This window comes from Streptomyces doebereineriae, from assembly GCF_031845645.1.
Taxonomy (GTDB): Bacteria; Actinomycetota; Actinomycetes; order Streptomycetales; family Streptomycetaceae; genus Streptomyces; species Streptomyces canus.
The window spans coordinates 1-44,705 of the sequence record NZ_JAVREZ010000038.1 but is presented as its reverse complement, the minus strand read 5'-3'; the positions used below and the strand labels follow the sequence as shown (position 1 = coordinate 44,705).

At 69.5% G+C, this 44,705-nt stretch carries 31 protein-coding genes and 4 pseudogenes; 22 read left to right on the top strand and 13 right to left on the bottom strand.

The window, feature by feature from the left end; genetic code table 11:
• A pseudogene (locus tag RNB18_RS53970) lies at window positions 1-81 on the bottom strand (IS5/IS1182 family transposase); the annotation flags it as partial.
• Window positions 82-442: 361 nt separating this feature from the next.
• On the opposite strand from RNB18_RS53970, the gene RNB18_RS49760 reads away from it, so the two are divergent.
• From RNB18_RS49760 to RNB18_RS49745, 4 genes are all read left to right on the top strand, one after another.
• Window positions 443-1,528, top strand: a complete 1,086-nt coding sequence (locus tag RNB18_RS49760; protein WP_311720741.1) for an S-(hydroxymethyl)mycothiol dehydrogenase — start codon at window positions 443-445, stop codon at window positions 1,526-1,528.
• 163 nt (window positions 1,529-1,691) lie between these two features.
• The gene (locus RNB18_RS49755; protein ID WP_059207582.1) at window positions 1,692-2,054 is read left to right on the top strand and encodes a bifunctional 3-phenylpropionate/cinnamic acid dioxygenase ferredoxin subunit; all 363 of its coding nucleotides are present in this window, start codon (window positions 1,692-1,694) and stop codon (window positions 2,052-2,054) included.
• Window positions 2,051-3,211: an NAD(P)/FAD-dependent oxidoreductase gene (locus RNB18_RS49750; RefSeq protein WP_311720740.1), complete on the top strand. Its 1,161-nt coding sequence runs from the start codon at window positions 2,051-2,053 to the stop codon at window positions 3,209-3,211. Before RNB18_RS49755 ends, RNB18_RS49750 begins: the two co-directional genes overlap by 4 nt.
• 88 nt (window positions 3,212-3,299) lie before the next feature.
• Window positions 3,300-4,433 (top strand): aromatic ring-hydroxylating oxygenase subunit alpha, encoded by a 1,134-nt coding sequence (locus RNB18_RS49745; RefSeq protein WP_311720739.1) that lies wholly within the window; start codon window positions 3,300-3,302, stop codon window positions 4,431-4,433.
• Here RNB18_RS49745 and RNB18_RS49740 read toward each other — a convergent pair.
• Together RNB18_RS49740 and RNB18_RS49735 are read right to left on the bottom strand one after the other, a co-directional pair.
• The gene (locus RNB18_RS49740; protein WP_031041045.1) at window positions 4,421-5,167 is read right to left on the bottom strand and encodes an IclR family transcriptional regulator; all 747 of its coding nucleotides are present in this window, start codon (window positions 5,165-5,167) and stop codon (window positions 4,421-4,423) included. The genes RNB18_RS49745 and RNB18_RS49740 overlap by 13 nt on opposite strands.
• 159 nt (window positions 5,168-5,326) lie before the next feature.
• Window positions 5,327-6,985 carry a PucR family transcriptional regulator gene (locus RNB18_RS49735; RefSeq protein ID WP_311720738.1) on the bottom strand — a complete coding sequence of 553 codons (1,659 nt, stop codon included), beginning with the start codon at window positions 6,983-6,985 and terminating at the stop codon, window positions 5,327-5,329.
• Window positions 6,986-7,309: 324 nt separating this feature from the next.
• Here RNB18_RS49735 and RNB18_RS49730 point away from each other — a divergent pair.
• A pseudogene (locus tag RNB18_RS49730) lies at window positions 7,310-7,495 on the top strand (aldehyde dehydrogenase family protein); the annotation flags it as partial.
• A 31-nt stretch (window positions 7,496-7,526) separates the two neighbouring features.
• Here RNB18_RS49730 and RNB18_RS49725 read toward each other — a convergent pair.
• Window positions 7,527-7,898 carry a DoxX family protein gene (locus tag RNB18_RS49725; RefSeq protein WP_311720737.1) on the bottom strand — a complete coding sequence of 124 codons (372 nt, stop codon included), beginning with the start codon at window positions 7,896-7,898 and terminating at the stop codon, window positions 7,527-7,529.
• Between the two features lie 26 nt (window positions 7,899-7,924).
• Window positions 7,925-8,161 (bottom strand): carboxymuconolactone decarboxylase family protein, encoded by a 237-nt coding sequence (locus RNB18_RS49720; protein ID WP_311720744.1) that lies wholly within the window; start codon window positions 8,159-8,161, stop codon window positions 7,925-7,927.
• Between the two features lie 74 nt (window positions 8,162-8,235).
• Here RNB18_RS49720 and RNB18_RS49715 point away from each other — a divergent pair, with 74 nt between their 5' ends.
• From RNB18_RS49715 to RNB18_RS49665, 11 genes and pseudogenes are all read left to right on the top strand, one after another.
• A complete protein-coding gene (locus RNB18_RS49715; RefSeq protein ID WP_311720736.1) occupies window positions 8,236-9,162 on the top strand; it encodes a pirin family protein in 927 nt (308 codons plus the stop codon).
• A gap of 282 nt (window positions 9,163-9,444) precedes the next feature.
• Window positions 9,445-10,551 (top strand): LLM class flavin-dependent oxidoreductase, encoded by a 1,107-nt coding sequence (locus tag RNB18_RS49710; RefSeq protein ID WP_311720735.1) that lies wholly within the window; start codon window positions 9,445-9,447, stop codon window positions 10,549-10,551.
• A 155-nt stretch (window positions 10,552-10,706) separates the two neighbouring features.
• Window positions 10,707-11,138: a tetratricopeptide repeat protein gene (locus tag RNB18_RS49705; protein WP_057610670.1), complete on the top strand. Its 432-nt coding sequence runs from the start codon at window positions 10,707-10,709 to the stop codon at window positions 11,136-11,138.
• Window positions 11,139-11,348: 210 nt separating this feature from the next.
• Window positions 11,349-13,019: a choline dehydrogenase gene (betA, locus tag RNB18_RS49700; protein WP_311720734.1), complete on the top strand. Its 1,671-nt coding sequence runs from the start codon at window positions 11,349-11,351 to the stop codon at window positions 13,017-13,019.
• A 196-nt stretch (window positions 13,020-13,215) separates the two neighbouring features.
• Window positions 13,216-14,685, top strand: a complete 1,470-nt coding sequence (locus RNB18_RS49695) for an aldehyde dehydrogenase family protein (RefSeq protein ID WP_311720733.1) — start codon at window positions 13,216-13,218, stop codon at window positions 14,683-14,685.
• A 20-nt stretch (window positions 14,686-14,705) separates the two neighbouring features.
• Complete coding sequence (locus RNB18_RS49690; protein ID WP_311720732.1) at window positions 14,706-15,794, top strand: quaternary amine ABC transporter ATP-binding protein; 1,089 nt, start codon at window positions 14,706-14,708, stop codon at window positions 15,792-15,794.
• Window positions 15,794-17,803 (top strand): ABC transporter permease, encoded by a 2,010-nt coding sequence (locus tag RNB18_RS49685; RefSeq protein ID WP_311720731.1) that lies wholly within the window; start codon window positions 15,794-15,796, stop codon window positions 17,801-17,803. The genes RNB18_RS49690 and RNB18_RS49685 overlap by 1 nt, the downstream gene beginning before the upstream one ends.
• Window positions 17,804-17,816: 13 nt before the next feature.
• On the top strand, window positions 17,817-18,779 hold the full coding sequence (locus RNB18_RS49680) for an ABC transporter substrate-binding protein (RefSeq protein ID WP_311720730.1): 963 nt from the start codon (window positions 17,817-17,819) through the stop codon (window positions 18,777-18,779).
• A gap of 286 nt (window positions 18,780-19,065) precedes the next feature.
• Window positions 19,066-19,533, top strand: coding sequence for a hypothetical protein (locus RNB18_RS49675; protein WP_311720729.1), 468 nt, complete (start codon window positions 19,066-19,068; stop codon window positions 19,531-19,533).
• 490 nt (window positions 19,534-20,023) lie between these two features.
• A pseudogene (locus RNB18_RS49670) lies at window positions 20,024-21,849 on the top strand (ISAzo13 family transposase).
• 280 nt (window positions 21,850-22,129) lie between these two features.
• Complete coding sequence (locus tag RNB18_RS49665; protein WP_311720728.1) at window positions 22,130-24,568, top strand: GcvT family protein; 2,439 nt, start codon at window positions 22,130-22,132, stop codon at window positions 24,566-24,568.
• A gap of 38 nt (window positions 24,569-24,606) precedes the next feature.
• Here RNB18_RS49665 and RNB18_RS49660 read toward each other — a convergent pair whose 3' ends face one another.
• From RNB18_RS49660 to RNB18_RS49635, 6 genes are all read right to left on the bottom strand, one after another.
• Complete coding sequence (locus tag RNB18_RS49660; protein WP_311720727.1) at window positions 24,607-25,398, bottom strand: IclR family transcriptional regulator; 792 nt, start codon at window positions 25,396-25,398, stop codon at window positions 24,607-24,609.
• Window positions 25,399-25,433: 35 nt separating this feature from the next.
• The gene (locus RNB18_RS49655) at window positions 25,434-28,010 is read right to left on the bottom strand and encodes a CBM35 domain-containing protein (protein WP_311720726.1); all 2,577 of its coding nucleotides are present in this window, start codon (window positions 28,008-28,010) and stop codon (window positions 25,434-25,436) included.
• Window positions 28,011-28,068: 58 nt separating this feature from the next.
• Window positions 28,069-28,923, bottom strand: coding sequence for a carbohydrate ABC transporter permease (locus RNB18_RS49650; RefSeq protein WP_311720725.1), 855 nt, complete (start codon window positions 28,921-28,923; stop codon window positions 28,069-28,071).
• On the bottom strand, window positions 28,920-29,876 hold the full coding sequence (locus RNB18_RS49645; protein ID WP_311720724.1) for a carbohydrate ABC transporter permease: 957 nt from the start codon (window positions 29,874-29,876) through the stop codon (window positions 28,920-28,922). Before RNB18_RS49645 ends, RNB18_RS49650 begins: the two co-directional genes overlap by 4 nt.
• 167 nt (window positions 29,877-30,043) lie before the next feature.
• Window positions 30,044-31,408: an ABC transporter substrate-binding protein gene (locus RNB18_RS49640; RefSeq protein WP_311720723.1), complete on the bottom strand. Its 1,365-nt coding sequence runs from the start codon at window positions 31,406-31,408 to the stop codon at window positions 30,044-30,046.
• 62 nt (window positions 31,409-31,470) lie between these two features.
• On the bottom strand, window positions 31,471-31,821 hold the full coding sequence (locus tag RNB18_RS49635) for a LacI family DNA-binding transcriptional regulator (RefSeq protein ID WP_311720722.1): 351 nt from the start codon (window positions 31,819-31,821) through the stop codon (window positions 31,471-31,473).
• A 169-nt stretch (window positions 31,822-31,990) separates the two neighbouring features.
• On the opposite strand from RNB18_RS49635, the gene RNB18_RS49630 reads away from it, so the two are divergent.
• Window positions 31,991-34,096: an alpha-galactosidase gene (locus tag RNB18_RS49630; RefSeq protein WP_311720720.1), complete on the top strand. Its 2,106-nt coding sequence runs from the start codon at window positions 31,991-31,993 to the stop codon at window positions 34,094-34,096.
• A 241-nt stretch (window positions 34,097-34,337) separates the two neighbouring features.
• Here RNB18_RS49630 and RNB18_RS49625 read toward each other — a convergent pair whose 3' ends face one another.
• Window positions 34,338-34,889: a CGNR zinc finger domain-containing protein gene (locus RNB18_RS49625; protein WP_311720719.1), complete on the bottom strand. Its 552-nt coding sequence runs from the start codon at window positions 34,887-34,889 to the stop codon at window positions 34,338-34,340.
• Window positions 34,890-35,238: 349 nt separating this feature from the next.
• Here RNB18_RS49625 and RNB18_RS49620 point away from each other — a divergent pair, with 349 nt between their 5' ends.
• Entirely contained in the window at window positions 35,239-36,843 is a 1,605-nt protein-coding gene (locus RNB18_RS49620) for a purple acid phosphatase family protein (protein WP_311720718.1), read from the top strand.
• Window positions 36,844-36,967: 124 nt separating this feature from the next.
• Entirely contained in the window at window positions 36,968-37,987 is a 1,020-nt protein-coding gene (locus tag RNB18_RS49615; RefSeq protein ID WP_311720743.1) for a LacI family DNA-binding transcriptional regulator, read from the top strand.
• An 18-nt stretch (window positions 37,988-38,005) separates the two neighbouring features.
• Here RNB18_RS49615 and RNB18_RS49610 read toward each other — a convergent pair whose 3' ends face one another.
• The gene (locus RNB18_RS49610; RefSeq protein ID WP_311720742.1) at window positions 38,006-41,611 is read right to left on the bottom strand and encodes a LamG-like jellyroll fold domain-containing protein; all 3,606 of its coding nucleotides are present in this window, start codon (window positions 41,609-41,611) and stop codon (window positions 38,006-38,008) included.
• Window positions 41,612-42,007: 396 nt separating this feature from the next.
• Here RNB18_RS49610 and RNB18_RS49605 point away from each other — a divergent pair, with 396 nt between their 5' ends.
• The 3 genes and pseudogenes from RNB18_RS49605 to RNB18_RS49595 form a co-directional block, all read left to right on the top strand.
• Window positions 42,008-43,039: a LacI family DNA-binding transcriptional regulator gene (locus tag RNB18_RS49605; protein ID WP_311720717.1), complete on the top strand. Its 1,032-nt coding sequence runs from the start codon at window positions 42,008-42,010 to the stop codon at window positions 43,037-43,039.
• 124 nt (window positions 43,040-43,163) lie between these two features.
• Window positions 43,164-44,411 (top strand): sugar ABC transporter substrate-binding protein, encoded by a 1,248-nt coding sequence (locus RNB18_RS49600; RefSeq protein WP_311720716.1) that lies wholly within the window; start codon window positions 43,164-43,166, stop codon window positions 44,409-44,411.
• Window positions 44,412-44,431: 20 nt separating this feature from the next.
• A pseudogene (locus tag RNB18_RS49595) lies at window positions 44,432-44,705 on the top strand (sugar ABC transporter permease); the annotation flags it as partial.

The window sequence follows — 44,705 nt, the reverse complement described above, 5'->3', positions numbered from 1 at the left end:
TAACAAGCCTTCGAACTGCCGCATCCGCAGGCCCGTGAACGTCTCCACCCACAACGGATCAGCCCTCAACACCCCAGCCATACAAGGGAAATGCCCTGATCACGGCCTTTTGGAACACGCTTTAGGCGGCGCCCCCCGAAGGTGGCGGGGTCCCGAGGCCGGGCCTCTGAGGTTGCCGGGCCCGGTGCGGCCGTTGCCGAGGGGGCCGAGCCGTGCCTGCCCCCTGGGGCGCGGCCGGTGCCGCCCCGCGGCTCCACTTCCCGTCTGTGCGTGCGACGGGCGGGACCGTCTCAAGTACCCCGGCCCGCACCGTGGCCGCCCCCGCGGCGATCCGGCCGGAACCGACCCCTTGACCCATGGCTCGCCCTCCCCGATGCTCAGTTGCGCATGGTGATGCGTGTATCGGATGAGGCAACCCGCAGGTCTGTCGGAGGAGTGACCCATGGCTCATGAGGTTCGTGCTGTCGTCGCCCGGGCGAAAGGCGCCCCGGTCTCCGTCGAGACGATCGTGGTTCCCGATCCGGGGCCCGGCGAGGCGCTGGTGAAGGTAGAGGCGTGCGGCGTCTGCCACACCGATCTCCACTACCGCGAGGGCGGGATCGGCGACGACTTCCCCTTCCTGCTCGGGCACGAGGCGGCCGGCCGCGTCGAAGCCGTCGGAGAGGGCGTCACCGGCGTCGTGCCGGGTGACTTCGTCATCCTCAACTGGCGGGCGGTCTGCGGTACGTGCCGGGCCTGCGCCAAGGGCAGGCCGTGGTACTGCTTCGCCACCCACAACGCGACCCAGCGGATGACGCTGCTCGACGGCACCCCGCTCACGCCCGCCCTCGGCATCGGCGCCTTCGCGGAGAAGACCCTGGTCGCCGCGGGGCAGTGCACCAAGGTGGACCCAGCCGCCCCGGCGACCGCCGCGGGACTCCTCGGCTGCGGTGTCATGGCGGGCTTCGGCGCGGCCGTGAACACCGGCGCCGTCGGCCGTGGGGACTCCGTCGCCGTCATCGGCTGCGGCGGTGTCGGCATGGCCGCGGTCGTGGGGGCGCGGCTCGCCGGCGCGACCAAGGTCATCGCCGTCGACGTCGATCCGCGCAAGCTGGAACGGGCCGCGCGGATGGGCGCGACCCACACCGTCGACGGCTCCACGGCGGACGTCGTGGCGGCGGTGCGCGAACTGACCGGCGGCTTCGGCGCCGACGTGGTCGTGGAGGCGGTCGGCCGCCCCGAGACGTACGAACAGGCCTTCTACGCCCGCGACCTCGCCGGCACCGTCGTCCTGGTCGGAGTGCCGACCCCGGAGATGAAGCTGGAGCTGCCGCTGCTCGACGTCTTCGGGCGGGGCGGCGCACTGAAGTCCAGTTGGTACGGCGACTGTCTGCCCTCCCGCGACTTCCCCGCCCTCATCGACCTCTACCTGGGCGGACGCTTCGACCTGGACGCCTTCGTCTCCGAGACCATCGACCTCGGGGACGTCGAGAAGGCGTTCGAGAAGATGCACCGCGGTGAGGTGCTGCGGTCCGTGGTGGTGTTGTGAGGGGCAGGCGTGATTCGTTTCCTATCGCGCACGCTGTTGCGCACAAGGCAACGTGGAGCAAAGCGAGTGTCCGTCCTCTGGACGCCTTGACAAGGGTTTGTGGGCGCCCTCAAACTGACGTTGCGTTCAACGCAATCCGTTTCGCTATACGCACCGAGGTGTCATGATGATTCCCGCGTGCCGTCTCGTGGACCTTCCTCGAGGCGAGGCCTACCGGCTCGACATCGATCCGCCGGTCTCGGTGTTCCACACCGACGACGGCGAGGTCTTCGCCATCGACGACACCTGCACCCATCAGGACGCCTCGCTCGCCGACGGCTGGCTGGAGGGCTGCGAGGTCGAATGCCCGCTGCACGCCTCGAAGTTCGACCTGCGGACGGGCGCTGTCGACGCCCCGCCGGCCAAGCGCCCGGTCCGCACCCACGAGGTCCACGTCGAGGACGGCATGATCTACGTCCAGCTGTCCCTGGACGCGCCCAACCTGCCGCCCTGTGTCGCGGCCCGGCTCGCCGGCGGACCCGCGTGAGGACGGTCGCCGTCGTCGGCGCCTCGCTCGCCGGTCTGTCGGCGGCGCGCTCGCTGAGGAAACAGGGCTACGACGGGCGGCTCGTCGTCATCGGCGACGAACTCCACCGCCCGTACGACAGGCCCCCGTTGTCCAAGGAGTTCCTGGCCGGCTCCCTGGCCGAGGCCGATCTCGCCCTGGAGCCGGACACCGAGAACCTGCGGGCACAGTGGCTGCTCGGCGTCCGCGCCGTCGGTCTCGACGGCCCGCAGCGCGCCGTACGGCTCGCCGACGGCAGCGAGGTACGGGCGGACGGCGTCGTCATAGCGACCGGCGCCGCCGCCCGGACCCTGCCCGGCACGGACGGCCTGGCCGGGGTGCACACCCTGCGCACCCTGGACGACGCCCGCGCCCTGCGCGACGAACTGACCCTCGGGGGACGGCTGGTGGTGATCGGCGGCGGCTTCATCGGCGCCGAGGTCGCCTCCACCGCGTACGCCCTCGGGCTCGACGTGACCGTGGTGGAAGCGGCCCCGACCCCGCTGGCCGGACCGCTCGGCGAGACCATGGGCGGAATCGTCTCCGCCCTCCACGCGGACCACGGGGTACGGCTGTTGTGCGGGGTGGGTGTCAAGGGACTGAGCGGCGAGAGCCGCGTCGACGCCGTCCTGCTGGAGGACGGCCGGAGTGTCCCCGCCGACATCGTGGTGGTGGGGGTCGGTGCCCGCCCGTGCGTCGAATGGCTCGCGGGCTCGGGCATCGAGCTCGACGACGGCGTCAAGTGCGGCGCCGACGGTCGCACCAGCCTGGCCGGGGTGGTCGCGGTCGGTGACTGCGCCTCCTGGTACGACCCGCGCGCGGGCCTGCACCGCCGGGTCGAGCACTGGACCGGCGCACGGGAGCGGCCCGACGCCGCGGTGACCGCACTGCTGGCGGGCGGCATGGTGGAACCGAGCGCGCCGAGGCCGCCGTACTTCTGGTCGGACCAGTACGGCGTGAAGATCCAGTTCGCCGGTCACGCCGCCGGTGCCGACAGCGTGACGATCGAGGAAGGCGCCCGGGACGACCGCAACGTCCTGGCCGTCTACCGGCGTTCCGGGCATCCCATCGCCGTGCTCGGGATGAATCAGCCGCGGCTGTTCATGCGCTGGCGCAAGCAGCTCGCCGCCGCGGCCTGACAGCACCGCCGCTGTCGCCCCGTCCAGAACGCCGTCCGCTCGTCCCGGCGTGCATCACCGGTCCACGACGTTCCCCGAGGAGTGCACTGTGACCTCGACCAGCCTGCCGGACAGTCTGATCGCCACCCTCCCCGGCGCCTCCTACACGGATCCCGGGATCTTCGCCCAGGAGCAGGAGCGCATCTTCGAAGCGATGTGGTTCTGCGCCGTCCGCGCCCATGACCTGCCCAAACCCGGTGCCTTCAAGACGGTTGAGGTGGGCCGCGAGAGCATCCTCATCACGCGCGCACGGGACAACTCGATCCGCGCCTATTTCAATGTCTGCCGGCACCGGGGCGCCAAGCTGTGCACCGAGGAGTCCGGCGAGGTCAAGCGAGCCTTCCAATGCCCCTACCACGCCTGGACGTACGACCTGACGGGCAAGCTCGTCGCGGCGCCCAACCTGACGAAGATGCCGGACGTGGGCCGTACCGAGTACGGCCTCGCGAGCGTGGCGGTGCGCGAATGGCTGGGCTATGTCTGGGTGTGCCTCGCGGAGGACCCCCCGCCCTTCGACGAGGTCGTCCAGGACGTGATCGCGCGCCTGGGCGACACCGAGTCGATCGAGCACTACGACATCGGGGGGCTGGAGGTCGGCCGGCGGATCGTCTATGACGTGAAGGCGAACTGGAAACTCATCGTCGAGAACTTCATGGAGTGCTACCACTGCGCGACGATCCACCCCGAACTCACCGAGGTGCTACCGGAGTTCGCCGACGGATACGCGGCCCAGTACTACGTGGGGCACGGCGCGGAGTTCGGTGCGGACGTCAGGGGCTTCACCGTCGACGGCTCGGAGGGGCTGGACCGGATTCCCGGAGTCTCCGAGGACCAGGACCGCCGCTACTACGCGATCACCGTGCGGCCGCAGGTGTTCATCAACCTCGTGCCCGACCATGTGATCTTCCACCGGATGTACCCGGTCGCCGCCGACCGCACGATCGTCGAGTGCGACTGGCTGTATCTGCCGCATGTCGTGGAGAGCGGCAAGGACGTCAGCAGGTCGGTGGAGCTCTTCGACCGGGTCAACCGGCAGGACTTCGACGCGTGCGAGCGCACGCAGCCCGGGATGAGCTCACGGCTGTACGCCAAGGGTGGCGTCCTGGTGCCCAGCGAGCACCACATCGGCGAGTTCCACGACTGGGTCCAGGCCCGGCTGGGGGCTCAGCCTCAGCCCAGGTAACCCATGCGGTGGCTGATCTCCTCGGCGCCCTTGACCAGTACCGGAGCGAGCTCGTGCAGACGCTCCTCGGAGAGCCGGTACGCGGGTCCTGAGGCGCTGAGCGCCGCGATGACCTCTCCGTCCCGGTCGCGGACCGGCGCGGCCATGGCGTGCAGGCCGAGCTCCAACTCCTCCAGGGCCCAGGCATATCCGCGCTCCCGGGCCTCGGCGAGGTTCTTCTCGAGCTTCGTCTTCGCGGTGATGGTGCGTGGGGTGACCTTCTTCAGGCCGGTCTCGGTCAGCAGCGCGGCGCGTTCCTTGGCGGGCAGGTGGGCCAGCAGGATCTTGCCGCTCGACGTGGCGTGCAACGGGGTCAGCTGGCCGACCCAGTTCTGTGCGGTGACGGCACCGGGGCCGCGCACCTGGTAGAGGTTGACCGCGTAACGCTCCTGCATCACGGCGAGGTTCACGGTCTCGCCGATCTCCTCGGCCAGGTCCTCGCAGACCGGGCGGCTCTGCTGGGTGATGTCGATGCGTCCGGTGACCGCGCCGGCCAGGCGCACGATGCCGAAACCGAGGCGGTACTTGCCGCGCTCACCCGCCTGTTCCACCAGGCCGCGCGCTTCCAGGGCGCCGAGGAGCCGGAACGCCGTGGACTTGTGAACGTCGATCTCGGCCGCCACCTCGCTGACGCCGGCCTCGCCGCGCTGGGCGAGGATCTCCATCACGTGAATGGCCCGGTCGACGGACTGCACCCCGCCGCTCGACGACCCTGTCGTTTCGTTATCCGGGTTGTAGTTGCTCACAACGCAACTATACGGGGAGTACGGAACAACCTGTTTACCCTCGGGACGCTGACCAGGGTCTTTTGCCTGGTAGGGGGTGTGCAAGTGTTGTGCGGTTGATCTGGGCGTTCAGTGAGGGGCACGCAGAACATCAAGTGCAGCCAGCGCCACGTGCAGTTCGGTGCGCTGTTCGCCGGATTCGAGGTCGCAGTGGAGGATGCGCTCGATCGCGCGAAGGCGTTGGTAGACGGTTTCCCGGGAGAGGCCGCCACGGCGGGCGGCGGTGGTTTTGTTGCCGGCCGCGTCGAGGTAGTGGCGCAGGGTCGTCAGGAGGTCTGTGCCGTGCCGGGTGTCGTGGTCGATGAGACGGCCGAGCTGCCGCTCGGCGTAGTCCTGGACGCGGATGTCCTCGCGGAGCGCGTACAGCAGTCGGCGCAGGCCGATGTCGGACAGCTCGTGGAAGGACCTGCCGTCGGGCAGGGCAAGCCCGGGCAGGGCGGACTCGGCCACGCGTTCGGCCTCGCGGAAGGAACGGGCGGCGTCGTAAAGGTCCGAGACCTCGGCACCGATGCTCACGACCGCGTCGGGGTCCAGGCCGCGTGCGGACCGGCTGAGCCGCTCGACCGTGGGCCGCCAGGGCTGTGACTGACGCAGCGTCAGCAGCACGCCGAGCCGCCCGGGGGCCAGCGCGCCGACGAGTGCGGGCACGCCCGCGGCCCGTAGTTCCTGGGCCAGAACGGACTCCGGCTCGGCGCTGTCGTCTCCCCTCCGCAGGTCCACCAGCACCGCGACGAATCCGCCCTCGGTGGGCAGACCCAGCGCGGCGACGCGGGCGCGGGCGTCCTCGGGGGAGTGGTGACGCTGTTCGGCGAGGTCGCGCAGGGCGTTCCGGTGCGCGGCGCGTTCCCAGGTCGTCGTATGGATGAGACGGGCGATGGTCAGGGCCATCGCCGTCCGCTCCAGTACGGTGACGTCCTCGGGTGCGAAGGCCGCGGGCCCGCCAGAGGTGTCCGGGAGCATGGTCACGCGGCCCCAGCGATCGCCCTGGTACTCCACGGGTGCCACCAGCCAGCCCTCAGGACCGCACACTTCCGTGCGATCGCGGGACGGGACGGCTCTGGAGCGCTGTTCCCAGTCGGCGAGCGCCTCTTCGACCGTGCTGCCGGAGGCCTCGCAGATCAGCGCCTGGTGCACCAGGTTCTCGAGCACGACCGTGCGGCCGCTCATCTCCGCCGCCGCCCGCACCACGTCCTCGGGTCCCGCGCCACGCAGTGTCAGGCCGGTGAACGCCTCGTGGATCCGCTGGGTCCGGCGCATCGCGTCCGTCTGGTGACCGAGGAGGAGCGTGTGGACGACCTGGGTGACCTCCAGGAAGTTGACGTCCTTGGCGAGGGTGACGAGAGGCAGGCCGCGGGCCCGGCAGGCCTGGACGAGCGCGTCGGGCGGGCGGTGGTAGCGGCGTACGAGCTCGATGACCAGGGCCGCGGCTCCGACGTCGGTGAGTTCGTCCACGTACCGGCGTACTCCCGCCGGATCCTCGGGCAGCGGCATTCCGGTGGTGAGGACCAGTTCGCCGCCCTTGAGGAAGGACGCCGGGTCCGTCAGCTCGGTGATGTGGACCCAGCGCACCGGTCGGTCGAGCCGGGTCACACCGGTCACCACCTGTGGCTGCCCCGTGGCCAGGACGGGCAGGGCCAGAACGTCGGCCACGGTGAGCGGCCGCCCGGCCGTGGCGGAGCCCCGGTCGTCCGGGTCCGGCGGCCAGAAGGTAGCGCCGTTCTCACCCATAGGGCCTCCCTGCCTGCCCGGACACTGTGACAAGCCAGGGTGACCTGCGCAAGAGCCGTCCCACGCGGGGCATCCGACCCCTGGTGTCGGGCCGCTGCCCGAGCCGCCTGACACAACGTCCGAACTCCGCCTCGCCACTGGACAGATCAGGCGTTGTCGCCGCTCGGGCACCTGGAGATGCTCGGGCCACGCCCGTCGTGGCGGCCCGGGGCGAGGGCGTCCACCGGGCACTGCCACCCCAAGGTAGTGGCGGCGGCGCAGGAGCAGGTGGGCACGCTGACCCACGGTCAGTACACGACGGTCATGCACCGGCCGCTGCGGCAGCTGGACCGCGCCCTGCGCGTCAGCGAGCGCCTGGAGGCCGGCGTGGTCGGCCTCAACACCGGCCTCGTCTCCAACCCGGCCGCGCCCTTCGGCGGGGTCAAGCAGTCCGGGCTGGGCCGGGAGGGCGGCCGGGTCGGGATCGACGAGTTCCTGGAGTACCAGTACCTCGCGGTGCCGGTGCGTTGATGGCGGGTGTCGTGGTCCTGGCCGGTCGGGCTCACATGGCCAGTCCGAGCGTCACCGCGGTGGCCACGGAGACGGCGGTGAGGATGATGGGGGCCATCGCGTTCCCCCGGGTGGCGGGGTCGGCGTAGTCGCCGGCCTTGGCGTGGAAGCCCACCGCCCCGATCATGGTGATGGTGAAGCCTATGGCGGCCGCGATGCCCAGCGGCTGCCAGAAGAGGCCGATGATCAAGCCACCGGCGGCGGCGACCTCGGCCAGCCCGATGAAGCGCACGAGGCCCGCGCTCAGTCCCATGTGCGACTGCAGTCCGGCGGAGACGTCGCCCTTCAGCAGAGCCTTGGGCGCACCGGCGGCCAGCGACACGAGGGCGAGCAGCACGCTGAGGATGGCGGCCGTGATGTACATGGATGCTTCCTTCCAAGATTGATGTGTCAACAATGGACCAACTTAGATGACACGTCAATGATGCTCTGTTGTGCCCGAGCCCCGCGAGGCGCCTGCACCGGATGCCCGTTCATGATCGACACGCGGTTGAACGCACCGATGGTGATCGCCATCCAGATCGCGGCGGAGATCTGGTCCTCGCTGAGAACCTCGCGGGCGGCATCGGGTCGGAAGTCGCCTCGGCGAGTCCGAGCCGGTGCGGATGCACGGATCTGCTCGCTCACTGCGTTCCTCCTTCGCCCGCTCCTCGTGGCATGATAGTTGACATGACAACCAGAGTGTGTGAGAGGTGGTCCCGGTGAGCAACGTGGAAAGCGGAGTCGAGGTGCTGTCGGCGCGGGACGTGCCGCTGGGCGGGCCCCGTGCGCTGCTCGTGCGCCGGACGCTGCCGCAGCGGGCGCGAACCCTGATCGGAGCCTGGTGCTTCGCCGATCACTACGGTCCCGTCGACGCCACCGGGACGGGCATGGACGTGCCCCCGCATCCGCATACCGGTCTGCAGACCGTGAGCTGGCTGTTCAGCGGGGAGATCGAGCACCGCGACACCCTGGGCACCCACGCCCTCGTCCGGCCCGGCGAGATGAACCTCATGACCGGCGGGTACGGCATCGCCCACTCGGAGGTCTCCACGCCGAACACCACCGTCATCCATGGCGTCCAGCTGTGGGTGGCGCTGCCCGAGGAGCACCGCAACACCGCTCGCGACTTCCAGCACCATGTGCCCGAGCCGGTGCGGGTCGAGGGCGCCGAGATCAAAGTCTTCCTGGGCTCACTCGCGGGCAGCACCTCCCCGGTGCGGACCTTCACCCCCCTGCTCGGTGCCGAGATCATCCTCGACCCGGGTGCGTCGGTCACGCTCGCCGTGGACACCGACTTCGAGCACGGCCTCCTCGTCGACAGCGGGGACGTCCGCCTGCTCGACACGGTGCTGCGCCCGGCCGAACTCGGCTACGTCCCCTGTGGCACCGGCACCGTGACGGTGGTGAACGACTCGGACGTTCCCGCGCGCACGATCCTGCTCGGGGGCCCTCCCTTCGAGGAGGAGATCGTCATGTGGTGGAACTTCATCGGCCGCAGCCACGAGGACATCGTCAAAGCGAGGGAGGACTGGCAGGCAGGCTCCGACCGCTTCGGCGAGGTCGAGGGCCACCCCGGAAGCCGCCTGCCCGCCCCGGCCCTGCCCAACGCCGTCATCACCCCGCGCGGCAATCCCCCGCGCCGCTGACCCCGTCCGGAACCAGCCCGATGAACCGGTCCTCCGGCATCCGGAGTGTCCAACGCACGGACCGCCAGACCGGCGCGTCGGCCGTCGACCAGACCGATGTGCGGGAGCGCGGGCCGGTCTGATCGGCGGGGCGCGTCAACGGTGGCCGTCGTGCGTTCGGGGTGATCGTCCCGGAGCCCCGCGGGGCGAGGCCGGGCGGTCCCGAGGGGGCGGAATAGCCGCGTGCGGGGGTGTGTTGCAGGGGCATAGTTGATGCATCAACCACCAGGAAGGGTGAGGGCGATGCAGTTCGGCATCTTCACCGTCGGTGACGTGGCCACCGACCCGCACACGGGTCGTACGCCCACCGAGCACGAGCGGATCAAGGCGATGACCGCGATCGCGCAGAAGGCCGAGGAGGTCGGACTCGACGTGTTCGCGACCGGTGAGCACCACAACCGGCCGTTCGTGCCCTCCTCGCCGACGACCCTGCTCGGCTACATCGCCGCGCGCACCGAGCGGATCATCCTGTCGACATCCACCACGCTGATCACCACCAACGACCCGGTGAAGATCGCCGAGGACTACGCGATGCTCCAGCACCTGGCCGACGGGCGCGTCGACCTGATGATGGGCCGCGGCAACACCGGCCCGGTCTATCCGTGGTTCGGCAAGGACGTCCGCGACGGCATCGGCCTCGCGGTCGAGAACTACGCCCTGCTGCGCCGGCTGTGGCGCGAGGACGTCGTCGACTGGGAGGGGAAGTTCCGCACGCCGTTGCAGGGCTTCACCTCCACGCCGCGGCCGCTGGACGGCGTCCCACCGTTCGTCTGGCACGGTTCCATCCGCTCCCCGGAGATAGCCGAGCAGGCCGCTTACTACGGCGACGGCTTCTTCCACAACAACATCTTCTGGCCGAAGGAGCACACCGGGAAGCTGATCGACCTCTACCGGCAGCGGTACGCGCACTACGGCCACGGCACGCCCGAGCAGGCGATCGTCGGTCTCGGCGGCCAGGTCTACATGCGGCACAACTCGCAGGACGCCGTCCGGGAGTTCCGCCCGGTCTTCGACCACTCACCGGTGATGGGCGGCGGCGTCTCGATGGAGGAGTACATGGAGCAGACCCCGCTGACCGTCGGCACGCCCGAGCAGGTCATCGAGAAGACGCTCTCCTTCCGCGAGTACGCCGGTGACTACCAGCGCCAGCTGTTCGTGGTGGACGGCGGCGGCATCCCGCTGAAGACGGCACTGGAGCAGATCGACATGCTCGGCGAGGAGGTCGTACCGGTGCTGCGCAAGGAGTTCTCGGCGCGGCGGCCGGCCGGAGTGCCCGATGCCCCCACGCACGCCTCCCTGCTCGCCGCCCGCGAGACCGAGAGCGCGCAGACCGCCGAGGAAGCGGTCTGAGGCCGTATGAAGGGAAGTGAGTCGGCCGGGTCGATGGACGGGCGCCGGGCCGTGGCCGAGCTCACCGAACCCGTCGACCATCGTGCCGTTCGAGCCACAGTCGGCCGCACTCCGGTCCGCGTGAAGGCGCGCCCGGGAGAGGAGAGGGAGGAATCATGACCGACAACGTCAACGCGTACCCGGCCACCGACGGGGTGGCGCCCGACCGCTGGGCCAGCGCGCTGCACCTCTTCGACAACGGCGTCGGAGTGCCGCACGAGGAGACCACCGTCGAGCGCTGGGAGCGCGCTGGGCTGCTGTTCGAGGCGCGGGACTACAGCGGTGCCGCGAAGCTCCTCGCCGTCGTGGTGGAGGAGGCGCCGGAACAGACCGGTCCCCGGCTGTTGCTGGCCCGTGCCTACTACCACTCCGCACAACTGAAGCGCGCCGAGGAGCAGTTGCGCGTGATCGTCGAGCGCGATCCGGTGGAGCACTACGCCCACCTGATGCTGGGACGCACCCTGCAGCGTCAGGGACGCCAGGACGAGGCGGAGCCCTGGCTGCGGATGGCGGGCGCGTTCGCGGGCGAGTTCCCGGACGACGAGTGAGCGGTGCGTCCCTCTTGGGGGGCTTACGTTTCCTGGCCTGGACAGATCTGGATGCCGGTGCCGAGGCCGGCCGGCAGTTTGACGATGCGACCGCCGGCCCGGCCGCCCCGCCATGTGTCCGAGAGGTTGCGTGGATCGCAACCTGGTGCGTATGACGCTACTCGTACTACCATGCCGCGCGTATCTCCGGCGCGAGCGAGACGAGGCATCATGGCTCCTCAGCAGTACGACTTCGTCATCGTCGGCGGTGGATCGGCCGGCAGCGCACTGGCCAACCGGCTCTCCGCCGACCCGGGCAACCGGGTGCTGGTCCTGGAGGCCGGCCGGCCCGACTACCCGTGGGACGTCTTCATCCACATGCCCGCGGCGCTGACCTACCCGATCGGCAGCCGCTTCTACGACTGGAAGTACGAGTCCGAACCCGAGCCGCACATGGGCGGCCGGCGCGTGTACCACGCCCGCGGCAAGGTGCTGGGCGGCTCCAGCAGCATCAACGGCATGATCTTCCAGCGCGGGAACCCCATGGACTACGAGCGCTGGGCCGCCGATCCCGGCATGGAGACCTGGGACTACGCGCACTGTCTGCCGTACTTCAAGCGCATGGAGAACTGTCTCGCGGCCGACCCCGACGACGAGTTCCGCGGGCACGACGGCCCGCTCGTCCTGGAACGCGGCCCAGCCACCAACCCGCTCTTCACCGCCTTCCAGAAGGCCACCGAGGAGGCCGGATACGCGCCCACGGACGACGTCAACGGTTACCGGCAGGAGGGCTTCGCCAAGTTCGACCGCAACGTCCACCGCGGGCGTCGCCTGTCGGCCTCGAAGGCCTATCTGAAGCCCGTCCGCAAGCGCCCCAACCTCACCGTGAAGACGCGCGCCCTGGTCACCCGCGTCCTCTTCGAGGGCAAGAAGGCCGTCGGCGTCGAGTACCGGCGCGGCAAGGGAGTCCCCCAGCAGGTCCGCGCCAAGGAAGTCATCCTCTGTGGCGGCGCCATCAACTCCCCGCAGCTCCTCCAGCTCTCCGGCGTCGGCAACGCGCAGGAGCTGCGCGCCCTCGGCATCGACGTCGTCCACGACCTCCCCGGTGTCGGCGAGAACATGCAGGACCACCTGGAGGTGTACATCCAGTACGCCTGCAAGCAGCCCGTCTCCATGCAGCCGTACCTTGCGAAGTGGCGCGCCCCCTTCATCGGCCTGCAGTGGCTGTTCAGGAAGGGGCCGGCCGCCACCAACCACTTCGAGGCCGGCGGCTTCGCCCGCAGCAACGAGGAGGTGGACTACCCCAACCTGATGTTCCACTTCCTGCCCATCGCGGTCCGCTACGACGGCTCCGTGCCCGCCGGCGGCCACGGCTACCAGGTGCACGTCGGCCCCATGTACTCCGACGCCATCGGCTCGGTGAAGATCAAGAGCAAGGACCCGCGCGAACACCCCGCCCTGCGCTTCAACTACCTCTCCACCGAGCAGGACCGCCGCGAATGGGTCGAGGCGATCAGGGTGGCCCGCAAGTTGCTCAACCAGCCCGCCCTCGCCCCCTACAACGACGGCGAGGTCTCGCCCGGACCGTCCGTCGAGAGCGACGAGGAGATCCTCGCCTGGGTCGCCAAGGACGGCGAGACGGCCCTGCACCCCTCCTGCACCTGCAAGATGGGCACCGACGAGATGGCCGTCGTGGACCCCGCCAGCATGCGCGTGCACGGAGTCGAGGGGCTGCGTGTCGTCGACGCGTCGGTGATGCCCTATGTCACCAACGGAAACATCTACGCGCCGGTGATGATGATCGCGGAGAAGGCGGCCGACCTCATCCTCGGCACGGCACCGCTCCCGCCCTCCGAGGCCGCGTACTACCGGCACCGGGACGCCCGGACGCAGGCGGAGTAACGCAGTTTTTTCACGGGGCCGCTTGCATCGGAAACCCGCCTCGTCGGCTCGCGATCAAGTCCCCCGCGCGGCTGCCCGATTGTCGAAACCGTCATCCTCCAACCCCTTGACGTGGGTTCATGCATTCTCCAGAGTGTTCCACCACAAGCAATGCGGTGCGCGATGCGCAACGAGAATCGCTCGAAGGGCTCCCCAGGTGGCAGACCTGTATGTGGACGGGACGTGGCGGGAGCCGGTGGCCGGAGGCCATCGGGAGATCCGATGTCCCGCCGACGGCACGCTTTCCGCGACCGTGTCCGAAGGGACCCGCCCCGACACCGAGGCGGCCGTCGCCGCCGCCCGCCGGGCCTTCGACGAAGGGCCCTGGCCGCGCACCCCCGAGCGTGAGCGGGGCGCCCTGCTGCTGCGGACCGCCGACCTGCTCGAGCGGGACGCCAAGGAGTTCGCCCGCGCGGAATCGCTGGACACCGGCAAGCGGCTGGTGGAGAGCGAGTACGACATCGTCGACGTCGTCTCCTGTCTTCGCTATTACGGCGGGCTCGGCGGCACCGACGCCGGCCGCGTGATCGACACCGGACGGGACGACGCCGTCAGCCGCGTGGTCTACGAGCCGATCGGTGTGTGCGGTCTGATCACACCGTGGAACTACCCACTTCTGCAAGCGAGTTGGAAAGTCGCTCCGGCCCTTCTCGCCGGTAACACGATCGTCCTCAAGCCCAGTGAGCTCACCCCTTCCACCTCGATCCTGCTGATGAAGGCGCTGGAGGAGGCCGGACTGCCCGCCGGTGCGGCCAACCTCGTCCTCGGTACCGGGCCCGAGGTGGGCGCGCCGCTCTCCGAGGATCCCCGTGTCGACATGGTCTCCTTCACCGGGGGCGTGGAGACCGGAAAACGGATCATGGCGACGGCCGCAGCGAGCGTGAAGAAGGTCGCGCTGGAACTCGGCGGCAAGAACCCCAACGTCGTCTTCGCCGACGCCGACTTCGAGACGGCCGTGGACTTCGCGCTCACGGCCGTCTTCCTGCATTCGGGGCAGGTCTGCTCGGCCGGGGCCCGGCTGATCGTCGAGGACTCCCTGCACGACCGGTTCGTCGACGAGGTGGTTCGCCGCGCCCGGCAGATCCGCCTGGGCGGGCCCTTCGATCCCGAGGCCGAGACCGGGGCGCTGATCTCGGCGCAGCACCTGGAGAAGGTCGAGGCGTACGTCGTCGCCGGGCTCGCCGAAGGTGCCGTCCTGCGCTGCGGCGGTGAGCGCCCCGACGACCCCGCCCTCGCGAACGGCCACTACTACCCGCCCACCGTGCTCGACGAGTGCCGGCAGGACATGCGGGTGGTGCACGAGGAGTCCTTCGGACCGGTGCTGACCGTGGAGCGCTTCTCCGATGAGGACGACGCCGTACGCATCGCCAACGACACGGAGTACGGACTCGCCGGTGCCGTCTGGACGCAGGACGCCGGGAAAGCCCAGCGGGTCGCCCGCCGACTGCGGCACGGCACCGTGTGGATCAACGACTACCACCCCTATGTGCCACAGGCCGAATGGGGTGGCTTCGGGCACTCCGGTGTGGGCCGGGAACTGGGACCGACCGGCCTCGACGAGTACCGCGAGCCCAAGCACATCTGGCAGAACATCCAACCCCGGCCGCAGCACTGGTTCCGCGGCTGAACGCCGAGAAGAGGTCGACCATGACCCCAACCCAGACCGAGGTGCCGCCGCGCCGCGGCACCCCCGAGGACGCGGCTCCCACGCCCGTCATATCCGTACGCGGGCTGTGGAAGGTGTTCGGGCCGAAGGCGAACCAGGTACCGGACTCCGAGGAGCTGCGCGGGCTCACCCGCCGCGAACTCATGGACCGCACCGGCTGCACCGCCGCCGTGCGTGACGTGCACTTCGACGTCGCGCCCGGCGAGGTCTTCGTCGTCATGGGACTGTCCGGCTCCGGCAAGTCCACCCTGGTGCGCTGTCTGACCCGGCTGATCGAGCCCACCGCCGGAGAGATCGTCTTCGAGGGCGAGGACATCCGGGACGCCGACGAGCGGCGGCTGCGCGAACTGCGGCGCAGCAAGTTCTCCATGGTCTTCCAGCACTTCGGTCTGCTGCCCCACCGCCGCGTCGTCGACAACGTGGCGTTCGGCCTTGAGATCCGCGGCATGGGCCGGGCCGAGCGCACCAGGCGGGCGCTGGAGGTGGTCGAACTCGTGGGCCTGTCGGGGTACGAGAACTCCTATCCCGACCAGCTCTCCGGCGGTATGCAGCAACGCGTGGGCCTGGCAAGGGCGCTGGCCGGGGATCCGGACGTCCTCCTCTTCGACGAGCCGTTCTCGGCGCTCGACCCGCTGATCCGCCGTGACATGCAGAGCGAGGTCATCCGGCTGCACCACGAGGTCGGCAAGACGATGGTGTTCATCACCCACGACCTCTCCGAGGCGCTGAAGCTCGGCGACCGGATCCTCATCATGCGCGACGGCAAGATGGTCCAGTGCGGCACCGGTGACGAACTGGTGGGCGCCCCCGCCGACGACTACGTACGCGACTTCGTGAAGGACGTGGCACGCGGCGACGTGCTGACCCTGCGCTGGATCATGCGTCCGGCGACACCCGAAGACCCCCTGGACGGACCCGAGTTGGGCCCCGACGTCGTGGTGAAGGAGGCCACCCGGGCGGTGCTCGCGGCCGACAAGCCCGTCAAGGTCGTCGAGAACGGCAAGCTGATCGGCATCGTCGGTGACGAGGAGATCCTCGCGGTGGTCGCCGGGCAGGAAGGCGACGCGTGATGACCGTCGTCATGGAGAAACCCGGGAATCCGGGGCAGACGCAGCAGGCCGAACCACCTCCGGCCGTCGCCCCCGTACGCAGGATCAGCCGGTCCATGGTGGTCGGCGCGATCCTGGTCGTCTGGCTCGTCCTCTTCGCCGTACTGCGCGGAAAGCAGACCCTGTCGCTGGCCGCGGCCGACCTCACCGATCTGCACCGCTGGCTCAACGACGTCAACGACTCCATCGGCGCCAACCGCAACTCCAACCCGCTCTTCCTGTACGGCTTCAACGAGATCCGGCTGGTCATCGACAACCTCGTGACCTTCGTACAGGACCTGATCTCCCAGCCGTCCGGTGACCGCCCGCTCCCGCAGATCGGCTGGCTCGGAGTCGTCGGCCTCGCCGGCTATGTCTCCTGGGCGGTGGCCAACTGGCGGGTCGCGCTTCTGGCCGTGGCCGGCTTCACCTTCCTCGGGCTCCAGGGCCTGTGGCAGGAGAGCATGGACACCCTGGCCCTGACCCTCTCCGCGGTCCTGGTGGCGCTGCTGTTCGCCCTCCCGCTGGGCGTGTGGGCGGGCCTGTCCCCACGGGCCAACCGGATCGTCACTCCGTTCCTGGACTTCATGCAGACGATGCCGACCTTCGTCTACCTGGCGCCGCTGACCCTGTTCTTCCTGATCGGCGGGGCCTCCGCCACCATCGCCACCGTCATCTACGCGGCACCGCCGGCCATCCGCATCACCGCGCACGCCATCCGTTCGGTGCCCGCGACGACGGTCGAGGCCGCCGCCTCCATGGGAGCCACCCGCAGACAGTCGCTGCTGAAGGTCCTGCTGCCGATGTCCAAGCGGACCGTGGTGATGGGCATCAACCAGACCATCATGGCCGCCCTGGCCATGGTGACCATCGCCGCCCTGATCGACGCCCCCGGACTCGGCAAGACCGTCGTCCAGGCGCTGCAGTCGCTCGACGTCGGCACGGCCTTCAACGCGGGCCTCGCCATCGTGGTCATGGCGATCGTCCTGGACCGGGTGACCACCGCGGCCGCCGCCCGCGAGGAGAACGCGCGGCGCTCCAAGAACCGCCTCCTGAAGTGGCGGCGGCCGCTGCTGGGCGCCGGTGCGGCCGTCACGGCGGTCCTGATCTATCTGTCGCACACCTACCTGTGGGCGGCCGACTTCCCCGGTGACGGCACGGTCGGCAGCCACGTCGCGAGCGCGGCGGACAGCGCGACCAACTGGGCGCAGGACAGCCTCTCGGGCGTCACCAACGCCATCCGTGACGTCATCACCAACGGCCTGCTCAACCCGTTCCAGACGCTGGTCACCGACTCCCCGTGGTGGCTCGTCGGCGCGGTGCTGGTGGCGCTGGGCGTGGTGCTCGGCGGCTGGAAGTCCGGGGTCACCACAGCCGTGTGCGTGGGCCTGCTGGTCGGCACCGGTCTGTGGTCGGACGCCATGACCACCCTGGCCTCGACGCTCGTCGCAACGGTCCTGGTGATGGTGCTCGGCATCGTCTTCGGGGTGTGGATGGGGCGGAGCATGATGGTGGACCGGCTGATCCGGCCCACCCTGGACGCCGCCCAGGTCATGCCGCCCTTCGTCTACCTCGTGCCGTTCCTCGCGCTGTTCGGCCCCACCCGCTTCACGGCCATCGTCGCCGCGATCGTCTACGGGGCCCCGGTCGCCATGAAGATCATCGCGGACGGGATCCGGGCGGTGCCCGAGACCACCGTGGAGGCGGCGACCTCCGCCGGGTGCAACACCTGGCAGATCATCACCAAGGTTCAACTGCCGATGTCACGCAGTGCCCTGACGCTTGCGACCAACCAGGGCCTGATCTACGTGCTGTCGATGGTTGTTGTGGGCGGCCTGGTAGGTGCGGGCGCCCTCGGCTACGACGTCGTGGCCGGATTCTCACGGGGGGAGCTGTACGGGAAGGGGCTTGCCGCGGGTCTGGCCATCGTCCTTCTCGGAGTCATGTTCGACCGGATCACTCAGGCCGCGGCGCGCCGCGCCACCGCTTAAGGAGCACGACACCATGGCAAGACACTGGCGAGCCGGCGCGGCCGGCCTGGCCGTCCTCGGCCTCACCCTCACCGCGTGCGGCGGGGCGAAGGTCGGAGACAGCTCCTCCGCGGGTTCGGGAAGCTCGGGCAAGTGCGGCACCTTCAATCTGGCCGTCAACCCGTGGGTGGGCTACGAGGCGGACGCGGCGGTCGTCGCGTACGTCGCCCAGCACAACCTCGGCTGTACGGTCAACAAGAAGAACCTTAAGGAAGAGATCGCCTGGCAGGGCTTCGGCTCCGGCGAGGTCGACGCGGTCCTGGAGAACTGGGGCCACGCCGACCTGGTGAAGAAGTACATCGACCAGCAGAAGACCGCCGTGGACGCCGGCCCGACCGGCAACAAAGGCCTCATCGGCTGGTACGTGCCGCCGTGGCTGGCCAAGGCGCACCCCGACATCCTCGACTACAAGAACCTCAACAAGTACGCGTCGAAGTTCAAGACGTCCGAGTCGGGCGGCAAGGGTCAGCTCCTCGACGGCGACCCGTCGTACGTCACCCACGACGAGGCGCTGGTGAAGAACCTGAAGCTGGACTTCAAGGTGGTGTACGCGGGCAGTGAGACGGCGCTGATCCAGGCCTTCCGCACCGCCGAGAAGAACAAGCAGTGGGTGATCGGCTACTTCTACGAGCCGCAGTGGTTCCTGTCCGAGGTCCCGCTGAAGAAGGTCAGCCTGCCCGCGTACAAGGACGGCTGTGACGCCGACGCGGCGAAGGTCGCCTGCGACTATCCCGTGTACAACCTCAACAAGATCGTCAGCGCGAAGTTCGCCAAGTCCGGCAGCCCCGCCTACAACCTGGTGAAGAACTTCAACTGGACGAACGACGACCAGAACGAGGTCGCCAAGTACATCGCGCAGGACAAGATGACGGACGAGGCGGCGGCCAAGAAGTGGGTCGAGGCCAACAAGGACAAGGTCGACGCCTGGCTCAAATAGCGCCGGCGTCCGCCGCTAATGTGGTTGTTCTCCGGCCAAGGCTCCGTGGGTGTGTTGCGTGAACTGCCGGAGAACAACCTATTTCGCCCGCGATTCCTCCCGAATTCCAACATGAAACCCTCACCTGGAGCGTGGCCGCTGGCAAAATGGTCAAACTGCGGCAAAAATGATTTCCGAGGCCCGCGGTGAAGGCATCTCCCCGGTAAGATCTCGTCCGGAATGGCACACGGTTACGACCAAACCCAAATTCATTCGGAAACGGGGAGACGTGGGGATTCGCAAATATATGCGGAGCGTTCTGATTGCCGGGATTCTGCTTGGGGCATCCATCTTCACGCCAGCCACTCAGGCTGACGCTGCAGCTGGGCAGTACCACTTGAACCTCGGTCAGAAGCTGACCGTCGGGAAGTGCATCGTGTCCACTGCTGGACAGCGCGGGGCTGTCGCAAAGCTTTGCATGGGCAAGTATGCCAACGCGCTCATCTATTACAAAGGTGTTCTAAAGGATGAGTTCGGACCGAATCACGTGACGTCGGCTCAGCCCAGGGCCTACATCACGCTCGCGTCCGACCACAACGTCAAGATTTATAAGTACTCCGGTGGGCCACTTCTGTTCAACAGCAAGACCGCCGGGAGATTCCCGGCGACCCAGCTGTGGATCGACTCCTGCGCGGCTCTTCCCTACTGGAACGTCGCCCTGGTCAAGCCTGGAAGCTTCAACTGGCCCTGGAAGGGCGAACACTGCGTCGGCTAGTTGTACCCGGCCAGTCGGGTAGGACCGCCGCATTGCTGCGGCGGTCCCCCCTCAGAACCGGCCGTGCGGGCTTTCCCCGCAGCTCGGCTCAAGCAAGCCCGAGAGGCTCACAGGCGTGCAGTGCAGGACGAGTGGATGAGGCGGAGTTGCACCCCGTCCGACGTTTCGATCCCGCGATAGGTGATCTTCCTGGTGGTGATCGCCTGTCGGGTGCCTCGCAGCCATGTGACCCCCGGATGGAACGGGAGCCCCTGGGCTTCTTCCCCGAGCTTCGCACCCCGCCGTTACCAGCGACGCACGTCGGGGAGGGGACGGGCCTTGGACACTGGCCCGGGTTACGTCCTCGGCGTCATGCCGACCTCCTCCATGCGTAACCACTCACAGCGTGCGACCTCGCGTCGCACCCCCGATCTGACAGTTGTCAACCCCGCCCAGGGGGCCCGTATTTCAATAGGTGCTCGGCAGAGGGGTGTTGGTGGGAGTCTGAGATATGACTTCGTGTCTGTCAGGCCGCGTTGCCGCTCGTGCTCTGCGGGTCAAGTTTGATCAGATCCTCCCGCACTTCGATGAGCGCCGCCGTCGGTTGTACCTGGCCAGTGAGGCGACGGCCCTCGGCCGCGGCGGAATCGTCCGGGTCGCCGCTGCCTCAGGCACCAGCACTGCAACCATCGCGCGAGGCATGGCCGAGTTGGCCGGTTGCCCCTCGCCGACCCTGCGGGTCCGGGTTCCAGGTGCGGGCCGCAAGCGGCTGACAGACACCGACCCTGGTCTGTGGCCCGCGCTGGAGTCGCTGATCGAGCCGCACACCCGAGGCGACCCCGTCTCCCCGTTGCGGTGGACCACGTTGTCGTTACGGGCCCTGGCCTCAACCCTCACCACACAGGGCTACCCGGTCAGCGCTTCAACCGTCGGACACCTGCTGCACACCCTGGGCTACAGCCTGCAGGGAACCGCGAAGACAACAGAGGGCATCAGCCATCCGGACCGCGATGCCCAGTTCACCCACGTCAATGCCACCGCCGCCGCGTTCCTCAACGATGCCCAGCCGGTGATCAGCGTGGACACCAAGGCCAAGGAATGGCTAGGCAACCGGGACCGGCCCGGTCGCACCTGGCGACCGGGCAAGAACGCGATCAAGGTGGACTGCCACACGTTCACCACCAACGACCAGCCCATGGCGATCCCCTACGGGATCTACGACATTGCCAACAACAGCGGATGGGTCAACGTCGGCACCGACCACGACACCGCCCAGTTCGCAGTGGAGTCCATCCGACGCTGGTGGCAACACCACGGACGGGCGGACCACTCGAATGCCACCCGGCTCCTGATCACCGCCGACTCCGGCGGCTCCAACGACCCCCGCCGCTGGACCTGGAAAAGCAACCTTGCCGCCTTCGCACGAGAGAGCGGCCTGGAGATCACAGTCTGTCACCTACCACCGGGGACTTCGAAGTGGAACAAGATAGAGCACCGGATGTTCTGTCACAGCACCGCGAACTGGCGGGGGCGGCCGCTGACCAGCTACCAGGTCGTCCTCGAGACCATCGCCGCCACAACCACCAGGACCGGCCTGACCATCGGGGCCGAACTGGACACAGGCAGCTACGACCTCGGCATCAGCGTCACACCCGCCGAATTCCGCGCCCTTGCGATCACACCCAACGCCTTCCACGGTGACTGGAACTACGCACTGTCTCCCGTTCCACCGCGAGCGCCAGACGCGCCGGCAACGACACACCGGATCGACCCGGCCCTGACCGCGATGCTCACCGACCCGGCCCTGACCGGCATGTCACGAACCGCCTTCGAGCATCTGGTGGCGGTCTCGGAGCCATTCTGGGACGCCTTGGCCGAGACAGCATTCCAGCGACGCTTCCACCGCCCGCGCAGCTACCGCCACCCACAGACCAGCAGCGTGGACCACACCCACCGGCTCCTGGCCGCCATCCTCCGCCGCCGCAGAGCGGTGACCATGACGTTCCTGGCGCAACTACTGGGCGTCAACCGCACCAACCTGTCCATCCAGTACCAGGACGCAAAACGAATCCTGGACCTGCACCGGATCCTCGTCACACCAATACCCGGATCGCCCGCCCGCACATGGGAACAACTACACGCCCGAACAACCCCCGCGGAAACCCGTCGCTGACAGTTATTGAAATACGGGCCCTGGGCGGAAGTGAGTCCGCGCACCGGCACGCCCCGAACGGTTTGGGCCCACTGGTCATCCGCTTTCGCATCCCGGGCGGAGGCACGGATCGTGTCCGTGGTCCGAGCCGAGAGGGCGGAGACCCTCACGACCTGGCCATGTGAATGCGGCCAGAGGCGACGGAGAGGCCCTGAATCATCTCTCTGGTGGAGCAGAGGCCCCGCACGCTGGCGCCGCACTCGGCGTCCCAGATCGCGCTGCCACGCTAACTCGTTCGCCGCCCAGTACCGCAAGCCCGTAAGCCGACCATCACACGATCGAGCTAAACGTCCCTGCGTGCTGAGCTCTTGACACCCCTCCCCGAGGCGGGCACATTGAGTTGCGCAACCTGAATCACGTTGCGCAGAAAGCAACTCAACGGTTTTGAATTTCGGAGGTGCGGCGATGGCGGGACCCCGAGTGGTCATCATCGGAGCGGGCGTCGTCGGCGCGGCACTCGCCGACGAGATCTCCGCGCGTGGCTGGACCGAGGTGACCGTCGTCGACCAGGGCCCGCTCCCGGCCACCGGGGGATCGTCCTCGCACGCCCCGGGCCTCGTCTTCCAGGCCAACTCCTCCAAGACCATGACCGAGCTGGCCCGCTACACCGTCGAGAAGTTCTGCTCGCTCGATGTCGACGGAGAGCCTTGCTTCCTCCAGGTCGGCGGCCTCGAAGTGGCGACCACGCCCGAGCGCGTCACCGAACTCCACCGCCGTCAGGGCTGGCTCACCTCCTGGGGCGTGGAGTCGCGGATCGTGACCGCCGACGAGTGCGTCGACATGCACCCCCTGGTCAACCGCGACCGGGTCCTCGCCGGCCTCCACATCCCGACCGACGGCCTCGCCAAGGCCGTCCTCGCCGTCGAGGCGCAGATCCGCCGGGCCACCGAGCGCGGAGTGACCTTCCTGGCCCGACACGAGGTCCTCGACGTACTCCAGGCCGACGGGGCAGTGACGGGCGTCCGCACCGACCGGGGCGACCTGCGGGCCGACATCGTCGTCTGCTGCGCCGGCATCTGGGGCCCGAAGATCGCCCGCATGGCCGGCATGAACCTCCCGCTCACCCCGCTCGCCCACCAGCTCGCCTGGACCGGACCGGTCCCGGCGCTCGCGGGCCAGACCGAGGAGGCGGTGCGCCCGATCCTGCGCCACCAGGACGCCGACCTCTACTACCGCGACCGCCACGACACCCTCGGCATCGGCTACTACGGCCACCGCCCCATGCCCATCACCGCCGACGAGATCCTCTCCGTCGACGAGGCCGACGGGATGCCGTCGGTCCTGAAGTTCACCGAGGACGACTTCGCGGACGCCTGGACCGAGACGCAGTCACTGCTCCCCGCCACCCGCGAGGCCAAGATCGAGGAGGCCATCAACGGCCTGTTCTCCTTCACCACCGACGGGCTGCCCCTCCTCGGCGAGTCCCCGGACGTCAAGGGCTTCTGGGTCGCCGAGGCCGTCTGGGTCACCCACTCCGCCGGCGTCGGACGAGCCGTCGCCGAATGGCTGGTCGACGGCCACTGCTCCTCCTTCGACCTCCACGAGTGCGACGTCAACCGCTTCGAGCCGCACCAGCTCGCCCCGGAGTACGTACTGGCCCGCGACTGCCAGAACTTCGTGGAGGTCTACGACATCCTGCACCCGCTGCAGCCCTCCGGTGACCCGCGTCCCCTGCGCACCAGCCCCTTCTACGCCCGCCAGCAGGAGCTGGGCGCCTTCTTCCTGGAGGCGAACGGCTGGGAGCGGCCGCACTGGTACGAGGCCAACGCGGGCCTGGTGGAAGGCCGCTCGATCGTCACCCCCAACGACTGGGCCGCGCAGTACTGGTCGCCGATCGTCGGTGCCGAGGCGCAGGCCACCCGCGAGACCGTCGCGATGTACGACATGACGGCCCTCAAGCGCCTGGAGGTGAGCGGACGGGGCGCGGCCGACTTCCTGGAGCGGCTGTGCACCGGCAAGGTCGCCAAGTCCGTCGGCTCGGTGACGTACACCCTGCTGCTCGACCACGACGGAGGCATCCGCAGCGACATCACCGTCGCACGGCTGGCCCCCGACCTCTTCCAGGTCGGCGCCAACGGCAACCTCGACCTCGACTGGTTCACCCGCCACCTCCCCGCCGACGGCACGGTCCAGGTCCGTGACATCACCCCCGGCACCTGCTGCATCGGCCTGTGGGGACCGCTCGCCCGGGACGTCCTCCAGCCGCTCACGGACGAGGACTTCTCGGCCGCGGGCCTGAAGTACTTCCGCGCCAAGCGCGCTCACATCGGGTCCGTTCCGGTGACGGCGATGCGACTGTCGTACGTTGGTGAGCTCGGCTGGGAGCTGTACACCACCGCCGACCAGGGCCTGAAGCTGTGGGACACGCTGTGGCGGGCGGCCCGCCCGCTGGGCGGCATCGCGGCCGGGCGCGGCGCGTTCAACAGCCTCCGCCTGGAGAAGGGCTACCGCTCCTTCGGCACCGACATGACCTACGAGCACGACCCCTACGAGGCCGGGGTCGGCTTCGCAGTCAAGGCCGACAAGGAGGACTTCGTCGGGAAGGCGGCACTGGAGCGACGCAAGGCCGACGTGCGGCGGAAGCTGACCTGCCTGACGATCGAGGACCCGCGGGCCGTCGTCATGGGCAAGGAGCCGGTGTACGACGGGCAGCGCCCGGTCGGTCACGTCACCAGCGCGGCCTTCGGCCACACGATCGGCAAGGGCATCGCGTACGCCTGGCTGCCCGCGGAGCTCGCCGTGGCCGGCCGTGCGGTGCACATCGGATACTTCGACCAGCGCGTGGAGGCGGTCGTGGCCGAGGAGCCGTTGTTCGACCCGGCGATGTCCCGTCTTCGGGGGTGAGCGGGTCATAGCCGGTCCGGGCGCCCCCACGCCCGGTGTCAGCCCAAGTAGCCGAGCCGGTGGCTGAGTTCGTCGGCGCCCTCGATCAGCACCGGTGCCAGCTCGTGCATCCGCTCCTCGGTGAGACGGAAGGCGGGACCCGAGGCGGTGAGGGCGGCGACGACCTTGCCGTCGCCGGAACGAATCGGCGCCGCCATGGCGTTGAGGCCCTCCTCGTACTCCTCGACCGTCAGGGCGTAGCCCTGCTCGCGGACCCCGACCAGCTCCGCCTCCAGCTTCTGCCGGGAGGTCAGCGTGCGGGCGGTCATCCGGTCGAGCCCGGCCGCGGCGACGAGCTCGTCCCGGCGCTGCTCCGTGAGATGCGCGAGCAGGACCTTGCCGCTCGAGGTGCAGTGCATCGGCGTCAGCCGGCCCACCCAGTTCTGCGCGGTGATGGCGGACCGGCCCCGCACCTGGTCGAGGTTGATCACATGGTGGGACTCCAGGACCGCGATGTTCATCGTCTCGCCCAGTTTGTCGGCGAGGCGCTCGCAGATCCCGCGGCCGTGCTTGGTGACGTCGATGCGCCCGGTGACCGCCCCGGCCAGGCGCACGATGCCGAAGCCGAGGCGGTACTTCCCCCGCTCGCCCTCCTGCTCCACCATCCCGTGCGCCTCCAGTGCGCCGAGCAGACGGAACGCGGTGGACTTGTGGACGTCGATCGCCTCGGCCACTTCACTGACGCCTGCCTCGCCCCGCTGGGCGAGGATCTCCAGCACGGTGACAGCCCGGTCGACGGACTGCACACCGCCGCTGGACGTGCCCCCGGACTCGGTACCGTTGCTGCTCATGGCGGAACTCTATGCGAGCAGGTCAACAGTCGTCGTCAGCCGGTGAGCGGTGCGACCGTGATCCGGTCGACGTTGGGCGCGTACGCCGTGGCATTGGCCAGGGTGATCGTGTTGGTGCCCGCGGAGAGGGTGACCGGCACCGGCAGGTCCCAGTAGTTGTTCCAGCTGTAGTTGTTGCGGAACATGACCGTCCGGTCGGTCCCGTTGACACCGATCCGGGCCGCGCGGGAGACGACGTTGGTGTTGTAGTTCCCGGAGCCGGAGACCTGGTTGTTGGCGTAGCGGACGTTCATGACGTAGCGCCCGGCGCTCGCCGCGTCGACCTTGAAGGTGAGCGTGTTGTCCGCGCCGTTGCCGATGTAGCCGACGTACTTGCCGCCGGAGGCCCAGGTGTCCGAGGTGACTACGGCGGTCCCGGCGAGGGTGGCGTCCTCGGCCTGGTAGGCGGTCACGCCCTTGGTGTCACCGGTCGCCGCGATGCGCAGGTCGCGCAGGGTGAGCGTGGTGGAGCCCGAAGCGGCGGCGGTGATGCGGTTGTTGCCCGCCGACAGGTACACCCGTGAGCACTTGTCGGTGACCTTGCCGCGCGTGGAGGCCAGCGTCACGGCGGTGGCGCCGTCCAGGGCGAGCGTGCCGGTGCCGTCGGAGGAGTAGTCGGTGTGGACCGTGTAGTAGCCGTCGTTCGGGGCGTACACGTCGAAGATCGCCGAGTCCGCGGAGTCCAGCGTCAGGGAACCGGCGCCGGTGATGCCGGACGCGGAGTAGCCGTACGTGGGCGTGCCGGTGACGTCGGTGTAGGCGGCCGGGTAGAGGGTCTGCGCGGTGGAGGCGGCGGTGAGGTCGACCTTGTCGAGGGTGACCTCGTTCGTGCCCTTGGCCAGGGCGATCGTGTGGCTGCCGGCGGTCAGTGACACCGAGGCGCGGGCGGTGGCGCGGTAGGTCCAGTTCAGGGTCGGACCGTAGGTGAGGGTCTGGGCCGCTCCGCCGTCCACGGTGAGGGTCTGGGTCGCCGGGGCGCCCGACTGGTTGCCGTAGAAGACGTCGAGGTCGTAGGTGCCCGTCCTCGGGACCTTGACCGTGAAGGCGACCTTGCTGGTCGGCTGGTTGAGGCTGCCGACGTCCTTGGTGCCCGAGGTGGCGTAGCCGTAGGCGTTGGACACCGAGCCCTGGCTGTAGACCGTGCCGCCGGTGATGGCCGCGCTCTCGGCCTCGTACGACGCCGACCAGGGGACGGAGGCCGCGGTGGGCGAGCCGGTGCCGGCGGGGTTCACGGTGATGCGGTAGGCCGACATCGGGTCGAGGCCGGTCAGCGGCACGGTGACGCTGCCGTCGGCGGCGACCGCGTAGGTGCTGCGGGCCAGCACCTTCGGCGCGGGCGCCCCGCCTTCGTAGCCGCTCCACGCGGTGCGCTCCACCGAGATGTTGACCTTCCTGCCGAAGGAGGACGGGATGTGCTGGATGACGGTGTCGGCCGAGCCGGAGGTGCCGCCGCCGAGGAGCACCTGGGCCTGCTTGCGTCCGGTGTCGAGGGAGGCGATGCCCTGGAGGGTGTCGGTGGTGTTGGCCTGCGGCGGGGTCACCTTGGCGGTCTGGCCGCTCAGCCCCGCGTACCAGCGCATCAGCCACCAGTTGCCGTTCGGGATGTTGGTCTGGGCGACGTTGTCGTCCAGGTTCCCGGCGATGTCCCAGTACGCGAGGTCGGCGTCGACCTTGTTCCGCTCGAACATCGACATCCACTGGACCATCTGCCCCGGCACGGACAGGTCGCGGCGGTCGGCGTACTCGTTGATGTTGACCGGCCGGGGGCTGATGCCCGCGTCGGTCTCGATGGTCCGGTAGGCGGCGAGGTTGGACTCGAAGTGCGCCAGGGAACCGGGATCCAGCTCGTGCCAGGTGGTGATGTCCGGCAGGACGTCGTTGGCCTTGGCCCACGGGTAGAAGTCGCCCATGAGCCGGGGGTCGTAGTGGGTCTCGTTGGGGCCGGCGATCCGGGCGTCCGGGATGATCGACCGGATCTTGTCGTAGACGGTCGTCCAGTCGCTCTTGAAGCTGCTCAGCGCGTTCGCGTAGGTCGTGGCGTCCGAACTGCCGAGGCCGGTGTACCAGTTGCCGTCCGGTTCGTTGAACGGCACCCACACGAACGTACCGGCGTCCGGACGGGCCGCCACCTTGCGGACCATGGTGTCGACCTTGGTCAGGTAGTCGCTCAACCCCAGGTTCTCGTAAGGCCAGTTCGCGTAGATGTCCTGCATGTAGATCAGGTTGTCGCCGCCGCCCGTTCTGGCGTACTGGGACTGGACGACCAGCGCGTCGCCGTTGGGGTGCTGGGCGCCGTCCGGCGCCTTCTGGGCGATGGTCTTCAGATGCAGGGGCGCGACCACGCTGTCCCCGGGCACGCCGTCGTCACTGAGGCCGTACAGGGCGCCGTTCGCACCGTGCATGACCGCGCCGGTGGTGGTGCCGAGGTCGACCTTGAGCTGGGGGGCGGCGGCCTGGGCGGCGGGTGAGGTGAGGAAGGAGCCGACGAGCGCGGAGACGACGGCCGCGCCGGCGAGGCCGACGAGACGACGGGTGGTGCGGGGGCTTTCGGGCAGGGCAGACGTACGAGGCATGGCTGACCTCCTCCTCCCGCACCGTTGCGGGAGGCTCGTGTTGCTTCGGGGGGTGGGGTTACTTGACGGCGCCGCTGGTGATGCCGGAGACGATGCGGCGCTGGGCGATGACGAAGACGAGCACCATGGGAAGGCTCATCATCACGACGTAGGCGAAGATCAGATGCCAGTTGTTGAGGTACAGCTGGGCGCTGGCGACCTGGTAGAGGTTGAGCGGCAGGGTGGCCCTGTCCCCTCCGCCGAGGACGAAGAAGGCGTAGAAGATGTCGCTCCAGGCGAACAGCATCACCATGATCGTCGCGGTGGCGATGACCGGTCGCAGCAGCGGCAGGATGATGCGCCAGAAGACCCGTACCGGCCCGGCCCCGTCCATGCGCGCCGCCTCCTCCAACTCCTCGGGGAGCGCGCGGATGAAACCGGTCATGAAGAAGATCGAGGTGGACAGGTACATCCCGGCGTAGACGCCGATCATGCCGGGCCGGGTGCCGGCCAGGCCCAGCTGGCGCAGCTCCATCACGATGGTGATCACCGCGGGCGGCAGCAGCAGACCGCTGATGCTCAGCGCGTACAGGGCGTTGACCAGCCGCCCCTTGCGGCGGGCGAACACCCAGGCGGCACCGGCCCCGAGGAGCAGCACCAGGACCACCGAAGGGGCCACCACCAGAAGGCTGTTGACGAAACCCTGGACGATCTTGCCCTCGTCGAAGGTCTCCTGGTAGTTCGCGGCGGCCTGGGCGTGGTGGGGCAGGGAGAGGTTGGGTTTGATGGCCTCGGCCTGCGGCTTTACCGAGGTGACCGCGACCAGCCACAGCGGGATGCCGATGGTCACGGCGGCGATGAGCAACACGACGACGGGCTGCACCCAGCGCCACGGGCGCCGGTGGACGGGCGCGAACGCGCCGACGGTGGTCACTGGTTGTTCTCCCTGCGGCGCAGACCGACGATGACGGGCACGGCGAGCACGACGACGATGAGGAACAGCACCAGGCTCATCGCCGAGGCCTGCGCGTAGAGCCCCTGACCGAAGATGCGGAACATGTAGATGTTGAACACCTCGGTCTCGCTGCCCGGTCCGCCCGCGGTGGTGGCCTGGACGATGTCGAAGGTGTTCATGGAGCCGATCAGCGCGGTGGTCACGTTGAACGTCACCGCCGGTGCCAGCAGCGGGAACCTGATCGCCCAGAAGGTCCGCCAGCCACCGGCCCCGTCGATCCGGGCCGCCTCCAGCACATCACCGGGCATGCTCTTCAGCCCGGCCAGATAGATCAGCATGGCCAGGCCCATCCACTTCCAGCCGTGGATGAGCGTGACGACGACCAGCGTCCAGGTGGTCGAGCCGAGCCAGGGCGTGTCGACGGGGTGACCCGCCAGCGACGACAACACGCTGTTGAGCGCCCCGTCCTGGGCGAGCAGGGCCCGGAAGATATAGCCCACTGCCAGGGCGGAGATCAGCACCGGAAGGAAGAACACCGCGCGGAAGAAACGGTTGAAGCGGGTGTCGCGCTCCAGGAGCAGGGCGAGCCCGAGACCGAAGCCGTTCTGGAAGACGGCCACGAGGACGGCGTACTCCAGGGTGATACGGAGGTCACGGACCATCGACCCGTCGTGCAGGATCGTGGAGAAGTTCGAGAAGCCCACGAAGCCGATCTGCGGGTGGAACGCCGACCAGTCGGTGAACGGGTAGACGAAGTTCAGCAGGTTCGGCAGCAGGAAGAACACCCCGAACACGGCGAGCGCGGGCACCGCGAACCACCACGGCTGGTTGGCCCTGCGACGGGACCGCCCGGGCCGGCCGGGACGCGCGGCCCGGTCCGCTTCTTTCGCGCGCGTGGCGTCACCGACGCCGAGGGTGGCTGTGTCCGCCACGTTTCAACCTCCGGTACGGGACCCCGGGCTCGCCGCCGACGGGCGGCCCGGGGGAGGGTCAGACGAAGATCTGCGGCTCTGCTGCGTGGGCGCGACCAGCCACGACGGCACCGCAGACGAGCGACGGCACAGGGCGCGGCACTCCCGGCGGAGCGCTTCGGTGCCGGTCAGAAGCCGGAGACTCCGCGGGCCTTGAGGACCTGGTCGAACTGGTCCTCGGCGGCCTGCGCGACCTGCTGCGGGGTCTTCTTGCCGTAGATCATGTCGGCGAGCGCGAGGTGCATGTCGGGGGCGGTCAGCGCCTTGACCTGGAAGACACCGGTGGCGGTGGAGAGCGCCTCGGCCTGGGCGATGGCGGTCTGCGGCAGTCCGTCGGGGTTGGGCACGGACGGCTCCACCGATACCAGCTTGTTGGCCTTGATGTAGGCCGGGTAATCCGCACCGAGCCAGAAGGACATGAACTGCCGGGCGGCCGTCTGCCGCTTGCTGTCACCCGTGTTGAAGGCGACCACGCCGTTGGTCTGGTCGGGTGAGTATTCGGCCTTGGCGGCGCTGTTGGAGAGCGGGAACCAGCCCAGCTTCTCGTCCATTTCGGCGGTGCTGGAGGTCGCCTGGATCTCGGACTGGAGCGAGGTGACGTTGACCGCCATCGCCGCGCTGCCGTCCATGATCGCCTTGCCCTGGTCGACGAAGGTCGCGGTCTTGTAGTTCTTCTGCGCGAGGCCGCCGTCGAGGACCTTCGTCTTGTACTTGGTGATGGCGTCCACGATGGCCTTGTCGGTCCAGGAGCCCTTGTTCTTGTTGAGGCTGTCCCAGAACGTCTGCGGCAGGTCCGTCATCTGGAGCTGCACCTGCCACTGCAGCGGCCACTTGTCGCCGCCGACCTCGAAGAAGGGGGCCACGCCCGTCTTCTCCTTGATGGTCTTGGCGTCGGCGAGCATGCCGTCGTAGCTGGTGGGCATCTCGGTGATGCCGGCCTTCTTGAAGACCGCCTTGTTGTAGTAGACGCCGAGCACCGCGGGGCTGGTGACGATCGCGGCGTAGCGGTGGCCGTCGACCTGGCCGAGACTCTGCTCCGTCTTGCCGAGCTTGGAGACCCAGTCCTCGTTGTCGAGCTGGAGCAGGTTCTGGGCCGGCTGGACGAACGGCAGGGTGCTGCCCGTGGGCTGCCAGAACATCAGGTCCGGCTTGGTGCCCGAGGCGAGCTTGGTCGGCACGTTGGACTCGTACGGGTCGGGGATCACCTCCGTGGTGATCTTGGCCCCGGTGGCCTTCTCGAACGCCTCGATGACCTGCTTGGGCTCGGAGACGCTGTTCTGAGCGACCCACATCGTGAGCTTGACGCCCTTGAGGGAGGCGGTGGCGTCGACCGACCCGGTGGGCGCGGCGCCGGCACCACCGGCGGTGCTGTCGCTGCACGCGGTGGCGGTCAGCCCGATGACGCAGGCAGTGGCGAGGACGGAGACGGCTCTTCTCATGGCGAGATCCTTGGTCGTGCGGAGGGTGAGGGTGGGCGGTGCGGCGGTGGGCATGCGGTGCGGTATCGCGGAGCGGGGTCGGCTGTCGGGGGCGGGAGGCCGGGTTTCGGTTCGGTTCAGGAGCCGCGCGGTCCGGCGCTCCCGCGGTGCACGAGGGTGGGTTCGGCCGGCACATGTGCGGACTTCTTTCGGCCGGTGTCCTTGGAGGTGACGACCGTGACCGCTCGGCTCACCCCGCCGACCAGGGCGAACGTGGGGGCGTTGCGCCTGGACCCCAGGGCTCGTGCAGCCGCTTCGAGGCGTCCGCGGTTCTCGTCCTTCACGTTCGGACGGCCGTTGATGACCCGAGAAACGGGCTGGTGGGAGACGCCCGCCGCCTGCGCGACATCGTGGATGGCGACGGGCCCGCGCCGCCCCGGGGAGGGAGCGGTCTGGCCGTCGAAGCTTGTGTGACCGGTCACATGCATGCGAGGATTGTGAGCGGTCACATTGCGGGCGTCAAGAGACCGTAACTGGGGATTTACCTTTGAAACACAACCGCCGACGCGGCCAACTCTCGCCCGACGAGCGCGAATTCCCAGCTCAGCCCAGACGAGAACGTGGCAGTACCGAACCATCCCGGAAGGGGAAATTGCGTTGACCGCAGCCGTCGGCACACTCGAGAGATCCTGCCTCTGGTCGCACCCGGGGCTCGGGCTGCATGCCGTCCTGGACGCCACGGGCTCGGTCCGGCTCGGGGCTCCCGACCAGGACTGGGCCGGTCTGGTCCCCCTCGTCGAGGTCACCGCCACCGGGCACGGACGCCTGTGGTCGGGGGAGCGCTTCATCGAGACCGCGATCGGCGACCGCCTGACCTACCGCGACCACGAGACGGTCCGGGAGGGGGGCGGGGAGCGTACGACGATCCGGCTCGCGGACCCGGAAACCGGCCTGGTCGCCGAGGTGGTCCTGGAGACGGCTCCGGGTGCCGGTTTCCTGCGCTCGCGGGTGCGTCTGGTCAACGAGGGCAGCACACCCCTCCGGCTCGAGAGCGTGAGCACCCTGACCGTCGGTGGCATCACCGACGTGGGCGGCGGTCTCGACGGACTGACCCTGCACTGGGCGGACAACGACTGGCTCGCCGAGTGCCGTTGGCGCAAGGCCCCCTTCCGTGACCAGGTCGTCCCGCTGAGCCGGCCCGCGCACGGTCACGAGGGGCGCGGCTGCTTCGAGCGCTCCTCGCAAGGGAGCTGGTCCACCGGGCGGCACCTGCCGATGGGGGCACTCACCGACTTCACCGGCCGCGCCTGGCTGTGGCAGATCGAGTCCAGCGCGGGGTGGCGCTTCGAGACCGGCGAACGCGAAGGCGCCGCCTACGTCGCCCTGTTCGGCCCTGACGACGCCCACCACCAGTGGCAGCACACCCTCGCGCCCGGCGAGGACTTCCACACCGTTCCCGCCGTCCTCGTCCGCGGCGAGACGGGCGGCCTCGACGCCGCCTTCGGTGAACTCACCGACTACCGCAGGCTGATCCGCCGCGACCACCCCGACCACCGCGCCCTGCCGGTGATCTACAACGACTACATGAACACCCTCATGGGTGACCCGACCACCGACAAGCTCCTGCCGCTCGTCGAGGCGGCGGGGACGGCGGGCGCCGAGGTCTTCGTCATCGACGCCGGGTGGTACGACGACGACGCCCAGGGCTGGTGGGACGCCGTCGGCGCATGGCAGCCCGCCCGGGGGCGTTTCCCTGGCGGCATCCAGGAGGTGCTGGACGCGATCCGGGGGCACGGCATGGTCCCGGGGCTGTGGCTGGAGCCCGAAGTCGTGGGTGTGCGCAGCCCGTTGGCCGCCACCCTGCCCCCCGAGGCGTTCTTCCGGCGCGGCGGTGTGCGCGTGACGGAACACGGACGGCACCATCTGGACCTGCGCCACCCCGCCGCCCGGGCCCACCTCGACGCGGTCGTGGACCGGCTGGTCGGAGAGTGGGGCGTCGGGTACCTCAAGCTGGACTACAACATCAACATCGGATCCGGCACGGAGAACGGCCCGGAGAGCCCCGGTGCCGGTCTGCTGGGCCACCACCGCGCCCACCTCGACTGGATGTCCGCCCTCCTGGACCGGCATCCCGGCCTGGTCCTGGAGAACTGCGGCTCCGGCGGTCTGCGCATGGACTACGCCCAACTCGCCGTCACCCAGCTCCAGTCCACCAGCGACCAGCAGGACCTGCTGCGCTACCCGCCCATCGCCGCGGCCGCCGCCACCGCCGTGGCCCCCGAACAGGCCGCGGTGTGGGCCTACCCGCAGCCCGACCACACCCCCGACCGGATCGCGTTCACCCTCACCGGCGCACTGCTGGGCCGGATCCATCTCTCCGGCTTCCTCGACGGCATGAACGACGAGCAGTTCGAGCTCGTCCGCTCCGCGATCCGGGTGTACAAGGACATCCGGCCGGAGATCGCCGGCGCCCGTCCCTTCTGGCCGCTGGGCCTGCCGGACTGGGAGGACGGCTGGATCGCCCACGGGCTGCGGGGGCGGGATGCGACGCTCGTCGCGGTGTGGCGGCGGGAGCGGGCCGGCGCCCCGGAGAGCCGTACGCTCACGCTGACCCACCTGCGCGGCGTCGAGGCGCGGCCGGAGGTGCTTCAGCCCACGACGGCCGGCGTCACGGTGGAGTGGGATGCGGCCGAGGGGAAGCTGACCGTTGGCCTGCCGCGCGCCGACACGGCCGTACTGCTCAGGCTGGCCGCGACCGCCTGAGTGTGGACGGGGCGGGCCTGGTCTGGCGGATCCGCCCCTCCCGCTGCGCGGCGTCGAGTCGCGGCCGGAGGTGCTTCAGCCCACGACGGCCGACGCCGCGGTGGAGTGGGACGGGGCCGAGGGGAAGCTGACCGTCGGTCTGCCGCGTACCGACACGGCCGTACTCCTCAGGCTGGCCGCGATCGCCTGAGCGCGGGACGGGGCGGGCCTGCTCTGCCGGATCCGCCCCTCCCGGGACCGGTCACGGGCTGACGCTCTTCTTCCGGGCCCGGTACGCCGCCGCCTTGATCTTGTTGCCGCACGACTCCATGCCGCACCACTGCCGGCGCATGCCCCGGGAGCGGTCGATGTAGACGCGGGTGCACTCGGGGTTGCCGCACTCCTTGAGCAGGGGTACGTCGGGGCCGCTCAGGAGTTCCACCGCGAGGCGGGCCACCGTGGAGAGCGCTTCCTCCGGGCCGGCCTGCGTCCACCGCCCGGACGGGGTGAGCTGGGGCACCGCGGGCGGCTTGCGGGCCGCGCTGTTGAGCACGGCCAGCGCCCCGGTGCCGTACTCCTCACCGAGCCGGCGGGCGGTCACCAGCTGGTACACGGCTTCCCGTACGGTCGTCGCCTGCTCGACGTCGGCCTCGCTGCTCGGCGAGACTGCGTCGACGACGCCGGACTCCCGATACCATGCGTCGAGCCTGTCCGGCGCCGCGAACATCTCGAAGCGCGTCGAGCGCCGCGCCCGGAGGGTAGCGGCGAAGTCGAGGGCCGGATCGCCGCACACGAAGACATGGTCGAGGTTCACATCACCATTCTGACGGGTGACGGGCCGTGCGGGCAAGGCTGGCTGTGTTGGCTCGCGTGGCGTCGCGTTGAAGGTCGAACCGGTGACGCACAGATGGTAGGAACCGGTCACGTCGAGGACCGCCGGTTGGGGGAGACGGTCCCCGCGGTCCGGGGTGAGTCCCAGGGGCCGGAGTGGAGACGGTCCTCTTCCGAGCGTCAACGGCCGGGCGGCCCCCGGCAAAGGCGGAGGCAAGATTCGCCCTCGTGGGCCGCCACTCCCGGCTCGACGACCAACTGGCCATGCGGCGTTCACTCAAGTGCCGCCGAGGCGCGCCAGGGTGCGGTCGTCGTCAGCCAGGGAGGGCACCATGACCGCACAGTCAGGTCCAGGTACATCGGACGGGTCGCCGAAGGCTTCCGAGGGGGTCAGCCGGCGGCACGCGCTGGGCCTGTTCGGTACCGCGGGGGCGGGCGCCGCCGTCACCCCGCTGCTCGGAGCGGGAACGGCACAGGCCGCCCCCGCCCTGCATCTCACCGCCGACTCCTCCGGCGCGCCCCCGGTCCAGGGGCTGCACCTGACCTTCGGCGCGGACCCGCGCACCCAGATGACGGTCTCGTGGCTCACCGACCGGCCGGTGACCAGACCGGCGGTGCGCTACGGCACCCTGGAGCACGGCTTCGGCTCCAGCTCCGAGGCCCGGACCGCCACCTACGTCGACGGCACGTCCGGCCGTACCGTGTACGTCCACCACGCCGCGCTGGAACGGCTCCGCCCCGGCACCGAGTACATCTACCTCGCCACCCACGAGGGGGCCACCCCCGACAGCGGTACGTTCCGGACGGCTCCGCGCGGGCGGCAGCCGTTCACCTTCACCAGCTTCGGCGACCAGTCCGCGCCGCAGGTGACCTGGGCGGCCAACGGCACGCCCGCGCTGGACGCGAACTCCACCCCCGCGACCAAGGACATCGTCACCGGCGTCGAGCAGGTCGCCCCGCTCTTCCACCTCCTCAACGGCGACCTGTGCTACGCCAACCTCGACGTCGACCGGGTCCGCACCTGGAACAACTTCTTCACCAACAACACCCGTTCCGCGCGCTTCCGCCCCTGGATGCCCGCGGCCGGCAACCACGAGATCGAGAAGGCCAACGGCCCGCTCGGACTCGGCGCCTACCAGACCTACTTCGCCCTCCCGTCCACCGAGACCGACGCCGAACTCGCCGGTCTCTGGTACGCGTTCACGGTCGGCTCGGTCCGCGTGATCGTGCTCCAGAACGACGACAACTGCCTCCAGGACGGCGGTGACATCTACGTCAGCGGCTACTCCGGCGGGCGCCAACTCGCCTTCCTGGAAAGGGAGCTGAAGGCGGCGCGGTCCTCCCGGGACATCGACTGGGTGGTCGTGGCCATGCACCAGGTCATGATCAGCTCCTCGGACGCCAACGGCGCCGACCTCGGCCTGCGCCAGAAGTACGGCCCGCTGTTCGACACGTACGGCGTGGACCTGGTCCTGTGCGGCCACGAGCACAACTACGAGCGCTCACTTGCCGTCCGCGGAGTCGTCACCGGCAGCGAGACGCTGACCCCGAACCCGGTCTCCGGGGCCACCGACTCCATCGACACCGGCCTGGGCACCGTGCACATGATCCTCGGGGGCGGAGGCGTCTCGGGCACCACCAACCAGAACTTCTTCAAGGACGGCACCGCCAAGGTGATCACCGCCGTGTCGGCGACCGCCGGTGCCAACGGGAAGCGCACGTCCACCTACACCAAGGAGCAGGCGGTCTGGACGGGGGTCCGCGACATCGAGCACCCCTACGGCTTCGCCGCCTTCACGGTCGACCCCGGCCGGCACGCCGGTGACACCACCCGCATGCACGTGACCTACTACAACGTGAACAAGCCCGGCGGCGACCTGTCGGTCTTCGAGACGTTCACACTGCACCGCCGCCGCTCGGACGGCCACACCGGGTAACGGTGTCTCCCAGGGGGTTCAAGCCCTGACCAGTCGCTCTGGCTAGGATTCGAGGTGCCGACATCGGGAGACATCAATGACGCCAGTGGGAGGACAGGGCCAGAGCCCTGGCGCGCCGCGTGCCGTGGATGTGGCCAGGCTGGCCGGCGTGTCGCAGAAGACGGTCTCGCGGGTCTTCAACGGTGAGCGATACGTGTCCGCCGATGTACGGGGGCGGGTGCTTCAGGCCGCGGAGGAACTCGGCTACCGGCTGAACAGCGCGGCCCGTGCGCTGGCCTCGGGACGTACCCGCTCGATCGGCGTGGTCGCGCTCGGAACCGCCCTGTACGGCCCCGCCTCCCTGCTCATCGGCATCGAGCGGGCCGCCCGGGACGCGGGATACGCGCTCCGCGTGGTCAACACGCAGGAGGGCGATCCGGCGGGTGTCGCGGGGGCCGTGGAGTCGCTTCTCGAACAGGGCGTGGACGGCATCGTCGTGTCCGAACCGATCGACGAGGGTTCGGTGCCGCTCACAGCCGGCGTCCCCGTCCTGGTCCTCGGCGCGCCCGCGGCATTCGGGGGCCCGCGCGCGGTCGCGGCAGGCGTCGGTGCCGAGTCACTGGCGCGGGCGGCCACCGAACACCTGCTGGACCTCGGGCATGTGACGGTCCATCACTTGGCTGGCCCGCAAAGGTGGTTCGCCGCCCGGGACCGTCTCCGGGGCTGGCGAGAGGCGCTCGCGGCACGCGACAGGGAACAGCCGCCCGTCATCGAGGGCGACTGGTCGGCCTCGTCCGGCTACGCGGCGGGCCGCGAACTCGCCGCCGCCGGTGATGTCACCGCGGTGTTCGCCGCCAACGACGACATGGCCGTCGGCCTCGTCCGCGCACTGCTGGAAGCGGGCCTGCGTGTGCCGGAGGACGTAAGTGTCGTCGGCTTCGACGACATCCCCGTCTCCGCGTATGTCACCCCACCGCTGACCACCGTGCGCCAGCCGTTCGACGCCGTGGCCCGGGAAGGGCTGCGACTCCTGGTGCAGGCCATCGAGAAACCGGACGCCGAGCCGGCCCCGGCGAGCGACCCACCGGTCGAGCTCGTCGTACGCGCCTCGACGGCGCCCCCGCCGACGGGCGGACGGAGAAGGGCCGGCACCGGCGGCGCCTGACGGCGCCGCCGGTGGTGGTCACTTCTCCCGCGAGTACGGCGCCACGGTGATCCGGTCGATCAGCGGCGCGTAACGGGATCGGAGCAGCACTCCGGGGAAGGTCTCCGAGGCGTAGGTCGTGCCGTCGAAGTTCGGCAGCTCCTCGGAGCGGAAGGCGATCGTGTTCTGTCCCTTCTTCAGGGTGACGGGGACGGTCAGCTCCCAGAAGTTGTCCTGGTGGAAGCTGTGCGGGAAGCCGACGCGCCGCGTCTCGCCGCCGTTGACGGTGATGTCGGCGTGGCGGGCCAGTGGGTCCGGGTTGTAGTGGGTGGCCTCGGACTGCTCCAGGTTGGAGTAGCGGACGCGCAACGCGTACAGACCGGCCCGGTCCGCGGCGACGGTGAACGTCGCGGTGTTGCCGTTGCCCGGGTCGCCGCCGATGCCGGTGATCGCCGTGCCGTCGGTGGCCAGGGGCAGCGGGGTGAGCGTGGCCGAGCCCGCGAGCACCGCGTCCTGGGCCTCGTACGTACGGGCTTTCAGCGCTCCCTCGGTCGGTGCGACCGTCAGGCGGTCGACGAGGGTGACCGACGAACCGCCCGTCAGCGTCACCTTGTTGACACCGCCTGAGAGGGAGACCGCGACGCTGCTCCTGCTCTTGGCCAGGCGCAGGACGTCATGTCCGTTGACGGAGAGCCGCGCGCCGGTCCCGCCGAGGGTGTCGACCCCGAGGGTGGCCTCGCGGTCGGCGGGGGAGTACACCCAGAACGTGGCGGTCTGGCCCTTGGCGAGCCGGGCCGCGCCCGAGCCGGTGGCCGCCCGCTCGGGCAGGGTGTAGACGGGCTGTGCCCCGCCGCTCAGCCAGGCCAGCTCGCCCTCGTAGACCTGCGTGCCGGCCGAGGCCGCGGGAAGGGCGAGGGTGAGGCGGTCGACGATGGCGTCACCCTTCGTCGCACGCTTGCCGTCCAGGCTCTTCGCCGCGAGCGTCAGCGTGTGCTTGCCCTTGGTGAGCTTCACCTTGGTGTCGGTGTGGTCCCACACCACCCACTTGTAGCCGAGCGGCAGATACAGCTGCTGCTCGCTGTCGGCCTGGCCGTCCACGCGCAGGAAGACATTGGTGGGCCCCTGCTCCTTCACCTTGTCGAAGGTGTTGAGGGAGTTGGCGAAGACGCTCAGGTCGTAGGTGCCGTCCTCGGGCACGTCCACCGTGAAGTCGAGCGTGACGTCCGAGCCGGTGCGCAGTCCGCCCACGTCGTAGCCGCCGGAGGTGTAGAACTTCGACACGTCGGACGTGGAGCCCTCCGGGCCGTTCTTCGAGTAGCCGGACCCGGTGTGGGCCGCGTCCTCCGCCTCGTACGAACCCTGCCAACGCACCGGCGGGGACTGGGTCTTCGCCGCCTTCCCGGCCGGGCTGAGGACGATCTCGTACGCCGAGGACTCCTTCAGCTTCGGCAGCGCGCTGTCACCGAAGTCGACGGTGACCGTGCCGTCGTCCGCGACCTTCAGGTTCGTCTCCGTGAGCAGCTTCGGGCCGGAGGAGTCGCCGACCTGCCCGCTCCACTCGATCTCCCGCACCCAGGCGTGCACACGGTCACCGAAGAGCTTCTTCGGGACGCCCGAGAAGGTGATGTGACCCTTGCCCGTGGAGCCGCCGAAGAGCAGCCGGGCCTGCTTCTTCTTCTGGTCGAGCGTGGCCACGCCCTGCATGGTGTAGTTCTCGCCGGGGAACGGCGGGGTCACCGCCACCGTGTGCCCGCTCATCGAGGCATACGAATGGAGCAGCCACCACTGGCCGTTGCCGCGGTTGGACTGCACTGCGGAGTCGGAGAGGTTGCCGTCGATGTTCCAGTACGCGATGTCGGCGTCCACCTTGGACTCCTCGATCGCGGAGACCCACTGGATCATCTGGCCGGGGACGGAGGTGTGGTAGTTGAAGGCGTACTCGTTGATATTGATGGGGAGTTGGGTGCCCTCGCGGTCGGTGCCCTTGAACAGCTCCTTCTCCCACACCCGGTACTTGGCGACGCTCGCGCGCACCGCCTCCGGGTGGCTCAGCTCGTGCCAGGTGATGACGTCCGGGAGGGTGCCTGCGGCCAGGGCATGGGTGAGGAAGCCCTTCACCTGGTCGTAGAGGATGCTGGTGTTGGGACCGGCGATACGGGCGTCCGGCATCTTGGTCTTGATGAGCTTGTACGCGGAGTCCCAGGCGGCGAAGTAGTCGTCGGGGTCGCTGAGCCAGCTGACCTTGTTGTAGCTCCACTGGCCGGTGCCGAACATGTTGCCCTCGGGCTCGTTGAACGGCACGAAGACGATGTTGTCCTGGTACTGCTTCGGCAGCTGGAGCACCTGGTCGACCTGCTTGGCGATCTTCTCCTCATAGAGCTTGAGCTTCTCCGCGGGGGTGTCGCCCGGCCACTCGTACGGGAAGCCGCGGTGGATGTCGGTCATGTAGATGTAGACATCACCGTCGGTGGAGTCGGCCAGCGGCTTGACCACGTCCAGTGCGTCCGCACCGGGGTGCTGCGGACCGTCCTGCGCCTTGGTGGAGACCGTGCGCAGGCCCATGCCCTCGATGAGGTTGTTGGTGGGCACGTCCGGTCCGTACACCCCGTAGAGGGTGCCGGAGGCGCCGCCGTGGAACGCGCCGGTGTCCGAGCCGAGGTCGACGGTGAGCTGTCCCTCGCGGACCACGGTGACGTTCGCCCGCACCGCGCGTCCCGCGGCCGTTCCCGCCACGGTGAAGGTCCCCGGCTCGGCGTACTTCTCGGGCGGTACGGCGTCCCAGGTGACCGGCGTGTCGCGGTCGTAACCGTCGGAGAAGCCGGCGCGGACGGCCGCCGGGAGGGTCGGGGCGGTCCCGTCGGTCGTACGGACGTCGAAGGACGTCTTCGAGAGTTCCTGGAGAGTCGGTACGGCACCGACCAGGCCGGCCACCTGCTCGGACGTGAGCGCCGAGTGCCACACGGCGAAGTCGTCGACGGCGCCCTTGAGCAGCGGGTCCGGGTAGAGGGACTTGCCTATGTAGCCGGCGGCGGTCGCCGAACCGCTCAGCAGGTCCTTGGCCTTGATGGCGGTCGCGGCGGAGGAGACCGCCACCCCGTCGAGGTAGGTGGTGAGCCGGCCCGCGGTGGTGTCGAGGGTGACGGTGACCGTCCGCCACGCGTCCGCGGGCAGCGCCGCATAGCCGCGGACCTGGGTCTCCGCGCCGCCTCCGCCGGTGGTCACGGAGGTCTGGAACAGCCCATTGCCGTTGTAGGGCGTGCTGAAGAGGTACTTGCTGGTGTCGGTGCCCAGGTCGAAGATCCGCTGCCAGGACGACGTGTCGCCGCTCCACTTCACCCGGGCGGAGACCGTCAAGTCGCTTGCGTCGCCGACCACTTCGCGGGGCAGACGGACGTAGGCGCCGTCGGAGGTGGGGGCCCCGCCGGGCAGGGCCAGCGCCTTGCCGCCGTCCGTGCCCGCGACGGACTGGGCCGTCGAGCCGTTCACCAGGCTCGCCGTCAGTCCGTTGCCGGAGCTGTCGGTGATCCTTCCGGAGGCGAGGTCGTCCTGGTCGAAGGTGTAGCGGGCGGCGGGCCCGGGCGCCTCGGCCGCGTGCGCGGAAACGGCGGGCGCGGCCAGCAGGCCCGCGCCGACGGCCAGCGCCATGGCGGCCGGCGCGCGGCGGCGCGTGGATCTGTCAGCGGATGACATGGATACGTCCTCAATCGTCGAGTAACGGGTTCCGTCGGCCCGTCTCAGTCGCCGTCGAATCGGTTCGATCCAGGCAGGTGTGCAGGGGGAGGGCACGTGTAGGGGGATGCGGGTGCGGCGGCTCTGTGACGGTAGGTGCGAGGGAGTCGCCCTGGGCGACTGTGTCGAACCGGTTCGGCGAAGCTAGCACCGGGACATCGGGCCAGCAATCCCTTCGACACAGGGATCTCGCTGCCTCTCCCACCCCGTCAGCGAATACGTTCAGGGTATTGACAGGCGTCGGGGCAGTTCCTACGTTCACTTCCACGCGAACCGGTTCGACAAGCCGGTCGCCCGTCCCAAGGAGTCGCCGTGAACATCGGTGAGATCGCCCGGCGGGCCGGTGTCTCGCGCAGCACCGTGTCCTACGCACTGAGCGGCAAGCGCCCGGTGTCGGAGGACACGCGCCGGAAGATCCAGCAGGTCGTCGACGAACTGGGCTACCAGCCCAGCGCCAGCGCCCGCGCCCTGGCCAACGGGCGGACCAGCACCATCGGCCTGGTCTTCCCGCCGGCCGGGAACCACTACACGGGGATGCAGCTCGACTTCATCGGCAGCGTGGTGGAGGCCGCCGCGGCCTACGACTACGACGTGCTGCTGTCGCCCAGCGGCATGGACAGCGACCGTTCCTTCCAGCGGCTGCTGGGGGAGCGCAGGGTCGACGGCGCGATCCTGATGGAGATCAGGCTGGAGGACGACCGGGCCGATCACCTGGCCGCGCTCGGCTTCCCCTCCGTCGCCATCGGCCGCACCGCCCACCCGGAGGACGGCTGGTACGTCGGCCTGGACCACACCGCGCTGGCGGCGGCCTGCGTCCATCACCTCGCGGACCTCGGCCACCGCCGAGTCGCCTTCGTCAACCGGCCCGAACAACTCCTGAGGACCGGGTACGAGTCCGCCCACCGCGGACTGGACGGCTTCACGAAGGCCGCGGCCGAACGCGGGCTGACGGTGCGGACGTACTGCTGCGGGGACGACGCCGCCGCGGGCCAGGCCTGCGTGGAACGGATCCTGCACGACGACCCGGCCACCACGGCCCTGGTCACCCTGAACGAGGCCGCGCTGGGCGGCCTCTACCGGGGACTCGCCCACGCGGGACGCCATGTGCCACGCGACTTCTCCATCACCGGGATCGTCGCCAACCGCTGGGCGGAGACGGTGACCCCGCAGCTCACCGCGGCGGACGTACCGGCGGCCGAGATGGGCCGGCTCGCCGTCGACCTGCTGGTGGAGCGGCTGGACCACTCCGACGCGCAGCCCCGGCAGCATCTGCTCATCCCACCGATCTCGCTGCGGGCCAGCACCGGGCCCGCGGGGCCTCCGCGGGCCGACACGACGGCCTGACCGCACCCCGGAACCACTCGTCACACCGCCGCACGCCCGGGCACCACGGCGCTGCTCGCGGTGCCCTCATCTCCGCGCGCCCCCTGCCGCGGCACCCGCATGCCACAAACCGAAGGAACCCACCATGAACAGCTTCTCCAGACGGCGCCGTCCGACCGCCGCGGTCCTGATCTCCCTGGCCGTCGCCACCGGCGTCACCGCCTGCGGCTCCGGCTCCGGCAGCAGCGGCACCAAGGGCGCCGACAGCGGCACGTACACCGTCTGGGACCCCTACCCGCAGTTCGCCAAGGGCTCGGCCTGGACGAACCTGCTCGACAAGTGCGGCACCGAGGCGGGCGTGAAGGCCAAGCGGACCGGCTTCGACACCAGCGACCTGACGAACAAGGCCCTGCTGGCGGCCCAGCAGGGCAACTCCCCGGACATCCTCATCGTCGACAACCCGGTCGTCTCGACCCTGGCCGAGGCGGGCGTCCTCACCACGACCGACGACAACAAGCTGGACACCTCCAAGGTGGACCCCAACCTCCTCGCGGCCGGCCAGTCGGGCGGCAAGACCTACGGCACCCCGATCGGCGCCAACACCCTCGCCCTCTACTACAACAAGAAGGTCCTGAAGGAAGCCGGCGTCGACATCACCTCGGTGAAGGACTGGGCGTCCCTGACGGCGGCCCTGGAGAAGGTGAAGAAGGCGGGCAAGAAGGGCATCACCTTCTCCGCGATCGGCACCGAGGAGGGCAGCTTCCAGTTCCTGCCGTGGTTCTGGGGCGCGGGCGCGAAGCTGACCCAACTCGACTCCGCCCAGGGTCAGTCGGCGCTCTCCCTGTGGAAGGACTGGCTCAAGGGCGGCTACGCCCCCAACTCGGTCCTCAACAACACCCAGACGACCAGCTGGCAGGAGTTCGCGACCGGCGACTACGCCTTCGCCGAGAACGGCACCTGGCAGCTCGCCAACGCCAAGAAGGCCGGCTTCGACTACGGCGTGCTCCCGATACCCGGCGCCTCCGGCGGCAGCGCCGCCGCCCCGACCGGCGGCGAGTTCGTCACCCTCCCGGTACAGGACGACACCGGCCGCTACACCACCGCCCAGAAGCTGGCGACCTGCCTGACCAGCACCCAGAACCTGTACGACACCGACACCACCCTGTCCTACGTGGCCCCCACCAGCGAGGTCCAGGACAAGCAGGTGGCCGCGAACGCGGAGCTGAAGCCCTGGGTCGACGCGGTCAAGGCGGCCAAGGGACGCACCAGCGACGACCTCGGCACCAAGTACCCGAAGATCTCCGAGCAGATGTGGAAGGCCGTCCAGTCCGCACTCAGCGGCTCCAAGTCCCCGAAGGACGCGCTGACCGACGCCCAGTCCGCCGTCAAGTGAGCACACCCCGGGGCCAGTTGATGAGCCAGACGACACAAGTGCCGCGCCCGCGGACCGACTCCAAGGGCGCGGCCCCCGAGGCGCGGCGCCGTCCCGCCTCCCCGCAGTGGGCCGCCTGGGCCTTCCTCGCCCCGGTGACCCTGTACCTCGTCCTGTTCTACGCGTACCCGCTGTACCGCAACCTCGACCTGAGCCTGCGCCACTACACCGTGCGCTCGTTCGTGCAGGGGGATGCGCCCTTCACCGGCCTGGCGAACTACCGGACGGTCTTCGACGACCCGACCTTCGCCCCGG

Bases quoted from the DNA above. Each gene is read 5' to 3' on its own strand.
- RNB18_RS49760 (WP_311720741.1), top strand. From the start codon at position 443: ATGGCTCATGAGGTTCGTGCTGTCGTCGCCCGGGCGAAAGGCGCCCCG.
- RNB18_RS49755 (WP_059207582.1), top strand. From the start codon at position 1,692: ATGATGATTCCCGCGTGCCGTCTCGTGGACCTTCCTCGAGGCGAGGCC.
- RNB18_RS49735 (WP_311720738.1), bottom strand. From the start codon at position 6,985: ATGGGTGAGAACGGCGCTACCTTCTGGCCGCCGGACCCGGACGACCGG.
- RNB18_RS49725 (WP_311720737.1), bottom strand. From the start codon at position 7,898: ATGTACATCACGGCCGCCATCCTCAGCGTGCTGCTCGCCCTCGTGTCG.
- RNB18_RS49710 (WP_311720735.1), top strand. From the start codon at position 9,445: ATGCAGTTCGGCATCTTCACCGTCGGTGACGTGGCCACCGACCCGCAC.
- RNB18_RS49705 (WP_057610670.1), top strand. From the start codon at position 10,707: ATGACCGACAACGTCAACGCGTACCCGGCCACCGACGGGGTGGCGCCC.
- betA (WP_311720734.1), top strand. From the start codon at position 11,349: ATGGCTCCTCAGCAGTACGACTTCGTCATCGTCGGCGGTGGATCGGCC.
- RNB18_RS49690 (WP_311720732.1), top strand. From the start codon at position 14,706: ATGACCCCAACCCAGACCGAGGTGCCGCCGCGCCGCGGCACCCCCGAG.
- RNB18_RS49685 (WP_311720731.1), top strand. From the start codon at position 15,794: ATGACCGTCGTCATGGAGAAACCCGGGAATCCGGGGCAGACGCAGCAG.
- RNB18_RS49680 (WP_311720730.1), top strand. From the start codon at position 17,817: ATGGCAAGACACTGGCGAGCCGGCGCGGCCGGCCTGGCCGTCCTCGGC.
- RNB18_RS49675 (WP_311720729.1), top strand. From the start codon at position 19,066: ATGCGGAGCGTTCTGATTGCCGGGATTCTGCTTGGGGCATCCATCTTC.
- RNB18_RS49665 (WP_311720728.1), top strand. From the start codon at position 22,130: ATGGCGGGACCCCGAGTGGTCATCATCGGAGCGGGCGTCGTCGGCGCG.
- RNB18_RS49660 (WP_311720727.1), bottom strand. From the start codon at position 25,398: ATGAGCAGCAACGGTACCGAGTCCGGGGGCACGTCCAGCGGCGGTGTG.
- RNB18_RS49655 (WP_311720726.1), bottom strand. From the start codon at position 28,010: ATGCCTCGTACGTCTGCCCTGCCCGAAAGCCCCCGCACCACCCGTCGT.
- RNB18_RS49640 (WP_311720723.1), bottom strand. From the start codon at position 31,408: ATGCCCACCGCCGCACCGCCCACCCTCACCCTCCGCACGACCAAGGAT.
- RNB18_RS49635 (WP_311720722.1), bottom strand. From the start codon at position 31,821: ATGCATGTGACCGGTCACACAAGCTTCGACGGCCAGACCGCTCCCTCC.
- RNB18_RS49620 (WP_311720718.1), top strand. From the start codon at position 35,239: ATGACCGCACAGTCAGGTCCAGGTACATCGGACGGGTCGCCGAAGGCT.
- RNB18_RS49610 (WP_311720742.1), bottom strand. From the start codon at position 41,611: ATGGCGCTGGCCGTCGGCGCGGGCCTGCTGGCCGCGCCCGCCGTTTCC.
- RNB18_RS49600 (WP_311720716.1), top strand. From the start codon at position 43,164: ATGAACAGCTTCTCCAGACGGCGCCGTCCGACCGCCGCGGTCCTGATC.